The sequence below is a fragment of the Clostridium sp. UBA7791 genome (assembly GCF_002480755.1).
GTDB lineage: Bacteria > Bacillota > Clostridia > Clostridiales > Clostridiaceae > Clostridium_J > Clostridium_J sulfidigenes.
Genome location: NZ_DLCT01000005.1, coordinates 1,230,997 through 1,280,493 on the forward strand (window position 1 = coordinate 1,230,997; position 49,497 = coordinate 1,280,493).

Annotated in this window: 48 protein-coding genes and 1 other annotated feature; of the genes, 31 read left to right on the top strand and 17 right to left on the bottom strand. The window is 28.7% G+C overall.

Features of this window, described 5'->3' with window-relative positions:
• Window positions 1–11: 11 nt before the first annotated feature.
• A complete protein-coding gene (locus B3Z56_RS11295; protein WP_346848078.1) occupies window positions 12–257 on the bottom strand; it encodes a TIGR03905 family TSCPD domain-containing protein in 246 nt (81 codons plus the stop codon).
• Window positions 258–384: 127 nt separating this feature from the next.
• Complete coding sequence (locus B3Z56_RS11300) at window positions 385–1,104, bottom strand: lysophospholipid acyltransferase family protein (RefSeq protein WP_346848079.1); 720 nt, start codon at window positions 1,102–1,104, stop codon at window positions 385–387.
• Between the two features lie 187 nt (window positions 1,105–1,291).
• Here B3Z56_RS11300 and B3Z56_RS11305 point away from each other — a divergent pair, with 187 nt between their 5' ends.
• Both B3Z56_RS11305 and B3Z56_RS11310 read left to right on the top strand, forming a co-directional pair.
• A complete protein-coding gene (locus tag B3Z56_RS11305; RefSeq protein WP_156964330.1) occupies window positions 1,292–1,465 on the top strand; it encodes a hypothetical protein in 174 nt (57 codons plus the stop codon).
• Window positions 1,466–1,518: 53 nt separating this feature from the next.
• Complete coding sequence (locus tag B3Z56_RS11310; RefSeq protein WP_346848080.1) at window positions 1,519–2,151, top strand: isochorismatase family cysteine hydrolase; 633 nt, start codon at window positions 1,519–1,521, stop codon at window positions 2,149–2,151.
• Window positions 2,152–2,184: 33 nt separating this feature from the next.
• Here the strand turns inward: B3Z56_RS11310 and B3Z56_RS11315 are convergent, their stop codons facing one another.
• From B3Z56_RS11315 to B3Z56_RS11330, 4 genes are all read right to left on the bottom strand, one after another.
• Window positions 2,185–2,949: an alpha/beta hydrolase family protein gene (locus B3Z56_RS11315; protein ID WP_346848081.1), complete on the bottom strand. Its 765-nt coding sequence runs from the start codon at window positions 2,947–2,949 to the stop codon at window positions 2,185–2,187.
• Window positions 2,950–3,131: 182 nt separating this feature from the next.
• Complete coding sequence (locus B3Z56_RS11320) at window positions 3,132–4,496, bottom strand: YjiH family protein (protein ID WP_414632884.1); 1,365 nt, start codon at window positions 4,494–4,496, stop codon at window positions 3,132–3,134.
• Between the two features lie 360 nt (window positions 4,497–4,856).
• Window positions 4,857–5,174, bottom strand: a complete 318-nt coding sequence (locus B3Z56_RS11325) for a DUF1540 domain-containing protein (protein ID WP_346848083.1) — start codon at window positions 5,172–5,174, stop codon at window positions 4,857–4,859.
• 45 nt (window positions 5,175–5,219) lie between these two features.
• Window positions 5,220–6,053, bottom strand: a complete 834-nt coding sequence (locus tag B3Z56_RS11330; RefSeq protein ID WP_346848084.1) for a PHP domain-containing protein — start codon at window positions 6,051–6,053, stop codon at window positions 5,220–5,222.
• 206 nt (window positions 6,054–6,259) lie between these two features.
• Here B3Z56_RS11330 and B3Z56_RS11335 point away from each other — a divergent pair, with 206 nt between their 5' ends.
• Together B3Z56_RS11335 and B3Z56_RS11340 are read left to right on the top strand one after the other, a co-directional pair.
• The gene (locus tag B3Z56_RS11335) at window positions 6,260–6,637 is read left to right on the top strand and encodes a PadR family transcriptional regulator (RefSeq protein WP_346848085.1); all 378 of its coding nucleotides are present in this window, start codon (window positions 6,260–6,262) and stop codon (window positions 6,635–6,637) included.
• 109 nt (window positions 6,638–6,746) lie between these two features.
• Window positions 6,747–7,307: an N-acetylmuramoyl-L-alanine amidase gene (locus tag B3Z56_RS11340; protein ID WP_346848086.1), complete on the top strand. Its 561-nt coding sequence runs from the start codon at window positions 6,747–6,749 to the stop codon at window positions 7,305–7,307.
• A gap of 108 nt (window positions 7,308–7,415) precedes the next feature.
• Here B3Z56_RS11340 and B3Z56_RS11345 read toward each other — a convergent pair whose 3' ends face one another.
• Window positions 7,416–8,519, bottom strand: coding sequence for an iron-containing alcohol dehydrogenase family protein (locus B3Z56_RS11345; RefSeq protein ID WP_346848087.1), 1,104 nt, complete (start codon window positions 8,517–8,519; stop codon window positions 7,416–7,418).
• Window positions 8,520–8,707: 188 nt separating this feature from the next.
• Between B3Z56_RS11345 and B3Z56_RS11350 the strand changes: the two genes are divergently transcribed.
• The 9 genes from B3Z56_RS11350 to B3Z56_RS11390 all read left to right on the top strand — a co-directional run bounded on the left by B3Z56_RS11350 (window position 8,708) and on the right by B3Z56_RS11390 (window position 18,145).
• Window positions 8,708–8,860, top strand: a complete 153-nt coding sequence (locus B3Z56_RS11350; protein ID WP_156964331.1) for a hypothetical protein — start codon at window positions 8,708–8,710, stop codon at window positions 8,858–8,860.
• A 136-nt stretch (window positions 8,861–8,996) separates the two neighbouring features.
• On the top strand, window positions 8,997–9,725 hold the full coding sequence (locus B3Z56_RS11355) for a pseudouridine synthase (RefSeq protein WP_346848088.1): 729 nt from the start codon (window positions 8,997–8,999) through the stop codon (window positions 9,723–9,725).
• Window positions 9,718–10,260: a class I SAM-dependent methyltransferase gene (locus B3Z56_RS11360; RefSeq protein WP_346876177.1), complete on the top strand. Its 543-nt coding sequence runs from the start codon at window positions 9,718–9,720 to the stop codon at window positions 10,258–10,260. The genes B3Z56_RS11355 and B3Z56_RS11360 overlap by 8 nt, the downstream gene beginning before the upstream one ends.
• 216 nt (window positions 10,261–10,476) lie before the next feature.
• Window positions 10,477–11,364 (top strand): MurR/RpiR family transcriptional regulator, encoded by an 888-nt coding sequence (locus B3Z56_RS11365; RefSeq protein WP_035132970.1) that lies wholly within the window; start codon window positions 10,477–10,479, stop codon window positions 11,362–11,364.
• 244 nt (window positions 11,365–11,608) lie between these two features.
• Window positions 11,609–12,961, top strand: a complete 1,353-nt coding sequence (gdhA, locus tag B3Z56_RS11370) for an NADP-specific glutamate dehydrogenase (protein ID WP_207656739.1) — start codon at window positions 11,609–11,611, stop codon at window positions 12,959–12,961.
• A 233-nt stretch (window positions 12,962–13,194) separates the two neighbouring features.
• Window positions 13,195–14,412: an NAD(P)/FAD-dependent oxidoreductase gene (locus tag B3Z56_RS11375; protein WP_346878799.1), complete on the top strand. Its 1,218-nt coding sequence runs from the start codon at window positions 13,195–13,197 to the stop codon at window positions 14,410–14,412.
• A 95-nt stretch (window positions 14,413–14,507) separates the two neighbouring features.
• Complete coding sequence (gene cmk, locus B3Z56_RS11380) at window positions 14,508–15,170, top strand: (d)CMP kinase (RefSeq protein WP_346848091.1); 663 nt, start codon at window positions 14,508–14,510, stop codon at window positions 15,168–15,170.
• 58 nt (window positions 15,171–15,228) lie between these two features.
• Entirely contained in the window at window positions 15,229–17,148 is a 1,920-nt protein-coding gene (locus tag B3Z56_RS11385) for a bifunctional 4-hydroxy-3-methylbut-2-enyl diphosphate reductase/30S ribosomal protein S1 (RefSeq protein ID WP_150844231.1), read from the top strand.
• A gap of 133 nt (window positions 17,149–17,281) precedes the next feature.
• A complete protein-coding gene (locus B3Z56_RS11390; RefSeq protein ID WP_346848092.1) occupies window positions 17,282–18,145 on the top strand; it encodes a GNAT family N-acetyltransferase in 864 nt (287 codons plus the stop codon).
• Between the two features lie 105 nt (window positions 18,146–18,250).
• Here the strand turns inward: B3Z56_RS11390 and B3Z56_RS11395 are convergent, their stop codons facing one another.
• On the bottom strand, window positions 18,251–19,447 hold the full coding sequence (locus B3Z56_RS11395) for a pyridoxal phosphate-dependent aminotransferase (RefSeq protein WP_346848093.1): 1,197 nt from the start codon (window positions 19,445–19,447) through the stop codon (window positions 18,251–18,253).
• 83 nt (window positions 19,448–19,530) lie between these two features.
• Window positions 19,531–20,724 (bottom strand): PLP-dependent aminotransferase family protein, encoded by a 1,194-nt coding sequence (locus B3Z56_RS11400; RefSeq protein ID WP_346878800.1) that lies wholly within the window; start codon window positions 20,722–20,724, stop codon window positions 19,531–19,533.
• A 389-nt stretch (window positions 20,725–21,113) separates the two neighbouring features.
• Here B3Z56_RS11400 and B3Z56_RS11405 point away from each other — a divergent pair, with 389 nt between their 5' ends.
• The 6 genes from B3Z56_RS11405 (at window position 21,114) to B3Z56_RS11430 (ending at window position 27,139) form a co-directional block, all read left to right on the top strand.
• Window positions 21,114–22,409 carry a uracil-xanthine permease family protein gene (locus B3Z56_RS11405; RefSeq protein WP_346848095.1) on the top strand — a complete coding sequence of 432 codons (1,296 nt, stop codon included), beginning with the start codon at window positions 21,114–21,116 and terminating at the stop codon, window positions 22,407–22,409.
• A 105-nt stretch (window positions 22,410–22,514) separates the two neighbouring features.
• The gene (locus B3Z56_RS11410; protein ID WP_346848096.1) at window positions 22,515–23,534 is read left to right on the top strand and encodes a molybdopterin-binding protein; all 1,020 of its coding nucleotides are present in this window, start codon (window positions 22,515–22,517) and stop codon (window positions 23,532–23,534) included.
• Between the two features lie 13 nt (window positions 23,535–23,547).
• Window positions 23,548–24,345 (top strand): XdhC family protein, encoded by a 798-nt coding sequence (locus B3Z56_RS11415; protein WP_346848097.1) that lies wholly within the window; start codon window positions 23,548–23,550, stop codon window positions 24,343–24,345.
• A 165-nt stretch (window positions 24,346–24,510) separates the two neighbouring features.
• Complete coding sequence (locus B3Z56_RS11420; RefSeq protein ID WP_346848098.1) at window positions 24,511–25,350, top strand: DUF975 family protein; 840 nt, start codon at window positions 24,511–24,513, stop codon at window positions 25,348–25,350.
• Window positions 25,351–25,729: 379 nt separating this feature from the next.
• Complete coding sequence (locus B3Z56_RS11425; protein ID WP_346878801.1) at window positions 25,730–26,764, top strand: pyruvate kinase; 1,035 nt, start codon at window positions 25,730–25,732, stop codon at window positions 26,762–26,764.
• A 183-nt stretch (window positions 26,765–26,947) separates the two neighbouring features.
• On the top strand, window positions 26,948–27,139 hold the full coding sequence (locus B3Z56_RS11430; protein ID WP_150844223.1) for a hypothetical protein: 192 nt from the start codon (window positions 26,948–26,950) through the stop codon (window positions 27,137–27,139).
• A 94-nt stretch (window positions 27,140–27,233) separates the two neighbouring features.
• Here the strand turns inward: B3Z56_RS11430 and carB are convergent, their stop codons facing one another.
• Together carB and B3Z56_RS11440 are read right to left on the bottom strand one after the other, a co-directional pair.
• A complete protein-coding gene (gene carB / locus B3Z56_RS11435; RefSeq protein ID WP_346878802.1) occupies window positions 27,234–30,440 on the bottom strand; it encodes a carbamoyl-phosphate synthase large subunit in 3,207 nt (1,068 codons plus the stop codon).
• 46 nt (window positions 30,441–30,486) lie between these two features.
• The gene (locus tag B3Z56_RS11440) at window positions 30,487–31,536 is read right to left on the bottom strand and encodes a carbamoyl phosphate synthase small subunit (RefSeq protein ID WP_346848220.1); all 1,050 of its coding nucleotides are present in this window, start codon (window positions 31,534–31,536) and stop codon (window positions 30,487–30,489) included.
• A gap of 337 nt (window positions 31,537–31,873) precedes the next feature.
• Between B3Z56_RS11440 and B3Z56_RS11445 the strand changes: the two genes are divergently transcribed.
• The 5 genes from B3Z56_RS11445 to argS all read left to right on the top strand — a co-directional run bounded on the left by B3Z56_RS11445 (window position 31,874) and on the right by argS (window position 36,737).
• Window positions 31,874–32,047 (top strand): hypothetical protein, encoded by a 174-nt coding sequence (locus tag B3Z56_RS11445; RefSeq protein WP_346848101.1) that lies wholly within the window; start codon window positions 31,874–31,876, stop codon window positions 32,045–32,047.
• Window positions 32,048–32,180: 133 nt separating this feature from the next.
• Entirely contained in the window at window positions 32,181–32,543 is a 363-nt protein-coding gene (locus B3Z56_RS11450) for a YccF domain-containing protein (RefSeq protein ID WP_346878803.1), read from the top strand.
• A gap of 64 nt (window positions 32,544–32,607) precedes the next feature.
• Entirely contained in the window at window positions 32,608–32,859 is a 252-nt protein-coding gene (locus B3Z56_RS11455) for a DUF1653 domain-containing protein (RefSeq protein ID WP_035132998.1), read from the top strand.
• A gap of 120 nt (window positions 32,860–32,979) precedes the next feature.
• The gene (locus tag B3Z56_RS11460) at window positions 32,980–34,560 is read left to right on the top strand and encodes an ABC-F family ATP-binding cassette domain-containing protein (RefSeq protein WP_346876246.1); all 1,581 of its coding nucleotides are present in this window, start codon (window positions 32,980–32,982) and stop codon (window positions 34,558–34,560) included.
• A gap of 143 nt (window positions 34,561–34,703) precedes the next feature.
• Window positions 34,704–34,962: a binding site (T-box leader), on the top strand.
• Window positions 34,963–35,042: 80 nt separating this feature from the next.
• Window positions 35,043–36,737, top strand: a complete 1,695-nt coding sequence (argS, locus tag B3Z56_RS11465) for an arginine--tRNA ligase (RefSeq protein ID WP_346848103.1) — start codon at window positions 35,043–35,045, stop codon at window positions 36,735–36,737.
• A gap of 68 nt (window positions 36,738–36,805) precedes the next feature.
• Here argS and B3Z56_RS11470 read toward each other — a convergent pair whose 3' ends face one another.
• From B3Z56_RS11470 to B3Z56_RS11480, 3 genes are read right to left on the bottom strand one after another with little or no spacing between them, the layout of a single operon-like run.
• Window positions 36,806–36,961 carry a FeoB-associated Cys-rich membrane protein gene (locus B3Z56_RS11470; RefSeq protein WP_346848104.1) on the bottom strand — a complete coding sequence of 52 codons (156 nt, stop codon included), beginning with the start codon at window positions 36,959–36,961 and terminating at the stop codon, window positions 36,806–36,808.
• A gap of 15 nt (window positions 36,962–36,976) precedes the next feature.
• Complete coding sequence (feoB, locus tag B3Z56_RS11475; protein ID WP_346878804.1) at window positions 36,977–38,755, bottom strand: ferrous iron transport protein B; 1,779 nt, start codon at window positions 38,753–38,755, stop codon at window positions 36,977–36,979.
• 1 nt (window position 38,756) lies between these two features.
• Window positions 38,757–38,984 carry a FeoA family protein gene (locus tag B3Z56_RS11480; RefSeq protein WP_035133006.1) on the bottom strand — a complete coding sequence of 76 codons (228 nt, stop codon included), beginning with the start codon at window positions 38,982–38,984 and terminating at the stop codon, window positions 38,757–38,759.
• 218 nt (window positions 38,985–39,202) lie between these two features.
• On the opposite strand from B3Z56_RS11480, the gene B3Z56_RS11485 reads away from it, so the two are divergent.
• The 3 genes from B3Z56_RS11485 (at window position 39,203) to B3Z56_RS11495 (ending at window position 42,430) form a co-directional block, all read left to right on the top strand.
• Entirely contained in the window at window positions 39,203–39,868 is a 666-nt protein-coding gene (locus tag B3Z56_RS11485; protein WP_150845565.1) for a ribonuclease H-like domain-containing protein, read from the top strand.
• Between the two features lie 202 nt (window positions 39,869–40,070).
• Window positions 40,071–41,768: an adenine deaminase gene (gene ade, locus B3Z56_RS11490; RefSeq protein ID WP_346848106.1), complete on the top strand. Its 1,698-nt coding sequence runs from the start codon at window positions 40,071–40,073 to the stop codon at window positions 41,766–41,768.
• A gap of 89 nt (window positions 41,769–41,857) precedes the next feature.
• A complete protein-coding gene (locus B3Z56_RS11495) occupies window positions 41,858–42,430 on the top strand; it encodes an FUSC family protein (RefSeq protein WP_346848107.1) in 573 nt (190 codons plus the stop codon).
• 74 nt (window positions 42,431–42,504) lie between these two features.
• On the opposite strand, the gene trhA is transcribed toward B3Z56_RS11495, so the two are convergent.
• Window positions 42,505–43,161: a PAQR family membrane homeostasis protein TrhA gene (trhA, locus tag B3Z56_RS11500; RefSeq protein WP_346848108.1), complete on the bottom strand. Its 657-nt coding sequence runs from the start codon at window positions 43,159–43,161 to the stop codon at window positions 42,505–42,507.
• Window positions 43,162–43,403: 242 nt separating this feature from the next.
• Between trhA and B3Z56_RS11505 the strand changes: the two genes are divergently transcribed.
• The 3 genes from B3Z56_RS11505 to B3Z56_RS11515 all read left to right on the top strand — a co-directional run bounded on the left by B3Z56_RS11505 (window position 43,404) and on the right by B3Z56_RS11515 (window position 46,822).
• Window positions 43,404–43,994, top strand: a complete 591-nt coding sequence (locus tag B3Z56_RS11505; RefSeq protein ID WP_346876186.1) for a DUF1836 domain-containing protein — start codon at window positions 43,404–43,406, stop codon at window positions 43,992–43,994.
• A gap of 203 nt (window positions 43,995–44,197) precedes the next feature.
• Window positions 44,198–44,551, top strand: a complete 354-nt coding sequence (locus B3Z56_RS11510; RefSeq protein ID WP_035135755.1) for an ArsR/SmtB family transcription factor — start codon at window positions 44,198–44,200, stop codon at window positions 44,549–44,551.
• A gap of 24 nt (window positions 44,552–44,575) precedes the next feature.
• Window positions 44,576–46,822: a heavy metal translocating P-type ATPase gene (locus B3Z56_RS11515; RefSeq protein ID WP_346878805.1), complete on the top strand. Its 2,247-nt coding sequence runs from the start codon at window positions 44,576–44,578 to the stop codon at window positions 46,820–46,822.
• Between the two features lie 101 nt (window positions 46,823–46,923).
• Here the strand turns inward: B3Z56_RS11515 and B3Z56_RS11520 are convergent, their stop codons facing one another.
• Both B3Z56_RS11520 and B3Z56_RS11525 read right to left on the bottom strand, forming a co-directional pair.
• Window positions 46,924–47,379, bottom strand: a complete 456-nt coding sequence (locus B3Z56_RS11520; RefSeq protein WP_346878806.1) for a CBS domain-containing protein — start codon at window positions 47,377–47,379, stop codon at window positions 46,924–46,926.
• A 121-nt stretch (window positions 47,380–47,500) separates the two neighbouring features.
• Window positions 47,501–48,742 carry a patatin-like phospholipase family protein gene (locus B3Z56_RS11525; protein WP_346848110.1) on the bottom strand — a complete coding sequence of 414 codons (1,242 nt, stop codon included), beginning with the start codon at window positions 48,740–48,742 and terminating at the stop codon, window positions 47,501–47,503.
• A gap of 271 nt (window positions 48,743–49,013) precedes the next feature.
• Between B3Z56_RS11525 and B3Z56_RS11530 the strand changes: the two genes are divergently transcribed.
• Window positions 49,014–49,472, top strand: a complete 459-nt coding sequence (locus B3Z56_RS11530; protein ID WP_035132239.1) for a hypothetical protein — start codon at window positions 49,014–49,016, stop codon at window positions 49,470–49,472.
• Window positions 49,473–49,497 lie beyond the last annotated feature (25 nt).

Here is a 49,497-nt window from a genome sequence, read left to right on the forward strand (position 1 = left end):
ATAGCTTCATTTTAATTCTTAGTTTTATAAACTTCTAAAGCTCTTGATAATTGATCTGGACAGGAGGTATCTTTTGAACCGCACTGGATTCCTTTTAGTCTTGATATAACTTCATTGATATCCATGCCTTCTACTAAACTAGAAATACCTAGTAGATTACCGTCGCAACCGCCTATAAAGCTTACATTTTTTATTTTATTTTCAACTACGTCAAAGTTAATTTCTTTTGAGCAAACTCCTAAAGTAACATATTTCATTTATTATTTCCTCCTATGCAAACTTACATACTATTTGATAATACTGTAATAAGGTTAATATTTCAATATTATCAAATGATTATTTTAAAATTGAATAGATGATTTTGCAATAATTAAAAATGTTTAACTAATTATGAAGTTTACTAGCTATTATTTCTTTAACCACAGTAGGAAGTTTTTCTTGTTCTTCTTTAGATAAATTTTTAGTTTCAATAGGAGGATGAATAAATAACTCTACATTAGCAGCCTTAATTCTATTGTTATTAGCTTCCATAAGTTTATAGGAACCATTTATAGTTATAGGTACAATAGGTGCATTAGATTTAGTTGCTAGTTTAAAGCTACCAGCTTTAAATTCACCTAGAGGACCACCCTTACTTCTAGTACCTTCTGGGAATATAACTAGTGAATGACCAGCTTTAATTATTTTTACCCCTTCAATTATAGCAGTAGCAGATTTTCTAAGATTACTTCTATCCATAAATACACAGTGAATATATTGCATCCAGGTTCTAACTATAGGTATTTTTAAAGTTTCAACTTTAGCAATAAAACCTTTTGGTTTATTAATATAACTCATTAATAGTGGAATATCAAAATTTCCTTGATGATTACTAATAAACACTACGGGAATATTAGATGGAATATTATCTTCACCATAAACAGATACTGTTGCTCCGCTATATTTAAGCTGCGACATAGCCCACTTTGAGGTTACTTTATGTATATAAGCTTCCATTTCTTCAGTTTTTCCGTGTTTCTCTAAAGAATTAACTTTATACATTGGTCCAATTTTGGTCAAAAGACTAATGGCAAAATGACCAAACCAAATAATTGTTTTAAACATAATAAATCCTCCATTATAATAACGTATATTAGTAATTATAGTACAGAGTATTAATTTAATAAAGAATAAAAAACCTCATATTAAGGTAATTGTAAAGTTTTAGTTTATTATTTAGTAAAAGTTTAAACAATTTATATGAAGAAAGTGGTATAATCCAATATAAGATAATATAGAAAGGGTGATATCTATGACTTTAAAAGATATAGACATAAAAAATAAATTTAAAAATCTTGAATTAGAGCAATTAGAAAAACATAATGAAAAATTATCTTCAGCATTAGTTGCTGGTGTAGTTATTGCTGCTATTGGAATTGGATACAAGGTAACTAGAACTATTATGAAGGTAAAAGGTAAAAAATAGTGTAACTTAGTGTCTATAAAATTTAAATTTAAAGCTTATAGGAGGTGAATTAAATGTATGAGATATTAAAGGAGATGGAAAAAGAATTAATAGATTTAGAATCTATTAATTTAAAGGATTTGAAAGAGGAAAATACAGCAATAATAGTTGTTGATATGGTTAGGGGTTTTTATGATGTAGGACCTTTGGCGTCTTCTAGGGTGAAGAATATAATAAGCCCTTTAGTGAAGCTAAATGATAAAACTACAGGTTATAAAAAAATATTCTTTATAGATTGTCATGAAGAAAACTCTAGTGAGTTTAATGCATATCCACCTCACTGTATAGCTAATACAGTAGAATCACAGTTAATAGAAGAACTAAAGGTCTATACAAAGAATAATAGAATTATAAAGAAGAATAGCACTAATGGATTTCATGCTAAAGAATTTCAACAATGGCTTAAAGAAAATTCTAGCATCAATAACTTTATAGTTACAGGTGTTTGCACAGATATATGTGTAGAAACCTTAGCCATATCCTTAAAAACCTATTTCAATGAATTTAATGAAGAAAAAAGTATAATAGTTCCTATGAACTTAGTAGAAACTTATGATTTAGGAATACATAATGGAGATTTGATGAATTTAATAAGTCTATACAAGATGAAAATAAATGGTATAAATATAGTTAAGTATATAGAATAATAAAAATGAGTGGACAATTCCACTCATTTTTACTTACAAATAAGTATCAAACCATTGAAGAGCTTCAGAAACTATAGCCTCTGTTATATAATGGTTTAGTCTGTCGTAGGTTTTCATATCTACTAAATCTTTATTTTGGTAGTGATCTTTTATTGCATTAAAGAAAGCAATCTCACTTTTAATTGGCACTAAAGCATCCTTATCCCCGTGAAGTAAAAGAAGAGGAGTATTATTAAAATTATTAATATTATTTATAGGGCTATATAAAGATAGTTCATTTAAGCTTTTATCTATATAATCCTTATTATCTTTATACTGATCCCCAATTATTTCTAAAGTCGCTTCGACCCAAGCCCCAGAGCTATTCATAATTACTCCAGCCTTAATGCATTTATTATGAGCAATGATACCAGAAGTAATCATTCCTCCCATGGAATGACCAGATACTCCAATTCTATGTTCATCTATATTGTAGTTAGATTTAATATAATCAAGAATAAAACTGAATTCCTTTACAGAGGATAACACCGTTGGCCAAAACTTAGTTAATCCACTTTCACCTTGCCAATAATCTATGGTTCCACGCTCACCATGATTTATTGAATCAGGTATAACCACCATATATCCATTGCAAGCTAAGAAACTCCCTAGGTTTTTATGAACATCCTTATTAGAACTCCAGCCATGATAAAAGAATATTACAGGAAGTTTTTCAGTAAAATTTTTAGGATATATTATTAGAGTAGATATATTTTCAATATATACTTTTTTAAAATTGATTAAATTATTAATCCACATTGTCTTACCTCCTTTAAGATTCCCCAATTATATTATACATAAATTATTATAATTTTAAAAGATAATTACCATTACTATTGAATAGGCTAATATTAAAAATTAAAGAAAACAGACCATATTGAATTGATAAAATATGATCTGCTTTTCTTTAAAATAAATATAACTAAATATTAGAAATTATTTTAGAATATGAAGTGAGCAATAATTGAAATTATAGGAAGAGTTATTAAAGTTCTTTCTATAAATATTATGAACAATTCTTTTATATTAACAGGTATTTTAGAACCTAGCAATAAAGCTCCAACTTCGGAAAGATATATAAGCTGGGTTATAGATGTTGCAGCTATAATAAATCTTGTCATATCACTTTGAATTCCACCTGACATTATAGATGGTAATAGCATGTCTGCGAATCCAGCTACTAATGTGCTAGAAGCTGTTGCAGCTTCTGGAATTTGAAGAAGTTTTAAAATTGGTATAAAGGGTAAACCAAGAATTTGAAATAATGGTGTATATTCTGCTAACATTAGTGCTATAGTTCCTACAGCCATAACTACAGGGATTACTCCAAACCACATATCTACAACATTTAATGTTCCTTTAGTAAATACATCTTTTTTTAAGGATGAAGATTTAGCTTTATCTATAGCTTTTTCTAACCCGAATTTAAAAGGCGTATACCCTTCAGGAAGAAGGTCTTCCATAGATTTATTTGTATTATTATAGTATATATCCTTTTTCATTGATAGTGGAGGTAATTTAGGTACTAATATTGCAGCTACTAAACCAGCAAAGGTAACTGATAGATAGAAGGGTAAAAACATATGACTAAGCCCAACGGTATCAATTACAACTATGCTAAAGGTTATTGAAACTAAAGAGAAGGTTGTACCAATTACACAGGCCTCTCTTTCAGTATAATACCCATCAACATATTGTTTACTTGTTAAAAGAACACCAATAGTACCATCTCCAAGCCAAGAAGCAATACAATCTATTGCAGCTGAACCAGGAAGATTAAAAATTGGTCTCATTATTTTTACTAGGAGGGAGCCTACAAATTCTAAAAGTCCGAAATTAAGAAGAAGAGGTAGAAATAATCCAGCAAATAAAAATACTGAAAAGAGTATAGGAAGTAAATCAGATAAAATCATTCCTCCTGTATTTTCTGACCAAATTGCTTTAGGACCTATTTGAAACATTGTACATATTATGAATATTCCACCTAAGACTCTGATAATAAACCAAATATTATTTACATTGAAAAGAGAATTTAAAAAATTATTTTTAACAATAAATTTAGGCTTTAATGCTTTAGTTACTATTGTAAAAAATGCGGTTACAACTATTATTGTTGTTATTATGTATGGAAGTGATTGGCCAAGAGCTTCTTGAACATAGGTTGATAAGGTTGCAACAGGTATAACTACTTCTTCTCCTTTGGTAATTGGGATCATAAATAAGAAGATACCTAAAGAAGAGAATATAAGAAATTTAATTACAGCTAATATATATGAATAATCTTTATTATTTGCTGAAATAGACACTTTATTGCTTTTGCTTTCCATTTATATGCATCCTTTCTGTAACGAATTTATGTATAATTATACATAAATTTTCCCTATAATGCAACATAATTATACATAAATATTGTATTTAACTTTAAAAAAATATAATGTTTTTCAAGGAAATGTAAAAATATATAGATATTTGTACTATGACATTTGATTGATAATATATTATTTTTAAACTGAACTTACATAAGAGAGTTATATGAAAAGTTATTTACTAATTTATTTTTAGCTATAGGAATTAATAATTATTAATGAGTTAACTGCATAAAAATAATAAGTGTAAGTAATAATTATACTTATTATTACTACTTACACTTATCTAAAGGTAAATACTTAGTTAGGGTTATATTGAAAGGTAGCACATAAGGTTTCTTCACTAGTAGATGAGGTATAACCAGAAATATCAATAGAGTTCGCAGTGCATTTGAGTTTTTTATTATAAATACATTGTTCTGCATTACAATTTACATTAGAATAAGGAGTATTTATACTTATAGAGTTTGTTAATGCACTTGATTTGTTTATAAAGTTTTCACAATTTGTACCATCAGGTTGATAGGTATTGGAACCCCCAATGGTTATCTGATTTAAATTACAGTAGTTGGAATTATTATGTATACAGTTGTGAACTGAACATTGAAGTAAAACCATTTTATCTCCTCCGAAAATAATTTTACTTTAGTATACCTAATTATTCTATTTTTTATACAAAATCATAAACTTCTTAAAATCTTCCTCACTAAGAAACATATCTCCAATGCTACCGTGTTTAGTATCATCCTTAGAAATTCCATGAAAATCAGAACCACAAGTTATTATCATATCCCTTGATTTAGCTAAGGATATAAATTCATCGGTTTCTCTTTTAAAGTTTTGATAATACAGTGCCTCAATACCATGAAAATCATAATTTAATATATTTTTAATAGGTGTTTTTTTAATAAGTTTAGGATGTGCTAGAATTACAATGCAATTATACTTTTTAAGAAGTTCAATTCCTTCTGGTATGGATATATGTTTATTAGGAACATAGGCAGGGCTATCATTTCCTATAAATTTGTCAAAAATATGTTGAAAATCAAAGGGGTATCCAGCATTTACTATGGCTTGTGCTATGTGAGGTCTAGCTATAACACCATTACCAATTTTTAAAACATCATCTACATTTATTTTAATGTTAAAGTATTTATCTAGATTTTTAACTATAGATGAGGCTCTAGTTTCCCTGTTTCTCTTTAAATTATTAAGAAATTTAATTAAGGTTTCATCTTTATAATCATTTCCTTTAAAATATCCTAAGATATGTATGCTTTCTCCATTGTGATTACAGCTTAACTCTATTCCAGGAATAAAATTAAGGGAAATTTCATTAGCTTTATTTAAAGCTTCGCTAATACCTTCAGTGGTATCGTGATCTGTTATAGATAAAAGTTCAACATTTTTATTTTTAGCCATTTCAACTACTTGAGAAGGGGAGAACCTCCCATCAGATGCAGTTGTATGACAGTGAAACTCTGCTATAATATTCATAAATATCTCCTTCCTTTGTATAGTAAATAGATATAATAATATAGATTTATTATATCTTAAGTGTAGTATTATTTATACTATATAAGTTGAAAGAAAATTCTATAGATATTACTCTATTACATCATAAAAATAATTGTCATAATTGAAATAAAGTTATATAATAAAGTCACAATGAAAAATACTTAATAAATTTAAAGGAGATAAAAATGAAAGGTGAAACAAGAAAAAGAATTGCAACATTAGATAATAGAATAAATACTACAAAGCTTGTAAAATTATATATCCTACATTATTTAATATATGAAAATAATGAGGAATATGGATTGGAAATAGTGAATTATATAAATAAAAACTTTACTAAAGTTTCTAATGGGTTGGTGTATCCACTTCTTAGAGATTTGGAGGAAAATTTATATCTTACAGCTAAATGGGAAGATTTTGATAGAAAAAATAAACGTTTATATAAAATTACCGATGAAGGTATAGAACACTATAAAAAAATAAAGGTAGATTATTTTCATGCCATAGAATATAATATTTCTATTTATAATAATGTTTTAAATCAAATTTATAAGAAACAATAGACAAGTTTTATAGCATTATTCAAAGATGGCTCATTCCTATTATTAATCACATATGTAATATTAAAGAATATTATATATGAAGAGATTAATTAATGGGAGGATTTTAATTATGTATAAGATAACCTTAGACCCTGGACATGGTGGAAGCGATCCAGGAGGCGTTTATGGTGATCTAATAGAAAAAGACATTACACTAACTATAGCTATAGAATGTGAGAAAGAGCTACTTAGACATGGGATAAAAGTTCAAATGACAAGAGATGCTGATAAATATCTAGGACTTTCTCAAAGAACTACTATGGCAAATAATAATATGTCAGATTATTTTATTTCTATCCATTGTAATGTAGGTGGAGGAGATAGAGGTGAAATAATTTATTCTATATATAATGGTAAAGGGTTGGAGCTTACAAAAAAAATTTGTAATGAAATTATGAATATTGGTCAGAATCAAGTTAAAATTTATAATCGAATGAATAAAAGTGGAAGAGATTATTTTCCTTTAATAAGAGACACTATTATGGATGCAATTATTATCAAGTGTGCTTTTATAGATAATGAAGAAGATAATAAGATAATTAGTACTATTGAAAATCAAAAGAAATTTGGAAAAGCTATAGCGAAAGGTATTCTTTCTCAACTAGATATTGAGTGTACTGACATGGATTAATTTAACAATATTTATTTTGATAGTTTCAAAAATATATATATTAAACGAGCAATTATAAATGAAGAAAATATTAGACCCATTAGTAGATTAATTCTAATGGGTCTAATATTATTTTATACTTTTTATATAAATACTAAGTATATCCTCATAGGTTAATGGATAGGGATGATTTTTAAGTTTTGCTTTATTGGAATTCATGTAAGAAGTATAATTTTTTAATTCATCAAGGGTTATTTTCAAATCCTTTGAAAATAATTCATCTATAAAGTTTCCAAACTCATCTACATTTGAGAAGTTCAATAAATATATGATTTTATCCACTTTATCCTTAGAATTATTTGCGTATATTTTAAGATATTCTTTTAAAAGAATTCCATTAGCCTTACCATGAGGTACATTATGATAATAAGTTAATGAATATCCCATTCCATGAGGAATAGATGTGCCGCTTTGTGAAATTACCATACCAGCAATAGAAGATGCTATTAATAAATTTTCACGTATTTTAAAGGGAATATTTTCTGAAGATATATATGAAATACATTCACTAAATATCTTTAAACCACTTTCTGCAAGAGCATTGCTAAAGCAGTTAGAATTAGTAGATAAATACCCTTCTATTAAATGTGAAAGTGCATCTATAGAAGTATTTATTGTTACATTTTTAGGTGTATCCATCAAGTAAGTAGCATCTAAAAAAGATACTACAGGAAAAATTTTAGGGCAAATACCTCTTTTATTTTTAATGTTATGATCTGTTAATATAGAGTAAGGTGTAGTTTCGGTTCCAGTTCCAGCAGTGGTAGGAACTGCAACGATTGGAAGAGAATTAAGAGCGGAATTTGTAAATAAATCTTCAATAGTGGCTTGTGAATTAAAAAGAAGAACTCCGGCAGCTTTAGATGCATCTATAGGTGAACCTCCACCTATTCCAATAATAAAATCGATACCTTTATCTTGGGCGAATAATTTTATTTTAATAATTGTTTCTGTAGATGGATTTTCTTCTACATCATCAAATATATGATAATCTATATTGTTTTCTTTTAAGGAATTTACCACATGGTTTAAAGAACCATTAGTTTTAGAAGAATGTTTACCAGTTACTATTAAAGCAGTACTTCCTAAAGAATTCATTATACTACCGTGATTTGCTATTGCGTTTTCTTCACATATAATCTTTGTTGGCATAAAAAATATTGGATTACTCAAAATTTTATTCCTCCTTAAAGTTAATTGTAATATTAAAATTTTATCTTATATTTTAATATAGCATCTATTACAAGTTTTCTCAATTCATTAGAAGGATAACTTTATTATAAATTTTTATCTGTAAGATCTATTATTATTGAATATTTAAATTAATTTTGAAAATAATAGTTAATAGGGAGGTGAGCTTTATGGCTAAGAATAAGCAAAACAAACCTAAGAAGTCTTCCAATAAGGTGAATGGTGAACTAACTTCTATGAATGACAAATCAAATGACAGTAGAAATTCTAAAACAGGATATATGGAACAGCAACCTAATTCTCACTTAAATCAATTTAAATAAGTCTAGGTTATACTTAAACCGGTAACACTACAAAATATTAATATGTAGAGTTATCGGTTTATTGTTTAGTTGGATTGATTTTTTTGTTAATAAAAATTATAATTCTTTTTATTAGAGTTATGAAGGGAAGTTTAAGATGGAAGAGAGATTACAAAAATATATGGCTAGATGTGGTGTTGCTTCTAGAAGAAAATGTGAAGAAATAATATTATCTAACAGAGTTAAAGTTGATGGGATTATAGTAAAGGAATTAGGAACAAAAATTGACTCTAGAGTTAATGAAGTTAGAGTAGATGACAAAGTAATAAAACCAGAAGAAAAAAAGATATATATAGCACTTAATAAGCCTACAGGATATATATCATCTGTAAAGGATGATAGAGGTAGAAAAACTTTATTGGATATTGTAAAAGTAGATGAAAGGATATATCCTATTGGAAGGTTGGATTATGATACTTCTGGATTAATTCTTCTAACTAATGATGGTGAAGTTTATAACAATGTAATGCACCCAAGAGTTTCTATTAATAAAACTTATATAGCTATAGTAAAAGGAATAATCAATGATGATGAAATACATAAATTTGAAAAAGGAATTGATATTGGGGATTATATTACTGCACCAGGAAGATGTGAAGTGTTAAAAAAATATAAAAATAGTTGTGAAGTTGCTATAACTATCCATGAGGGGAAAAATAGGCAAGTGAGAAGAATGTGTGAAGCAATTGGACATCCAGTTGTAAGTTTGAAGAGAGTTTCAATTGGTGAAATAAAATTAGATACAGGGTTAAAAGAAGGTCAATGGAGATACCTAAGTGAAATAGAAATACAATACCTAAAGAATGGAGGAGATAAAAATGTTTAAATACTTAGGAAATATAACAGATCTATCTCACTATATAATTGAAAATTTTGTGGTGGATAAAAATATAGCGGTAGATGAGACTCTTGGGAATGGTGGAGATTGTGATTTTCTAAGTGAGAGCTTTAAAAAAGTTTATGCATTTGATATTCAATCAGTAGCAATAGAAGAATATAAGAAAAAGAACAAAGATAATGTAAAACTCATTTGTGATTCTCATGAAAATATAGAAAAACATATAACTGAAGAAATAGATGTAGCCATATATAATTTAGGTTTTCTACCCGGTGGTGACAAATCAATAACTACGGAGGCTGAATCTACACTAAAAAGTATTAAAGAAACTTTAAAAATATTAAAAAATGGAGGTTTTGCCATTGTATCAGTATACATTGGTCATAATGAAGGTCTTCGTGAAAGTGAACAGATACTAAAATATGCAAGTTCTCTACCAAAAAATAAGTATGGAGTAATGATTCATAAAGTTATAAATAGGAGTGAAAGGGCTCCATATTTATTAGTCATTGAAAAGAAGTGATTGCTCTAAAACAGTGATTTTACAATACTTAATACAGAAACTTAAACTATGTTATAAGTTTATAATTATCTCTTATATAGGAAAAAATTCATAAAATTAATAATCATAGAAGTTTTATGTTGAAGGATAATCCATACTGTGTTAATATGAAGTATATAATTCATTTTTCAGTAAAATGAATTATATACTTTATAATCTTTTAAAAGGAGTTAAGTGATGGAGAATAATAATACTGATTTAATGAGAATGATACAAACTAAGTTTTCAAGGTTAAGTAAAGGGCAGAAGCTCATAGCTGAATATATTTTAAAGCATTATGATAAAGCAGCATTTATGACTGCTGCGAAGCTAGGAGCAAGCGTTGGTGTAAGTGAATCAACAGTAGTTAGATTTGCTAACCAATTAGGTTATGAAGGATATCCTGAACTCCAGAAGGCGCTACAAGAACTTATAAAAAACAAACTTACCACAGCTCAAAGAATAGAATTATCTAATGATTTTATTATTCCTAATAACGCTTTAAAAGGAGTATTAAAATCAGATATAGAAAATATTAGAGCAACAATGGAAAAAATAAATTATGAGGCTTTCGAAAGTACAGTTAATAGTATTTTAAACTCTAAGAAAATTTATATTGTAGGATTAAGAAGTTCCGCTGCATTGGCAGACTTTTTAGGATTTTATTTAAATTTAATATTAGACAATGTAAAAATCGTATCTTACGGGATGAGTGATATTTTTGAACAGATGCTAACATTAGGTGAAGGAGACTGTGTCATTGGTATAGGTTTCCCACGTTATGCTATGAGAACTGTTGAAACCCTTAATTATGCAAAGTCAAGGGGAGCTGATGTTGTTGCAATTACAGATAGCGTTTTATCTCCGTTAGCAACTAAAGCTGATTATGTACTAATAGCTGAAAGTAATATGGCTTCCTTTGTTGATTCTTTAGTGGCACCACTAAGTGTTATTAATGCTCTTATTATAGCTGTAGGATTAAAGGAAAAGGACAAAATATCTAAAACCTTCACAGAACTTGAGCAAGTATGGCAAGAATATCAAATTTATTCCTACAAAACAAATAAAGATATTAACAAGTTTTAATTTTTATGTCTAAATTTTTATAAAATTATGTTGATTTATATACAAAAGTATTCTATTATGTAAATAAAGGCATGTAATCGTTTTTAGTATTTGCAATAAATCTGTTAAAATGTTTTTAAAAAAGAAGGAAAAAAAGCAAATACATAGAATATATATTACATGTAAAGATTTACTTCAGTGTGTTATCATACAAAAAGTAAATTATATAAATAATTTTGTTTAAATTTTAGGAGGTATTGATACTATGGATACTAAAGCTTATATTGAGCAAGTATTAGAAAACGTGAAAAAAAGAAACAGCGCTGAACCAGAATTTATACAAGCTGTTGAAGAGGTTTTAAACTCTATAGGGCCTGTACTTGATAAGCACCCAGAATATGTAGAGTCTAACTTATTAGAAAGATTCTGTGAGCCTGAAAGACAAATAATGTTTAAAGTATCTTGGAAAGATGACAATGGTAAAACTCAAGTAAATAGAGGATTTAGAGTACAATTTAATGGAGCTATAGGACCTTACAAAGGTGGATTAAGATTCCATCCATCTGTTTACTTAGGAATTATCAAGTTCCTAGGATTTGAACAAATTCTTAAAAATGCATTAACTGGACTTCCAATAGGTGGAGGTAAAGGTGGTTCAGACTTTGATCCAAGAGGCAAGTCTGATGCTGAAATCATGAGATTCTGTCAAGCGTTTATGACTGAATTACAAAGACACATCGGACCAGATGTGGACGTTCCAGCTGGAGATATCGGTGTAGGTGGAAGAGAAATCGGATACTTATATGGTCAATATAGAAGAATTAGAGGAGCTTTCGAAAATGGAGTTTTAACTGGAAAAGGTTTAACTTATGGTGGAAGCTTAGTAAGACCAGAAGCAACAGGATTTGGAGTTACTTATTTCTGTGAAGAAATGCTTAAACATGAAGGAACTGACTTCAAAGGAAAAACAGTTGCAGTTTCAGGTTTCGGTAACGTTGCTTGGGGAGCATGCCAAAAAGTTGCTGATTTAGGTGGTAAAGTTGTTACTTTATCTGGACCAGATGGTTATATCTATGATAAAGATGGAATAACTACTCCAGAGAAAATTAATTACTTAGTTGAAATGAGAAATTCAGGTAGAGATAAAGTTCAAGATTATGCTGATAAATTTGGATGCGAATTCTTCCCAGGACAAAAACCTTGGGGTGTTAAAGTTGACATCATAATGCCTTGCGCAACTCAAAACGATATTCATATAGAACATGCAAAACAAATCGTTGCTAATGGCATTAAATTTGTATGTGAAGCTGCAAATATGCCATGTACAAACGAAGCAGTTGAATACTTCTTAGCTAATGGATTAATAGTTGGACCTGCTAAAGCTGCTAATGCTGGTGGAGTTGCCACTTCTGCATTAGAAATGGCACAAAACAGTATGAGAATATCTTGGACAGCTGAAGAGGTGGATCAAAAACTTCATCAAATAATGGTAACAATTCATAAAAATGCTATGGATGCAGCTGAACAATGTGGATTTGGATACAACTTAGTTGCTGGTGCTAACATTGCTGGATTTATGAAAGTTGCTGAAGCAATGCATGCTCAAGGAGATATTTAATATTAAATTAAAATAGTTTTAATATTAAAGGAGGGAATTTTTAAATTCTCTCCTTTTTCATGTGATATGACAAGGATTTTAGTTTTAAATGTAATTTATTATAATTAAACTCTACTAATAAACGTAGAATAAAATTTTAGTTAACAAAATAAATTCATTGAATAATTAGGAATTTTATATTAAATTATAATATAGGAATATATTTAAAATAAAACAGAAGAGATGGTGATTTTTTGGCACAAGTAGTAGTTGTAGGTGGAGGTCCAGCTGGAATGATGGCTGCAATAGCAGCAAGTAAAAACAATAAGGTTATATTAATAGAAAAGAATAATAAACTTGGCAAAAAACTGTTTATTACTGGGAAAGGTAGATGTAATGTAACTAATAATAAGGATATTAGTGAGTTTTTTGATTATATTCCAACTAATCCTCATTTTCTATATAGTGCTCTTTATACATTTACCAATGAGGATACTATTAAGTTTTTTAATGAAAGAGGAGTTGAACTTAAAGTAGAGAGAGGGGATAGAGTTTTTCCTAATTCAGATAAATCTTCAGATATTATAAAAGCCTTTGAAAAAACTTTAATGGAGAAAAATATTGAAATTAAACTTGGAATTGCTGTAAAAGAATTAAAAGTTGAAAATAATAAGATTACTTCAGTAATCCTTGATAATGATGATTATATAGAATGTGATAATGTAATCTTAGCTACTGGCGGGGCTTCATATCCTCAAACTGGATCTAATGGTGATGGGTTTAGATTTTGCAAAAGTTTGGGTCATAATGTAGTGTCTATAAAACCGTCCTTAGTACCAATTGAAATTAATGAAGCTTGGGTAAAAGACCTTCAAGGTTTATCACTAAGAAATGTACAACTTACATTATTAGATAAGAACAATAAAATTATTTTTAAAGATCAAGGTGAAATGTTATTTACTCACTTTGGAATTTCTGGTCCATTATGTCTTAGTGCAAGCAGTTTAATAAAACCAGGTGAAAAGTATAAGATTGTATTAAATCTTAAGCCTGCACTTAGCGAAAAAGAGTTAGATTTAAGAATACAAAAGGATTTTTTTAAGTATAATAATAAGGACTTTAAGAATGCATTAAATGATTTATTTCCACAAAAATTAATTCCTATTATGATTAATTTAAGTAAAATACCAGAAAATCAAAAGGTAAATAGTATTACAAAAGAACAACGTAAGTTTTTTCTAAATCTTATTTCAAATCTTACAATGGATGTAAGAGGATTAAGGTCTATAGAAGAAGCAATAGTTACATCTGGAGGCATTGATACAAAAGAAATTGATCCGTCTACAATGAAATCCAAGGTGGTTTCTAACCTAAGTTTTGCTGGAGAAGTAATAGATGTAGATGCTTATACGGGAGGCTATAATGTACAGATTGCTATTTCTACAGGTTTTATAGCAGGAAGTAAGATATAAATATACAAGTAAAGTTATTATTGAGAAATTTATAGTTTAAAAACATCTATTTAAATTATAGATTGATAGTAACTATATAACTGAGGAGTGAAACTATGAAAATATCAATAGCTATTGATGGTCCTGCTGGAGCAGGAAAAAGTACTATAGCTAAATTAATAGGAGAAAAATATAACTTAATGTACATAAATACTGGATCTATGTACAGAGCAGTTACTTTATTTGCAATGAGAAAGGGTGTTGAACCTAATCAAGTAGGTGATTTATGTGAACTTATAGATACTTTGAAGATGTATTTTGATAATGATAACCTATTTGTTAATGATATAGATGTGACTGATGAGTTAAGGAGTATTGAAGTTACTAATAATGTGTCGAGATATGCATCTATACTAGAGGTTAGACAAAAGCTAGTTGAAATGCAGCAAGAAATAGCTAAAAATTACAATGTAATCATGGATGGTAGGGATATAGGCACAGTAGTACTTAAAAATGCATCCTTAAAAATATTCTTGACAGCTAGGGCAGAAGAAAGAGCTAAACGTAGGTATGATGAGCTTATAGCCAAGAATGTAAAAGTAGATTATAATAATATATTAGAAGATATAAAAAAAAGAGATTACATTGATTCAAATAGAGAAGTAGATCCTTTAAGAAAAGCTGAAGATGCAATAGAGATTGATACTTCTACTATGGGTATAAATGAAGTAGTAGATGCCATATCTAAGTACATATCATATATAAATGTAGATAAATAGTCATGTGTAATATAAAATAATTTGTTTTATAGTAAATGGTATTAGAGGTGAGGATAATATGTCTGAAGTAACTCTTGCAAATAAAGCAGGTTTTTGTTTTGGAGTAAAAAGAGCAGTTGAAGAGACTATAAGATTGAGAGAAAAATATAATAAGGATATATACACATTAGGGCCATTAATCCATAATAATGATGTTGTGAAAAGCTTAGAGGAAAAAGGTATTCATTCTATAACTCTAGAAGAAGCATATAATCTTAAAAAAAATGATGTTGTAGTAATAAGATCTCATGGTGTTGGCAAAAATGTATTTGACCATTTAAGAAAGAATAATGTTATAATAGAAAATGGGACTTGTCCATATGTGAGAAATATACAACAAAAAGTTGAGGAGTATTATAACAAAGGATATAATATAATTATTGTTGGTGATGATAAGCATCCAGAGGTCATAGGGATTAATGGGTGGTGTAATGATACAGCTATTATATCTAAGGATGGAGAAAACATAGATGCAATTAAGAGCAAGGTATGTGTAGTTTCCCAAACTACAGAAAAGCAAAGTAATTGGGAAAAGGTTTTGAACAGGATAATATCATTAGCTAAAGAAATAGTAGCTTTTAACACTATATGTAATGCCACAGAAGAAAGACAGGAATCAGCGAATAAACTTTCTAAAGAGGTTGATTTAATGATAGTTTTAGGCGGATATAATAGTTCAAATACTACAAAGCTTTATGAAATTTGCAAAAAAAATTGTGAAAATACTTATCATGTAGAAAAAGTAGATTCTTCACTTTTAAATATGATAGGGAATGAAAATATAAATAAAATTGGAATTACTGCTGGGGCGTCAACTCCAGAGTACGTAATTGAGGAGGCTATTAGTAAAATGAAAAAACAAAACGATATAAGTCAAGAGGATATGGACCTTTATGATAAATATTTTAAGGATACTAGCAACATATCTGTAGGAAGTATTTTAGAAGGTGAAGTATTTAAAGTAAATGAAAAAGAAGCATATTTAACTATAGGTACAAAAACTGAGGCTATAGTAACAGCAGAGGAATACTCTAGAGACAATGAAACTCCTTTAAATCAACAAATTAAAGTAGGAGATGTTATTAAAGCAAAAGTAATAAACAGAAAAAATTCTGATGGATTAGTTGTATTATCAAGAACTGAGGTTTTAAGAGCTGAACAACAACAAGTGTTAAAGGCTGCTTTTGATAATGGAGAGATAATAAATGTTCAAGTTAAACAAGAAGTAAAAGGTGGACTTGTAGCTTTATTTGAAGGAGAAAGAGTATTTATACCAGCATCTCATATAGAATTAAGTAGAGTTAGTGATTTGTCTAAGTATATAGGACAAAATTTTGATATAAAACTTATAGAGTATTCTAGAGAAAGAAATAGAGTTAAAATAGTTGGTTCAAGAAGAGAACTTTTAGAGAAGGAGAATGAAGTTAAAAAGGCTACTACATGGGCTTCTTTAGAAAAGGGAATGGTAGTTGAAGGTGAAGTTAAAAGATTAACTGCTTTTGGAGCTTTTGTAGAAATTAATGGTATAGATGGTTTATTACACAGTTCAGAAATGTCTTGGAATAAAGTTAATAACCCATCAAAATTATTTAAAGTTGGTCAGATTATTAAAGTTGGTGTTTTAGAAGTTGATAGAGAAAATAACAAATTAGCTTTAAGTGTTAAAATGTTAAGTGAAAATCCATGGAATAATATTAATGAAAAATATCCAACAGGAAATGTTGTTGCTGGAAAAGTAGTAAGATTTGCACCATTTGGAGCATTTGTTGAATTAGAAGAAGGTATAGATGGATTAGTCCACATATCTCAAATTTCTAATGAGAGAGTTGAAAAAATTGAAGATGTTTTAAAAATTGGAGAGATCGTAAAAGCTGTTATAACTCAAGTAGATGCTGAAGGAAAGAAAATTGGACTTAGCATTAAAGATTTAGAGGCATAAAAATTTTTAGAAGATACACTATACTGGTGTATCTTCTATTTTAAATTAAAATAAATATACTAAAAATGGTTATATTATTTAAATTTGGATTATAATATATATATAGATTCAAAAGTATGAGGTAGATGGATTTATGTATAAATTAGAAACATTAAATAATTCAAATTTAAATTTTATAAATGAGTTTGATATTACTAATGAGTATAAAGAAGAACTCATAGAGATTTGTACAAATAAGAATATATTTAAAAAACTCCTTTTGGGAAAAAACATCAAGTATATAAAATCTCAACAAAAATATATAGGGTTTTTATGGTATAGTAAACTTCAATATCAAGTATATAAAATACACTGTATAAAGTTTATTCCAGAATATAGTACTTTTGAGTATTATAAAGAAGTTTTTAAGTTTTTCAATAGTTGTAATTCAATTATAATCAGTGAAAATAATAACTTGAATACAACTTTATTGATTAAACTAGGATTTAGTGTAGAAAGAGCTATTATTGAAATGGAAAGAGATATAAATTCCTATGAAGAACAGAATAATGATGAAAATATTTCTTTTGAAACCTTTAAAGAAGGTAAAGATGAAAAATATAGGTGTTTAATTCAGAATAAAGTTTTTGATTCAGCTAATAGACAGTCTATAAATAAAGAGGATATTATATATGAAAAATATCAAAATTATTATATTCCAGAAGGATGTATTTTTATTAAACATAAAGGAGTTCATGTAGGGTATGGACAATTAATAAAAAAAGATTCAAAAATTTATATAGCTAACTTTGGAATTTTACCGGAATATAGAGGCAAAGGTTATGGAAAGAAGCTACTAAAATATATAGTAAATATAGCTCATGATCTTGGAAATAGTAAAATATATCTTAAATGTGATAAAAAAAATATAGAAGCTGTAAATTTATATATAGGTGAAAGGTTTAAAACAATTGATACTTACCATGAGTATAAGAAAGATAATATAGATTCATTTTAATATAATAATTAATATAGTAAATATAGAACTATACTTTATAATTATTAAGAACAAATATAATAAAAAAGAAATTAAGTCATGAAACTTAATTTCTTTTTTTGATTACTATTTTTCAATTTTTACATATTCAGCTAAAGCTCTTTCTAATATGTCCATTGCATCAGCTAGAGCTTCAGTATTTAAACAGTAAGATAATCTTATTTCATCCATACCAAGACCCTCTGTTGCATAGAAACCTTCTGCAGGTGCAACCATAACAGTTTTATTATTATAGTTATAGTCTGTAAGTAACCATTTTGCAAAATCCTCACCACTTTTTATTGGAAGCTTTGCTACAATATAAAATGCTCCAGTAGGTTTTTTGCATATAACACCTGGCATTTTTGAAAGCTTTTCAAACAGAATGTTTCTTCTTGATTCATATTCTTTTTTAACGTTAATAAAGTATTCTTTAGGAGTATTGATTAAATTTGCTGCTGCTAGTTGTTCTATAGTTGGAACACATAGTCTAACTTGACACATTTTCATAATTTGACTTATAAGTTCTTTATTCTTAGAAGCTACTAAACCAATTCTTGCACCACATGCACTATAGCGCTTAGATATACTATCTATTAAAATTACTCTATCTTTAATATCTTCCATATAAAGAGCAGAAGTGTATTTTAATCCATCATAAACAAATTCTCTATATACTTCATCTGCAATAAGGAATAGGTTATTCTCTTTACATATATCAGCAAGCATTCTTATTTCATTTTCAGTGTAAACAACTCCAGTTGGATTTCCAGGGTTAGAAACCATGATTGCTCTAGTTTTAGGAGTTATTTTAGATATTATAACATCCTTTGCTGGTAGATGGAATCCTTCTTCTGCTTTAGTTATAAAAGGTACCACTTTTACGCCAGCACCTTGTGCAAATCCTGCATAATTGGTATAGAAAGGCTCTGGTATAATTACTTCATCGTCTACATCACAAATTGCTGTTAATGCTAAAGAAATAGCTTCAGAACCTCCATTAGTAATAAGAATTTCATTAGATTCAAAATCTATATCCCATTCTTTATAGTATTTAATAAAACTATTAATTGCTTCATCTATTCCTTGAGATTGAGCATATTTAAGTACATCATCTTTATAGTTATTAATTCCTTCCATGAATTCCTTTGGAGTTTCAATATCAGGTTGACCAATATTTAAATGATATATTTTTACTCCTTTACGTGCAGCTTCAGCTCCATATGGTGCTAGTTTTCTAATCGGTGAATATCCCATAGCCAGTATTCTTTTTGAAAATTCCATTTTAACTCCTCCTAAAATAATATGAATAAATATTTAAGTTTATTTATTTTCATTATTGTACTAGTATACATTACATATTGTTTCTATTTTGTATAATATTTATGAAGAACTTTACCTAATCTTTTTATTCCTTCTACGATTTTATCTTCTGGCATATTAGAGTAATTTAATCTAAAGAAATTTTTCTTTCCACCATTAGGGAAGAAAGAAGCACCAGGTACATAGGCTACATTCTCTTTTAGAGCATCTTCCATAATAGAAGCAGAATCTAAATCTTTTCTTAATTCAACCCAAGTAAACAACCCTCCTGAAGGATAAGTGTATTTAACGTCTTCAGGGAAATATTTTTTCATGCTATCTATCATTAAGTCACGTCTAACTCTATAAACTTCAATTATGCTCTTTATATGATCATCTAAACTGTAAATTTTCATGTATTCTCCTGCGATAACTTGAGCAAAAGTATTACATTGTAAGTCTGCGCCTTGCTTAATTAAAATATACTTTTTAATTATTTCTTCTTCTGCTAATATCCATCCAAGTCTTAGTCCAGGACAGAAAGTTTTAGAGAAAGTACCTAGATTAATTACATAACCAGCTTTATCAAAGGATTTAATTGAAGGAAGACTTTCTCCCTCAAATCTTAAATCTCCATAGGGACTATCTTCAATTAAAGGTATTTCATACTTAGCAGCTAGTTCAGATAAGCGTTTTCTTCTTTCGATATTCATTGTAATTCCACTTGGATTTTGAAAATCTGGAATAGTATAAATCATTTTTATATTGTGGTTTTCGTTTTCTAATGCTTTTTCTAATTCCTCTACAATCATACCATTTTCATCCATTGGTATTTCTAAGAATTTAGGACCATAAGCCATAAATGCATTTAAAGCGCCAAGATAGCTTGGACTTTCACATGCAATAGTGTCTCCTTCATTTATGAAAAGCTTTGCAGAAAACTCTAAACCTTGCTGAGAACCATTAGTTAGCATAACATTTGAAGTATCGCATTTTACTCCTGTAGGCGCTATTCTTTCTTTTACAATTATTTCTCTCAAAGGCATGTAACCATCAGTAGAAGCATATTGTAGAGCTATTTGGCCTTTTTCTTTTATAACCTTTGATGCTACTTCGTTTAGTTTATCTAAAGGAAATAATTCAGGTGCTGGTAATCCACCTGCAAAAGAAATGATTTCTGGCTTTTCAGTCAATTTCAAAAGTTCTCTTATTTCAGACGCTTTTAAATTTGAAGTCCTATTCGCATAACGTATATTCATATATACACCCCCCCATAATTATGTTTTAAAATTAATTATACTATTCATCTTATGTACCATGATTTTATTATAACTTATTTGCATGTTTTTTCAAGATATTTTAATATAGTGGAAAGAGTAATAAAATAAATCTTAAAAATACTTGTTATTTGAGTGAAGAAGTAGTATAATGACTTAAAGAATAAATTAAATAATTAAATATTTCTTTAAATCAGTCCAGAGAGGCTGGCAAGAAGGTAGATATAATTACAGGACACACTATATTTATGTATATAACTTCTTGCGAAAGTAAGAAGTTTTTTTATTTATATACCTTTTAATCAGTACTGAGATACTGAAAGGGGAGAAAGAAATTTCTCCTAATATTAAAAATATTAAGGAGGCTTTATATGTCAGAAATAACATTAAAAAAAGAAGCAGAAGAAACATTGGCAAAGAGATCTATTAAGGAAGAGACTAAAAGAATGGTACTTGCTATGCAGCATTTAATTGCTATGTTTGGTGCAACGGTTCTAGTACCTGTACTTACAGGACTTGACCCTTCAGTTGCTCTTGTTGCCGCAGGATGTGGTACTTTGATATTTCACCTTTGTACGAAAGGAAAAGTTCCAGTATTCCTTGGTTCTTCCTTCGCATTTATACCGGTAATAATAGCTGCGGGAGAATTAAATGGCGGAGATTTAGCATATGCACAAGGCGGATTGTTAGTTGCAGGTTTTATTTATGTAATAATTTCATTTCTTGTTAAGAAAATTGGTGTAACCACTATAAAAAGACTCCTTCCAGCCCAAGTGGTAGGACCTATGATAATAACTATAGGATTAAACCTTGTACCTACAGCTATAGGAATGGCTAGTGAAAATTTTATTATAGCAGGGATAACTTTAGCTATAGCATTATCCATTAACTTATTTGGGAAAGGTTTTTCAAAACAGTTAGCTATACTTATTGCAGTATCATCAGGGTATATACTTTCATTAATTTTTAATATAGTAGATACTAGCATAATATCTAAATCAGCATATATAGCGGTACCTAGCTTCACACTGCCTAAATTTGATATGGCATCTATACTCGTAATTGCACCAGTGGTGTTAGCAGTACTAATGGAGCATGTTGGTGATATTACTACAAATGGGCAAGTAGTTGGTAAAAACTTCATTGAAGATCCCGGTCTTAATAGAACTTTATTAGGAGATGGACTTGCAACTATGTTTTCTGCATTTATTGGAGGGCCAGCCAATACAACTTATGGAGAGAATACTGGAGTTTTAGCATTAACAAAGAACTATGATCCATCAATAATAAGAATTACAGCAATATTTGCTATAGTCCTAGGTTTTGTAGCTAAATTAGGAGGATTACTATTATCTATACCTAGTGCTGTTATGGGTGGTATTAGTATCATGTTATTTGGAATGATTTCATTAATAGGATTTAAAACTATTAAAAATGGAGATGTAACTTTTGATTGGAAAAACATTGTAGTAATAGCTACTATAATAATAATTGGTCTTGGTACTACTAATTTAGAAAAATACACTGGTATATCAATTGGAATTCCAGTTGGTGCATCTGTTAAAATAACAGGCGTAAGCTTAGCAGCTCTTGTAGGGGTTATATTAAATATGATTTTAAATTTTAAAAGTGAAAAAGAAGAAAATAGAAATGAATATGTAGCTTAACTATGCATTCATTGAAATACCACTTAATACAAAGATTATGTATTAGGTGGTATTTTTTTACATCTGATGATATAATATAATAAAATATAACATGGGGGTGTGACAATGAAAAAAGTTAAAGTTGAAGATGCTATTGGGATGGTGGTGGCCCACGATTTAACTAAGATCGTACCGGGGGAATTCAAGGGTGCTGCTTTTAAAAAAGGACATATAATAGAAGTAAAAGATATAGAAGAGTTGAAGTTTATAGGGAAAAATCACGTTTATATTATTGAAATGAATTCAGAAATGCTTCATGAAGACCAAGCAGCTTTAGAGTTAGGACAAGCAATTGGAGGAGAAAATACCTACATTAAATCACCTAGTGAGGGAAAAGTAAATATTTTAGCTGCTCGGGATGGGCTTTTGAAAATTAACACTAGTTTGTTATATGAAATTAATTATATTAAAGACATTGTAGTAAGTACATTACACAATAATACTGTTGTAGAAAAGGATACAATTGTTTCTGCTACAAAAGTAACACCGTTAGTTGTAGAAAAAAGATATATCAATCAAGTTAAGGATATATTAAGAAATGTATCAGGGATTATAGACATAATACCTTTTAAAGTTCAGAAGGTAGGAATCGTTATTACTGGTACGGAAATTTATGAAGGCATCATTACTGATAAATTTGCTCCAATACTTAAGGAAAAGGTTAGTAATTACAAAGCTATTGTTGAAGATGTCATATTTGTTCCAGATGACTTAGAAAAAACAACTAATGCTATAGAGATATTTAAGTCTAGAGGATGCAGTTTAATAATATGCAGTGGGGGAATGTCAGTAGATGCAGATGATTTAACACCTGTAGCTATTGAAAAAGTAGCTTCAGAGATAATTACCTATGGATCTCCAGTAATACCAGGAGCTATGTTTATGTTAGCATATAGTGATGATATAACTTATGTGGGGATTCCAGCTTGTGGAATGTTCTCTAAAATAACTGTATTTGATGTTTTACTTCCTAGGATAATGGCAAAGGATAAAATTAGTAAAAGAGAAATAAATGAGTTATCTCACGGAGGGCTTTGCTTAAAATGTAATATATGTCATTATCCAATTTGTCCATTTGGGAAATAGGGAGGTATTTTATATGAGTATTACTTTACTTGAAGAAGTGAATGAGCAAGTGAAGAATGGGAATTTTGTAGCTCTTTCTATAATTACTAAGGCTTGTGGATCTTCACCTAGGGGAGAAGGTACCATAATGGGAGTTCTAAGAGATGGTACTGTAATTGGTACTATAGGTGGAGGTGCAGTTGAAGATGAAATTATAAAATCTAGTATAGAGGCTATAGAAACACAAAGGAGTGGTAGATATGAATATAGTTTGAATGAAGCTAATAAAGAGCTTAATATGGTTTGTGGAGGAAACATTGAAGTATATATAAAAGTATTAATGCCTAAGCGTAAACTTCTTATAGTTGGTGGGGGACATATTGCATTGCCACTACATTTTATAGCTAATGTATTAGGATATGATATTGTAGTTTTTGAGGATAGGGAAGAATATTGTAATTGGGAAAGATTTAAATTAGCTGATGAGCTTTTACTAGGAGATATTAAAGAAAATTTAAAAAAATATCCTATAAATAATCAATGCAGTATAGTAATTATAACTAGGGGACATTTCCATGACTATGAAGCTTTAAAAACTATTATAGATACTGAAGCAAATTATATTGGTATGATAGGAAGTAAAGTTAAGATAAAAAAAACTATATATAAATTATTAGATGAAGGATTTAACAAAGATTTGTTGAATAAAGTATATGCACCTATTGGTATAGATTTAGGTGGTGAAAGACCAGAAGATATAGCATTATCTATAATGGCAGAAATTTCATTAGTTGTAAATAATGGAAAACTAGCCCATAAAAAATTACAATAATATATAGAGAGATAAAAATTTATCTTGAATTATTGTAATATAATCAATATATTCATAATATTTTAATTATATAAGGGTTAATTTTCTTTCTAAAAAGTAAAGTATGATAGATAATATTGTATTTTATTAATATATAAATAAAAGGGAGTTCTAAGGGGGAAAAGAATGGTAAATCGAAAAGCTTTAAAAAGTAAATCTAAAGATCAATTAAGGGGGCAGTGGAAGATACCGGTCTTAATAACACTAATAATCTTTGTAATTCAAGGAAGTATAAGTCTTGGTTCTGAGACTTTTAAAGATACTATAGGACCATCACTTCTGATAACAGTTATAAGCATAATAGTAAGCTTAAGTATAGCAATTATGAGTAATTCATTTTATCTTAAAATTTCTAGGGATAAGAAAGTTAAATTTTCTGATATACTTATCTCAGGTAAGACTTGGGGAAAAGGTATGGGTATACAGCTTTTAATAGTATTAATGTACATACCAATAATAATTATTATTGGTATAGTTGTAGGGTTTATAGCAATTCATTATAGTAACCAGATATTTATGGGTTCTTTATCAGGTAATTCTATTCCATCTTTTGAAGGCATGACAACAATGATTGTTCTGGTTACGTTAGTTTTATGTATACCAATAATTATTTTGGGTTTATATTTGTTCCCAGCAGTGATTTTAGTATGTGAAGATAATAGTAAGGGTGTAATTCAGTGTATAAAAGAAAGTTTTAAATTAATGAAAGGGAATGTATGGAGTTTATTTGTACTATACCTTAGCTTTTTAGGTTGGGTGATTTTATGTATTGTACCAGGTGTAGTTGTAGCTATAATTGCAGTTTTTTCATTTAATGAAATACTCATTACTATATTACCGTTAATTATAGGAATTAGCTTTCTATGGTTAACCCCATATATGAATACAACATTTTTGAATTTCTTTAATGAAATATCTGGATACAATAATAAACCTATATATAATGAAATTAATCCATTAAATTAACAATATGTGTTATATATCTATATAAGTTGTCTATGAATGAGATTACTTATATAATAACTTAGTATTTAGCGTAAATTAAATTTTAACTAGGTTTATATATAAATGTTTATATCATAATTAAAGAAGATGTATATCAACTTAAATCCAAAGGAATTCTTTGGATTTTTATTATTAAGTCTAATTGGAAATTAATAAACTAAAGCCTAAATTAAAAAAATATTACTTCAAGATTTAAGATTGTATATAAATGCTATTGTTTGTTATGAATAAAGATGATAGATTTATAATAGATTACATTAAAGATAAAATATATTAATTAGCTATGTATTGGATAAATATAAATATAAATATAAATATAAATAAATGATTAGGTGATGAAATGAAGATAGTATGTTCAATAGGTCCTAATGTTAAGACCTTAAATGATTTAGATAAGTTTGTAAATGCAGGAATGAATTCAATGAGATTGAATTTTTCTCATATAGAAAATGATACAGCTAAAAAACAAATTAAGTATATGAAGGAGAATTATCCTGATATTTCTATTATTCAAGATTTACAAGGCAATAAAATTAGAGTATCTAATTTGTTTAATGGCCAATTAAGGGTTAACTTTGGAGAAACCGTATATTTTTGTAGTGAAGAATTTTTTAAAGAAAATCTTAGACATAGTGGAAAGAATACATTAATTCCAATTTCTTTTCAAGGACAATTTACATGGCTTTCTAAATGCAAAAAAATTCTTATGAAGGATGGAACAATGGAATTTAATGTTGTAGGAAAGCTTAAGGATAAAGAGGTAATAAAGGCAGAAGTCGTTTTAGGTGGCATGGTTAGAGGTGAGAAGGGGTTAAATGCTCCGGGAATGGATAGGTTGGGTATGACGTTAACCATAAAGGATAAGAAGGATATTGAATTTGGCCTATTAAGTGGTGTGGATATAATATGTCTTTCCTATGTTACGAGAGAATCTGATATTCTAGAATTAAAGGAATATATAAAAAAAGTAAAGAAATATAATCCTCAAATTATTATGCCTAAAATTTGGGCAAAAATAGAGTGTAAAGAAGGAATTCTTAATTTTGATTCTATTTTAAAATCTGTTGATGGAATTATGCTAGGTAGGGGAGATTTATTCTCGGAATTGGACATAATGGAAATTCCTTTTGTACAGGATGAAATAATAGGAAAGATGAAATCTGAAAAAAAGGAGCTTATAATCGCAACCTATGTGTTAGATTCTATGAGAAGTGCCCGAAAACCTAAAATTCCTGAATTAGATGATTTATATAATTTTATAAAAAATAAGGTTGATGGAATTATGCTAGCTGGAGAAGTTGGGATAGGTAAAAATCCTCTCCATGTTATAAGATTTACTAAAGAATTTATAGATAAATATAGTTATCTTAGTTAAGAAAAAAATGAAGATGGATATAAAATTTATATCCATCTTCATTTTAGAATTAATTAACTATTTAGTCTAGTTTAGTTATATTTTAGGAATAAATTCTATATATTTACATCGGGTTCAATGATATAATTAAATATAGATAGTGTAAAAACTCTACACTAACCTAAGCATATAGGGGGGATTATTATGAATAAAGATTTACAGAAGGAAAAGATACAAGAAATATATAATGAAATTACTAGATTAACAGAAGAATTATCAAAAATTCAATGTACTCATAATGAATGTGAAGAATGTCCTTTTAGAGAATTGACAACAACTGATTCTAATCAAACACTTGATTGTGGTGGATTTATTGATTTATTCATGTATAATTAATAAGTCCTTATAATTATTTAAAATGTAGAGCAAAAGCAATAGACTTAATTTTGTCTATTGCTTTTAAACATATATTAATGAAAATGTATATAAACTATTTTCCTAAGTTAAATATATCTAAATCTTTAACTTTCAATCCTCGTTTCATTACTGTTACCATGGCTCTTAAGGTGTCGAGAGAAGTCATTAATGAAACTCCTGATTCTACAGCTGTTCTTCTAAGTTTAAAGCCATCGCGCTGAGAGTCATTTCCTCTAGTTGGTGTATTAACTATCATATTTATAGATTTATTTCTGATAGAATCTACTATATCAGGTTTTTCTTCACCAATTTTATTAACTATTTTTGCATCTATACCTTCAATTTGAAGCATTTTTGCAGTTCCTTCTGTGGCTACTATCTTACAGCCAAGTAAGTTCATTTCTTTAGCTAGTATTAAGAATTCATCTTTGTCACTATTATTTATGGTTGCAAGTAATTTGTCTCCAGACTTTAAAATTGGTCTTTTGGCAGCCAAGAAACCCTTCATCATAGCTTCATCAAAGGTATGTCCTACACCAAGAACTTCTCCAGTGGATCTCATTTCAGGTCCAAGACTTACTTCAACCTTTGGAAGCTTTTCAGTAGAGAATATAGGTACTTTTACAGTTACAAAGTCAGGTTCAGCACATATTTGTTCCTTATATCCCATATCTTCTAGAGATTCTCCAAGCATGGCGCGAGTAGCTAATTCAACTATAGGTACATTAGTAACCTTGCTTATATATGGAACAGTACGAGAAGCTCTAGGGTTAACCTCTATGATAAAAATTTCTCCTTCAAACTCAATGAACTGAATATTTATCATGCCAAGAACTTTAAGCTCTAAAGCAATCTTCTTTGTATATTCAAAGATAGTATTCTTAGATTTGTCAGATATATTTTGAGAAGGATATATGCTTATAGAATCTCCAGAGTGGACTCCGGCTTTTTCAAGGTGTTCCATAATTCCTGGAATTAAAATACTTTTACCATCACAGATAGCATCCACTTCAATCTCTCTACCAACTAAGTATCTATCAATCAAAACAGGATTTTTATGATCTCTTTTAAACGAATTCTCCAAATACTTTTTAAGCTCCTTTTCTCTATAGGTGATTTCCATACCTTGACCACCTAACACATAAGAAGGTCTAACAAGTACAGGATATCCAAGGTTCTCAGCACCAACAATTCCTTCATCAAGGTTCCATACTGCAATTCCTTTAGGTCTATTAATATCAAGATCTTCAAGCATAGCATCAAATCTTTCTCTATCTTCGGCCCTATCTATACCATCAGCATCAGTACCTAAAATCTTGATTCCATTTTCTCTTAGAAACTTAGATAGTTTTATAGCAGTTTGACCACCAAATTGAAGAATTACACCTTCAGGTTTTTCCTTGTTGATTATGTTGAGTACATCTTCTTCAGTTAGAGGTTCAAAGTAAAGTTTATCTGATATATCAAAGTCTGTTGATACAGTTTCTGGGTTATTATTTACAATTATAGTTTCGATGCCTTTTTTCTTAAGAGCTCCAACAGCATGAACAGAGCAGTAATCAAACTCAATCCCTTGTCCGATTCTAATAGGACCTGAACCTATAACCATTACTTTTCTTTTATCAGATACAACTACTTCGTCAAATTCTTCATAGGTTGAATAGTAGTATGGTGATATGGCATCAAACTCTCCAGCGCAAGTATCTACCATCTTATAGGTTGGCATAATGTTATACAGCTTTCTAAGAGTATACAACTCTATAGGGCTAATATCCATTAAGTCTGCAATACCTTTGTCTGAAAAACCCTTTTTCTTTAATAGATTTAAATATTCTTTATTTAAATCTTCTAACTTAGCAGTTTTTAAGAATTCTTCTTGTTCTACTATCCATTTTATTTTATTTATAAAGAAGGTATCTATTCCTGTAACCTCTGATAATTTCTCAACTAGATATTTTCTTCTAAGCATTTCAGCTAGATCAAAGACTCTTTCATCATCTGGCACCATTACGCTACTCTTTAACTGAGACAAAGTTTTTTCCTGAGATGGCTTATGATCTAACACATATTTTCCTATTTCTAAGGAGCGAATTCCTTTTAGGAAGGCAGCCTCAAAATTTGATCCAATAGCCATGATTTCTCCTGTTGCCATCATTTTAGTTCCTAAGGATTTATTGGCATTTTTAAATTTATCAAAAGGCCATTTTGGTATTTTCACAACTACATAATCAAGAGCTGGCTCAAAGGAGGCCATTGTTTTACCAGTAACGGAGTTTACAATTTCATCTAGGGTATATCCAAGGCCAATTTTTGCAGCTACCTTTGCTATGGGATATCCTGTAGCTTTTGATGCAAGGGCAGAAGAACGAGAAACTCTAGGGTTTATCTCAATTACAGCATACTCAAAACTATTAGGATTTAAAGCAAACTGGACATTACATCCTCCAATAATTCCTACTTCATCTATGATTCTCAAGGCTGAAGTTCTAAGCATTTGATATTCTTTATCAGAAAGGGTTTGAGAAGGAGCTACAACTATGGAATCTCCTGTATGAACACCAACAGGGTCTATGTTTTCCATATTACACACGGTTATGCAATTTCCTTTAGAGTCACGCATAACTTCATATTCAACTTCTTTCCATCCTTTAATACTTTTTTCTAAAAGAACTTGATTTACAGGGCTAAGATAAAGACCATTTTCTAATATGGTAATTAGCTCTTCTTCAGTATCTGCAATACCACCGCCAGTACCACCAAGGGTGTAGGCAGGTCTTACAATTACAGGGTAACCAATCTTTTTAGCAAAGTTAACTCCAGAATCTACATCATTTACTATATCTGACTCAATAACAGGTTCGTTGATTCTTTCCATTAATGCCTTAAATAAATCTCTGTCTTCACCCTTTTTTATAGACTCTACCGAAGTTCCTATGATTTTAACTCCATATTTATCTAATATACCTTTTTCAGCGAGTTCTATAGTTAGGTTTAAACCTGTTTGTCCACCCATCCCTGATAAAATGCTGTCTGGTTTTTCTTTTACTATAATTTTCTCAATAAACTCAGTAGTTAATGGCTCTATATATATTTTATCTGCCACTTCCTTGTCAGTCATTATGGTTGCAGGGTTAGAGTTTATTAGTATGGTTTCTATCCCTTCTTCCATAAGTGCTCTACAAGCTTGAGTTCCAGAATAGTCGAACTCAGCAGATTGTCCTATTACTATTGGACCAGATCCTATTATTAATACTTTTTTTATGTCATTTCTCTTACTCATTGATTATTCCTCCTACATGAAAGCTCACTGTCTTTCTTAATGTAATTTATTTTATTAAGCTTAAAAAACTATCAAATATAACGTTATTTTCTTTAGGTCCTGGTGATGCTTCTGGATGATATTGTACACTTGCTATTGGCAATTTTTTATGCATCATACCTTCTAAGGTGCCGTCATTTACACTGACATGAGTGATGTCCATATCAACAGGTAACTTAGAAACATAGTAGCCATGATTTTGACTAGTTATGTATACCTTACTTGATATAATATCTTTCACTGGGTGATTAGATCCTCTATGACCAAACTTTAGTTTACTAGTTTCTCCACCAAAGGCCCAAGCTAAAAGTTGATGTCCAAGGCAAATTCCGCAAGTAGGTTTTGAAGTTGCTAATTTTACTACTTCTTTAACTATATTATCTAATTTCATAGGGTCTCCAGGACCATTAGATAGAAATATTAAATCTGGGTTTGTAGAAAGAATTTCTTCAGCCTTTGAGGTAGCTGGAAACACAGTTAGTCTACAATTTCTTTCTTTGAAACTTTTCAAGATATTTGATTTAACTCCAAAATCCATAACGGCAACATGTGGTCCACTGCCTGGTATTTCATATATTTCATCAGTAGATACTTTATACACAGCATCATCATTTTGGAATTTTTCCAACTTATCCTTTATATCTTCTAAGGATAAGTTTTTAGTTGTTATATAACCCTTCATTGATCCATGGTCTCTAAGAATTTTCGTAAGGGCCCTTGTATCAATACCTTCTAGTCCAAAAATCTTGTTTTCTATAAGATATCCATCTAACTCCATCTCACATCTGAAGTTTGAAGGATTATTAGATTTTTCTCTTACAATAAACCCCTTAACTTTTGGAGAAGAAGATTCTAAATCCTCTAAATTAATTCCATAATTTCCAATTAAGGGATAGGTCATAGTTACAATTTGACCATAATAAGATGGATCAGTAAGAGTTTCCTGATACCCAGTCATAGATGTATTAAATACTACTTCTCCAACGGTATCATCAATGTATCCAAAGGCTTTACCTTTGAATTCCATTCCGTTTTCTAATATAAGTTTTGCTTCAATATTTTTTGTTTTCAAGAAAAACCCTCCAATCAAAATAATTAATGTACAACAAAAAGGACAACAAACAAAGCAAATTATTAGATGCTCTATTTATTATCCTATGGGTTTCTCTTTAAAATAATTATAATTCTAGCCATTATTCCTGTCTCCCTTCTTGGCCTCTCTGGACCAACTTAAAAGTAGATTTATCTTTTTGATTTTATAAAAAATTTTTTCAAATGTCAATAATAAAATAAATATATTATTATAAAATATAATTTTTAATGAAGTATATAGCAAATATTTGTTGAATAAATCTAATAAAATTACTAACAATAAATTCAGGAGGTGATAACAAATGAGTGAAAACAATAATTTTAAAAATAATGGTTTGAAAAATGATAATAATCTCCAAGGATTAAATTCAAAGGCTATTGGTAATTATACTAAAGGGGCCGTAGAAAATTTTGAAAATAAAATTGTTAGTGAAACAAATTATTTAGAGAAAGTAAATGAAAATTTAGATAAATAAAAATATTTATAAATAAGCTTAGGTAAATTTAATTTTATCTAAGCTTATTTTTGTTAATTTTTATTAAATTCCATTGCAAATATAAATTAATTATATATTATATTAATTATTAGAAGTATTTAAGGAGTATATTATGAGTTGTTTAGGAAATATTATTTGGTTTGTATTTGGAGGATTAGTTGCAGGGTTGCAATGGTTTTTAATAGGTCTTTTATGGTGTATAACTATTGTGGGAATACCAGTTGGTATTCAGTGTTTTAAGTTAGCTAAACTACAATTTGCACCTTTCGGAAAAGAAGTTATTACAACAAATGATAGTAGTATGGGATTTTTTCTGAATATATTATGGGTAATATTTGGAGGTTTGCTCCTTGCAATAACCAATATAATAAGTGCATTTTTACTGTCTATAACTATAATAGGGATACCTTTTGCTGCTCAATCATTAAAAATGGCAAAATTATCTTTAGCACCATTTGGAAAAGATGTAATATAAGAATTGATTTAATAGGTTATATTTATGATTATTGTAGTATTAAAGTAATTATATAGGAGGAGTTATGAGAGATATATCAGAATTAAAGGGGAAGATTTTTAGACACTTCAAAGGGGATTTATATTTACTTGAGGATTTTGTAATAAATTCAGAAACGCAAGAAAAGATGGTGCTATATAGAGCATTATATGGGGAGTGTGGATTGTTTGTAAGACCATATAAGATGTTTATAGAAGAAGTACCTAAAAATAAGGTTAATCCAACAGGACAAAGGTATAGATTTCAAGAGATAATAGTAGAAAGTAAAAATATTTGAAGTAAAGAATAGTATAAAATATAAATCTATGTTATAATAGTAATCGTATGTTTTAAAGAAAAGTTCAAGAGGTTTTACCCAATGGGTAAGACTTTTTTAATGATAATTGGAGGTAACGTTATGATTAGTACTACAGGAGTTAGTTTAAGATACGGAGGACGTAAACTTTTTGAGGATGTTAATATTAAGTTCACAGAAGGTAATTGTTATGGATTAATAGGAGCAAATGGTGCAGGGAAGTCTACATTTCTTAAAATATTATCCGGAGATATAGAACCTAATACAGGCGAAGTTAATATAACACCAGGACAAAGATTAGCAGTTTTAAAGCAAGATCACTTTGCTTATGATGAAGAAGAAGTACTAAGAACTGTAATTATGGGTCATCCTAGATTAATTGAAATTATGAATGAAAAGGATGCTCTTTATGCTAAAGAAGATTTTAGTGATGAAGATGGTATAAGAGCCTCTGAGCTTGAAGGTGAGTTTGCAGATCTTAATGGTTGGGAAGCTGAAAGTGAAGCAGCTACATTACTTCAAGGACTTGGGATAACAGAAGATTTACATTACAAGTTAATGAAGGATTTAAATGGTTCAGAGAAGGTTAAAGTCTTACTTGCACAAGCCTTATTTGGTCATCCAGATATTCTTTTACTTGACGAGCCTACCAACCACTTAGATATTAAATCTATAGCTTGGCTTGAAAATTTCTTAATGGATTTTGAGGGAACTGTTATTGTGGTATCCCACGATAGACACTTCCTAAATAAAGTATGTACTAATATGGCTGATGTAGACTTTGGAAAAATTCAAATGTATGTTGGTAACTATGATTTCTGGTATGAATCAAGTCAATTAGCATTACAAATGTCTAAGGATCAGAATAAAAAGAAAGAAGAAAAAATTAAAGAGCTTCAAAACTTTATAGCTCGTTTTAGTTCTAATGCATCAAAAGCTAAGCAAGCAACTAGTAGAAAGAAGCAATTAGATAAATTAACTCTTGATGATATTAAGCCATCTTCAAGAAGATATCCATTTGTAGGATTTAAAGCGGATAGAGAAGCTGGTAATGATTTGTTAGTTGTTGAGAATCTATGTAAGACTATTGATGGTGTTAAAGTTTTAGATAATGTAAGTTTTATGATATATAAGAATGATAAGGTAGCATTTTTAGGAGATGGTATTGCTAAAACCACTTTATTTAAAATATTGATGGGTGAAATGGAACCAGATAGTGGAAGCTATAAATGGGGGATAACTACATCTCAATCGTATTTCCCATCTGATAACTCTGAGTTCTTTGAGAGTTGCGATCTAAATCTTGTGGATTGGTTAAGACAATTTTCAGAAGAAAAGGCGGAAAGTTTTATAAGAGGATTCCTTGGAAGAATGTTATTCTCAGGAGAAGAAGCATTAAAGCAAGCATCTGTGCTATCTGGAGGGGAAAAAGTTCGTTGTATGCTATCAAAGATGATGTTAAGTGGAGCTAACGTATTAATCTTAGATGAGCCTACAAATCACCTAGATCTTGAATCCATAACAGCAGTTAATAATGGATTAATTAACTTTGCTGGAACTATATTATTTACATCCCATGACCATCAGTTTATTAATACTGTTGCAAATAGAATAATAGAAATTATTCCTGGTGGTGTAATTGATAAGAATATGACTTATGATGAGTATTTAGAATTAAAATAGAGCTTAGGTTGATATAAAAATTACTTTTGTAGTAGATAGGCATTAAATGAATAAATTAACATTTAACTTGTATAAATATTAATTTATTTAGTTGACAATTTACCATTATTTATTTATAATACAAATAATATAAAATTTAATATGGAAATTCTATGAAAAGGACAGTACTTTCTTTATTAATTCTTAAAGCGAGTGAAGGTTGGTGTGAGCTTCACAAGAATAAAAGAATCTTAACAAGTAATTGTATGGAAATTTATTTATAATAAATTAGGAAGAGAACCTTGGAGAAGCTGCCCCAAAGGATTACTTAGTAGGGTTAGTCGTGAAAAGCGTTAAAATTATGAGTGGACTTTTTAAAAAAGTCAATTAGAGTGGTACCACGGGTATATAACCGTCTCTTTCCAATGGAAAGAGACGGTTTTTTATATGCATTTTGAAATTTTAATAAATAAAAGAGTTAGAAATAAAAAGGAGGATTTATTATGGAGTATAAAAATATAATAGCAGAAAATTTATGTAAGCATATAGATATGGAAAAGGAAACAATAGAAAGACTTGTTGAAAACCCACCAAAACCAGAAATGGGGGACTTTGCATTCCCGTGTTTTCAGTTAGCAAAATCTATGAAGAAAGCACCAAATATGATAGCTCAAGATCTAAAAGGATTACTTGGTAATTTAGATGGATTTGAAAAAATAGAAGCTTTTGGTCCTTATATAAACTTTTTTGTAGCTAAAAATGATTTTATGAAAGAAATTATTGAAAAAGTATTAAATGAGAAAGAGAATTATGGAAGTACAAAAGAAGGAGTAGGCAAAAATGTAATTGTTGAATATTGTTCAGCTAATATTGCAAAGCCATTTCACGTAGGACATTTATATACTACTATGATTGGTAATTCTCTTTATAAAATATTTAATTCTCAGGGATATAACGCTATAGGGATAAACCACTTAGGAGACTGGGGAACACAATTTGGTAAACTTATATATGCATATAATCATTGGGGTGATGAGAAAGCTTTAGAGGAAGAACCGATTAAAGAAATGTTAAGGGTTTATGTAAAATTTCATGATGAAGCAGAAAAAAATCCTGCTCTTGATGATGAAGGAAGAAAGCATTTTAAACTTCTAGAGGATGGTAATGAAGAAGAAGTTAAGCTGTGGACTAAATTTAAAGACTTAAGCTTAAAGGAATTTGATAAATTATTTAATATGTTAAATGTGAAATTCGATTCTTTTGCTGGTGAAAGCTTCTATCAAGATAAAATGGATGCTGTCATTGATGAAATAGAATCTAAAGGGTTATTAACGGAAAGTAATGGTGCTAAGGTTGTTATGTTAGAGGAGCTTAATATTCCACCTTGTATAATAAAGAAGGCAGATGGAGCTACAATATATGCCACTCGTGATTTAGCAGCTATGTTCTATAGAAAGAAAACCTATGATTTTTATAAGAATATATATGTAGTTGCAAAGGATCAATCCCTTCACTTTAAACAAGTATTTAGCACAGTTAAAAAGATGGGCTATGATTGGGCTGATGATTGTATACATGTACCATTTGGCTTAGTTCGTTTCCCAGATAAGAAGCTTTCTACAAGAAAAGGCGATGTAGTATTCCTTGAGGATTTGTTAAACGAAGCTGTAGTTAAAACAGAAGAAATAATAAATGAGAAAAATCCTACATTAGAAAATAAAAAAGAAGTAGCTAAGAAGGTAGGAATTGGAGCAGTTGTCTTTGCTTATCTTAAAAACTCAAGAGAGAGAGACATAATCTTTGATTGGGATGAAATGCTTAGCTTTGAAGGAGAAACTGGACCATATGTTCAATACACTTATGCTAGAGGAAAGAGTATTTTAAGAAAATTAGGAGAAGGTACTGGAGAAGTTGATTATGGTAAGCTTATTTCAGAGGAAGAGTTTGAACTAGTTAAAACTTTATCTGGGTTTAATAATTCTATTAAGCAGGCTTTGGATAAACTACAACCAAGTATAGTTACAAGATTTACTATAGATGTAGCTAAAGCTTTTAATAAATTCTATAATTCTATAAATATATCTAATTCAGAGGACGAAGTAACAAAGAATACCAGATTAGCTTTAGTTAAAGCTACTCTTCAAGTAATAGAAAGTGGATTACATCTTATAGGTCTTGAAACAGTAGATGAAATGTAATAAAAGATTAATATAAAGAAAATCCCTTGGATAATTTATCATCCAAGGGATTTTCTTTACTTATTATGTTATTTATCATCCTCATATTTTTTTATTGTATTAACGTAATTAGGACACTTAGAGGTACAACTACCACAATTACATCCTTTAGATTTTTTCTTTAAATTTTTAAATAGAATAAAGATCGCTAATATAGCAATAATTATAGTTATAAGTATTTCCATAGTATTATCACCTCTTTAAAATATCAGTGAAGCTATATGATATATTCCAAATGAAAAAATCCATGCCACAATAAATTGATATACAACTGAGAATACAGCAAGTTTTCCGCTGAATTCTTTTTTAAAGGTAGCTACAACAGAAACACATGGTGTGTATAACAAAGTAAATACTAAGAAAGAAAGACCACTAGCTATTGTAAATGTCGTAGCTATGCTATTAGCTAAATCACCTGTATAAAGTACCCCTAGAGTTCCTATAACTACTTCTTTAGCCATAAGTCCAGTTAAAAGTGCCACAGAGTTTTCCCATGTACCAAAGCCTAATGGAACAAAAATCGGGGATATGAAGTTACCTATAGATGCAAGGAAACTTTCGTTAATTTCAGACATTCCACTCATATTAAAGTTTGATAAGAACCATACTAGAACAGATATAGAGAATATCAAAGTTCCAGCCTTTTTTAAAAATCCTTTACCTTTTTCCCAAGTATGAAGTATTAAACTTTTAAACTCAGGAAGTTTGTATTCAGGTAATTCTATTATAAAGGGTTCTTCGTCTTTTTTAAATAAAGTATTTTTAAATATAAACGCCATTATAAAGGCTACTATAAGTCCTAAGAAATATAATCCGAAAATGACTAATGATTCATAACCTGCAAAGAGTGCACCAGCAAATAGGGCATATACAGGTAATCTGGCATTACAAGACATAAAAGGAATAATCAGAGCTGTTAACTTTCTATCTTTTTCACTTTCTAAAGTTCTTGCAGACATTATTCCAGGTACTGAACATCCAAAGCCCATTATTAAAGGTATAAAAGCCTTTCCTGAAAGTCCTAATTTTCTCATTAACTTGTCCATAATAAATGCTGTTCTAGCCATATAACCGCTATCTTCAAGGAAGCTAATCCCTACAAATAGAGTTAATATAATTGGAAGAAACACAATTACTGAACCAACACCACCAATGATACCATCAATTATTAATGATTTAAACCAAGGGTATGTATTAGCTAGAGGTATTTCTATTAAAGATACAAAGTCTTCATTGACTAGTTTATCAGCTAATTCTTGCAGTGGCCCACCAACCCAATCAAAGGTAAATTTAAATATAATAAACATAATTCCTAAAAATATAGGGTAAGCCAAAAACTTATTAAGCACAATAGAATCTAATTTTTCAGTAATAGTATTAATGTTTGTTTTTTTTCCTTCTACACATCTGTTAAGAATGTTTTCTATATATCCATAGGTTTCTTTTTCGTTCATTTTATTAAACTCATGTTTAGAATTAATAGTTTTATCTATAGAGTTAAAGGAAGAGTTATTAATAAGAAAGTCTTTAACCTCTTTTACACCTTCACCTTTTGAAGCAGATATAGCCATAATATTAACACCTAATTCTTTAGATAAATCGGAATAATTAATGTGAATTCCATTACTTTCTGCTACATCTATCATATTTACCACTAATAAAATAGGCTTATTAAATTCGGTTAATTGAGAGGTTAAGTAAAGGTTTCTCTCAAGATTAGAACCGTCTATTATATTTACAATTAAATCTACTTCATTAGTATACAAAAAGTTTTTAGACACTTTTTCTTCATTAGAAAAGGTATCCATTGCATATATACCTGGTAGGTCAACAATTTTTATTTCCTTTGACAAATATCCTTCTTTTTTATCTACAGTTACACCTGCCCAGTTACCTACATATTGGTTAGAACCTGTTAGTGCATTAAATAAAGTTGTTTTTCCTACATTAGGATTACCAATAAGGGCAATGGTTTTCATATTACACTGCCTCCTTAATAAAAATTAATTCAGCATCTTTTTTTCTGATTGCAAGGTCTGTCCCTCTTAAGTTTATAATAATTGGATCCCCTAAAGGAGCGGTTTTCTTAACTAAAACCTCTGTTCCTTCAACAAACCCTAAAGCTAATAATCTTTTAGCTAATCTATCATCACATGCAAGTTCTTTAATTAAACCTTTATCACCAGGTTTTAAATTAAAAACATTCATGAATATCACTCCTTTATGAAAATAATTATCAATATCTATGGTAATATTATATTCTAAATGATAACCAATGTCAACTTAAAATATGTATTAATAAAATGCATAAAACGGATGTATAATATAGATAAAAGGGATTTATTTATGGTATAATATAATTATATATTTTTATAGTACATATAATTATATATAGGTTTATTTGAAGTACAATACCTATTAAAGAAATGAGTGGTAAGGTGATAGTTAAAGAAAGTACTATAGACATTGAAAAAGATAAATTTAAACAAAGTCTAAATATTAGCGGAGATAATGAACTTTATAAAAAATCAGTTTTCTTTGACTTAGAACATTATGTTTATAAGAAACCTATATGCATAGGGGTCTTTGGAGCAGGATATTATGACGAAGAAAATAATAAGTTGGTAATTACTCAGTATATGATTGAAAATAAGCATGAACTTGAGAAAATTCTTGCCTTGGCTAAAGAGTATTTTGAAAATATGAGAAATACATTAAAAAAAGAATATGTTGTTACTTTTTCAGGTAATAATGATTATCTAGTAATTGATTATCTGTTTAAAAAATATAAGTTAAATTATACTGTAGAAGAATATTTTAAAAGTATAGATTTGCAAAAAAAATATGAACAAGTTAAACAGAAGTCAATAGGACTTAAAGCACTAGAGAGTGAATGTGACATTGTTAGGGAAAGTGAAGTCATAAGTGGCTCAACATTAGCTAAAACCTTTGGTAAGATAATGAAAGATGATATGTATTTTTCAAGAATGCCTATGGAAAAGAAAGAGAAAATTCTTTTGTATAATATGCAGGATGTAGTTAGTTTATTTCATATATATACTCAATGGAATAAGTATATTAGACCAGAGTAATTAAAAACTATCTCATAGAAGAATATAAATTTGTATTTTTCTATGAGATAATTTTATATATATTGTATTTGGTATTCACAAATTTAGAATGTGGGAAATAATAGTTAAATTGTATAGAATGAATTAATATATTAAACATGATACCACATAAATTCATAATAACATACAAAATACATATAATTCTAAAAATTTAGGGGGTATTATGGAAATATTAATAAAAGGAAAAGGCGCTACTATAGGGAATGATAAGTGTGATTTAGTACTTAAAAATAGTAAATTTATTAATGTATTTACTGAAGAAATAGAAGAGGGAGATATAGGAATTATTGATGACACAATTATAGGAATAGGTTCATATGAAGGGCTTAAGGAAATTGATTGTAGTTCTAAAGTTATATGTCCAGGGTTTATGGATGGACACATTCATGTGGAATCTTCCATGACAACTCCAGAATCTTATGGAAATGTAGCTTTAGCCAATGGGGTTACTACAGTAGTAGCTGATCCGCACGAAATTGCCAATGTACTTGGAATTGATGGAATATCTTTCATGCTAGATAGTGCACAAAGAAGCCCTTTGGATATATATTTTATGATGCCTTCCTGTGTACCAGCAGTATCCTTCGAAGAGAACGGTGCTATTTTAAGTGCAGAAGATTTATCTAAGTTTATTGATAAACCAGAAGTAATAGGGCTTGGTGAGGTAATGGATATACCTTCTGTAATAGAGCAAGCACCGTCCATGATGAATAAGTTGAATGTATTTAGAGATAAAATTATAGATGGGCATGCACCTCAAATTTCTTATAAACATCTTAATCAATACATTTTATCAGGTGTAAGAACTGACCACGAATGTTCTTCAAAAGAAGAAGCTTTAGAAAAAGTAAAATTAGGTATGTATATTCTTATAAGGGAAGGTTCTGCTGCTAAAAATTTAAAGGATTTGATTTCTGCAGTTAATAATAAGAATTTTCGAAGGTTTTTATTTTGTACTGATGATAGACATCTAGAGGATTTGGTGGAAGAGGGATCTATAAATAATGCTATTAAACTCAGTATACAAAGTGGTATTGATCCTATAAAAGCATATATAATGGGGAGTTATAATGGGTACACATGTTATGGCATAAAAGATAAAGGAGCTATAGCACCAGGATATAAGGCTGATCTGGTTATTTTAAATGATTTAAATGAGGTAGATATTTATAAAGTAATTAAGTCAGGTCGAGAAATAGATGACTATAATAAATTATCTTACATTGTTAAAAGTGAAAACACTATGAAAATAGAAAAGCTGAAAGAGGAGGACTTTAGAATACTATCTAATGGAAACAAAGTAAATGTAATTGGTGTAACTCCAGGATCTCTTGAAACTAAGTTGTTAGTGAAATCTAGTAAAACTATAGATGGATATTTAGATATGAGTGAATATGAAGATGTTTTAAAAATAGGAGTTTTCGAAAGACATAAAAATACAAATCATTATTCCTTAGGATATTTATCGGGATTAGGTATTAAAAACTGTGCTATAGCTCAAAGTATAGCACATGATTCTCATAATATTATAGTTATAGGAGATAATGATAAGGATATGTGTAAGGCGGTAAATAAGCTAATTGACATAGGTGGAGGAATTACTATAGTCAGTGAAGGTGTACTAATTGATAGTCTACCCTTAGAAATAGGAGGATTGATGACTAATTCACCTATAGATTATGTATATAATAAGTTGAAAAATTTAAATAGATTAGTAAAGAACTATGGATTAAAACCTGATATGGATGCGTTTATAACCTTATCTTTTATGAGTCTACCTGTTATTCCAAAGGTGAAGCTTACAAGTAAAGGATTATTTTCCTATGATTTATTTAAATTTATTGAACTTTCTTTTAATTAATTACAACACAATATTACAAGTTATATAATATTAATAATACTTTTTATATAATTAAAAAATGAACAACATTAATTAAGGAGATTGTAATCTTGAAGAACTTAAACTCTATATATAAATTTAAGAAATATATCGGTATGAGAAATATAAAAACTGCTCTAGCCGCAGTAATAAGTGTAATTGTAGCTGAATTGTTTCATCTTCAATCACCATTTTTTGTGGTTACAGGTGCCTTGATTTCTATGGAAACCACAGTGAAGAAGGGAATTAATGCTGGAATTGCAAGGGTGCTTGGTACTATAATGGGAGGAATAATAGGCATTATAACTGTTCTAATAGATCCAGGTAACATATTTCTGCTCTTTTTAGGAATGGTGCTTTTGATTACATTACTTAATATATTAAAATGGCAAGACTCTATATCTATGGCTTGTGTTGTATTTTGTGTAATTATGATTACTATGACTAGTGAAAATATAGTTCTATACGCTTTTCAAAGAACCGTTGATACTATTGTTGGAATTGTAATATCGATAATAATTAATTACATTATATCTCCACCCTCAGATTCTAAATTTGCTAAGGGTAAATCGGAGCATGAGGATGATGAAGATATAGAAAATTTTATTATGAAAGTTCCTGAAAAAATAGATATAAAAGAGTAAAAATAGTAAAAACTACTGATTAATTTATCAATTAATCAGTAGTTTTTATTTTCGAAAATTTTATTAATTAAATGTTATAGATTAAATACATACCTATAAATGAAGTAATAATGAGTAAAACTTCCAAGTAGAACAAAAATATGAAATATTTCATGAGCACCAAAAGTTCTGTGTTTACCTTTTCTTTCTAAGCAATATATAATTCCACCGATGGTGTATAATACTCCGCCTATCACTAGTATTGAAAGACCTCTACTAGATACAACTTTTGAAAGTGGATTAAAAATGAATATAGCCATCCATCCCATAGCAATATAAATAGAGGAAGATAACCAGGAAGGACAATTAATCCAATACAATTTAAAAAGAATTCCAATTATAGCTACAGTCCATATTATAGCAAGCATATAGTACCTAATTGGTGTCTCTAATAGAACTAAGCATATAGGTGTATAAGTTCCAGCAATTAATACAAATATCATAGCATGATCAATCTTTCTAAGGATATTAATCATGGAATCTTTAGCTACGGTAAGGTGATATACACTGCTAGCTGTATACAGTAGAATTAAACTTATTCCAAATATAACAGTTGATATTAAAGTGTATATGTTGTAATTGTTACTATGAAGTTGAGCAAATAATAAGAAACATAAACCAAGTAAAGAAATTATAGCTCCCACCATATGGGAAAATCCACTAAAGGGCTCTCTAAATTTTGAATTAGTCATAATATACCTCCTAAGATTTATTGTAACATATAGTTATTAATACTATGTATTATTATATGTATATTATATCACATTGATTATATAAATATATATAATAATTATTAAAAATGTGTTAATTATAATTATTAATTAAGTTTAAGTTTCTATAAAATAATTTTAATATGTATATTTATATCTAATATTATTTACTACTATTAATAATAATATTATAATAAAAGAAAATATACATAAGAGGTGATTATGTGAACTTTAATATAGAAAATTTAGAAGAGCTTTTAATTAATATGAACTTAGATGATAGGATTAATATTAATAAAATACCAGATATTGATTTATATATGGATCAAGTAATTCAATTATTTGAAAATAACTTAGAGCATATAAAAAGAAACCCTACGGACAAGATTTTAACCAAAACTATGATAAATAACTACTCTAAAGACAAATTGCTTTTTCAAAATAAAAATAAAAAATATTCTAAAGATCATATTCTTTTAATGATTTTAATTTATGATTTAAAGCAAACTTTGTCTATAGCTGATATAAAAAAATTATTTACCCCTATGGTAAAAATATTATCAGAAGAAAAATCAAATTTTGATTTAAGTAATATATATAATGAATATCTTTCATTAAAGAAAAATCAAATTGATAAAGAAAAAGAATTCTTAACTTCAATTGTCAATGATACAACTAATTTATGTGAAAAAGAAGCTACTAAAAATTATGAGGATTATAAAAAAATATTATTGATTATATTAACACTTTTAAATTCAGCGTCCTTAAATAAAAGAATTGCAGAAAAGATGATAGATACTTATTTTAATGAATAAATTTAAAATCAATGAATAAATAAAATGACTGCCTTAATAGACAGTCATTTTATTTTTAGGTGTAAATTTATAATTAATGCTTATATTATAAATTATATGAAATATTTAATTAAATATATTGTTTGAAAAGTATTGACAAAAAAAAGAAATGAGCATAGTATAAACGTATGAACAAGTGTTCACATGAAAGGGGTATGTAATATATGTATAAAGAAGAGGTTTGTATGCAAGTTTGCATACATGATGAAATTACTGAGAAATTAAAAGATAAAACTTTAAATGATACTACAGTAGAGGAACTGTCAAATTTATTTAAGTCCATGGCAGATCCTACTAGGGTTAAAATATTAAATATTTTGTTAAATACAGAAGCTTGTGTTTGCGACATAGCAGCTTTAACTAATATGACACAATCTGCAATATCTCATCAATTAAGAGTACTAAAGCTAGCTAGGATTGTAAAATCAAGAAAAGATGGAAAAGTTGTATATTATTCTTTAGATGATGATCATGTTAAAGATATTTTCTATAAAGGACTTAGCCACGTTAATGAATAAACTAGTTATAGGGGGAGTAAAATAATGGGACAAACAAAAAGGCTTTATGAAATTCAAGGATTGCATTGCGCAAATTGTGCTTTGAAAATCGAACGTGAACTAAATCAATTATCTTACGTACAAAGTGCTGTAGTCAACTCTGTGACATCAAAAGCTATTTTAGAGGTTGATGAGAACACTAATAGAGAAATAATATTTGATGATGTGGAAAGCATATCTACTAGAATTGAACATGGAGTTAGAGTTAAAGAAATTGAAAAAAATATTATAAATAAAAAAAATGTTAAGGTTCAGGGAAATATAAAAAGTATTAATTCTAATTCAAATGATAATAAAGTTAAGGAAGAAAAGGTTACCTACAAGGATTCTCATAGTGATGATCATGTTCATAATCATAGCCATGATCATGGAGAAGGGTTTAAAAAGAAACAAATAATAAAATTTATTATAGGAATTTCTTTGGCAGTTGCTGGAGTATTAACTAAGGATAGGATAAGTTTATGTTTATTTATAGCTTCTTATCTAGTAATTGGTGGAGATATTCTGCTTATTGCCGGCAAAAATATAATAAAAGGTCAAGTTTTTGATGAGAACTTCTTAATGAGTATAGCTACAATTGGTGCATTTTTAATTGGTGAATATCCAGAAGCTATTGGAGTAATGCTATTTTATCAAGTAGGAGAGTTTTTTCAAGAATTGGCAGTTAATAAATCTAGAAATTCTATATCAGAGTTAATGGATATTCGTCCAGACCATGCAAATTTAAAATTAAGTAACGGGGATATATCTTCTGTCTCTCCAGAAGAGGTAGGTATTGGTGATATAATAGTTGTTAAGCCAGGTGAAAAAATTCCTTTAGATGGAGTTGTAGTAAGGGGAGATTCTCAAATAGATACTTCTGCTTTAACAGGAGAATCTGTTCCAAGAGTAGTTAAGGAAAGAGCTGAAGTTTTAGCTGGATCAATAAATAAAACTTCTCTTATTGAAGTTAAAATAACTAAGGAATTTAGTGAATCTACAGTATCAAAGATTCTTGAATTAGTAGAAAATGCTTCAAATAAAAAAGCACCAACAGAAAAGTTTATAACAAAGTTTGCTAGATACTATACTCCTATTGTGGTTATATTAGCTATTCTACTAGCTTTCTTACCACCGTTAGCTATGGGTGAAGATTTATATACCTGGTTATATAGAGGACTATCATTTTTAGTTGTATCTTGTCCTTGTGCCCTTGTGATATCAATACCTTTAAGCTTCTTTGGTGGGATTGGAGGAGCATCTAGAAGTGGGGTGCTTGTCAAAGGAGGAAACTATCTTGAAGCATTGAGCAAAGCAGAAGTGGTAATTTTTGATAAAACAGGTACATTAACAGAAGGAAGCTTTGAAGTTACAAAAATTACTCCTTATGGATTCATTACTGAGGACATGTTAATGGAATATGCGGCATATGCTGAAATATATTCTAATCATCCTATTGCAAAATCTATTGTAGAATCCTATAAAAAAATTAGTACGAAGGCTATTATTGATAAAAGTAGAATAAAGAGTTATGAAGAGATTCCAGGTAAAGGTGTAAAAATATACTTTGGTGATAGATATATATATGCAGGAAATTATAAACTGATGGAAGAACTTGAAATTAGGTATGTAAAATCAAATGAAGTGGGTACTATTATATATGTTGCAGTAAATAATAATTTTGTAGGAAGTTTAGTGATTTCTGATAGAATAAAAAATACTTCACCTATGGCTATTGCAAAGTTAAAAGAACTAGGGATTAAGAAAACTGTTATGCTTACTGGAGATAATAAAACAATTGCTGAATATGTTGCAAAGGTTATTTCTATTGATGAGGTTAGGGCCGAATTAATGCCACATGAAAAAGTAAGTGAAGTAGAAAAAATATATAATGGCCTTTCTAAGAGGGGAAGATTAATATTTGTTGGAGATGGAATAAATGATGCTCCCGTATTAGCTAGAGCAGATATAGGGATAGCAATGGGGGGAATAGGCTCAGATGCAGCTATAGAAGCTTCTGATGTTGTTATTATGACTGACGATCCTGAAAAAATATCTACATCTATAAAAATAGCTAGGAAGACACAAAAAATTGTAGTTCAAAATATTGCATTTTCCTTATTGATAAAAGCTGTAGTCTTAGTATTAACAGCTCTAGGGATTACCAATATGTGGATGGCAGTATTTGCAGATGTAGGAGTTACAATAATAGCTGTATTAAATGCTATGAGAGCTATGAAGATGGAAGAATAAATAAAAGTTTAACTTAAAAATACTAAAATACAGAATTAAAATATATTAAAACCCTTTAATGTTTTTAGCATTAAAGGGTTTTTAAACTTAAGTGATAATTATTAACTTATTTTTGACATAGTTTTAAATTCGCTAAACTCATCACTATTATCTACCTCAAATAATTTCTTATAACAATATGATATTATATCTCCTCTTTTTATAATTCCAATGAATATATTTGAGTCATCAACTACTGGAACGAAATTTTGTGATTTAGCAACAAGTATTAAACTTTCAATATCAGAATTAATTGATACGGGTTTATCTTTAAAATGTCTTGGTATATCCCTTATTAAAACATTTTCTGTATCCTTTAAGCTTAATTCGGAAGAATTTTTTAATTTCCAAAGAAGATCACCTTCTGTTAAAGTACCTACATATTTTCCTTTATCATCCACTAAAGGTATAGAAGTATATCTATGATATTCCATTCTCTCCATTGCTCTTCGCATAGTAGAACTAACCTTTTCAAAAATTACTTCGCTTTTAGGAGTTAGAAAAAAGGCAATGTTCATATTTTATCATCCTCCAATAAATCAATATTCAATAAGTATACTAAAAAGCTATACTTTAATTATAACATAGTTTTTAGACTAAAAGAGAGTAAAGTTTTTAATAATTTAAGAACATGTAATGCTATAAATTGATTCTATAATTAATTAAACACAAAAACATATGAGCAATAAACTCTTTAGGAAATGTAATTGCTAAAGTGTTTCTAAAGGCTATTGTGGATTTAGATGTATCTAGAAGATTGCAATTTTTAAAAATTAAATAATCTTTTAGTGAAAGTTCCTTACAATTTATATTTTTTTTATATACATTTACTTTTTGTAAAATTTTATTTAAAAGTTCATCATATCTATATACAATATTTCTTTCAATTTCTAAAATTTCTGCAGTGATTTCCATAGCCATGATAATATTAACACGGCTTTTTGTTATTATGCCTGAAAAGTTATCAATTTTTTTTATAGTTCTTAATAGTTTTAAATGATTGTATAGGGAATTATTAAAATTTAAGGAATCAGTTATAAGTTTAAACTCAATGGCATTAATATTTACTAATAATCCCTTAGGGAACTCATCTTTGAAAAAATAATAGTTTTGTCCTGTTAATTGCTTAAAGGTTTTTAATGTATCTAAATATCCTATACTTATATTTCTTTTAATTCTTTCACTATCAAAACTAATAATTGGACCAAGATTTTCACTACATTTTATTTCTATTATAGGTATATCATTTATATTATTAATTTTTTGACTGAATCCAGGTCCATCTATATCCACTTGGATTATAGCAGAACAAGGGCTATTTAAAAGCATGCTGGTTGGAATATTATTATACATACCTCCATCAACAAAACTGACACCATCAATAACCATATGCTTTAGGCCAGGCAGAGAGCAACTTGCCATTATATAGTCAATAATTTTTCCGTAAGGAATATCAGTCTTAAATATTTCTATAGGTTTTAGGGGATACATAGTAAGGGTAACAATACCAAAATCTATAGGTGAATTCCTTATTATATCTTCATTTAAATAGCGTTGTAGTAATCTTTTTAAAGGTGTATGATCTAACCCTCTATTAGATATAATATTTTTCATGAATTTAGGAAGATTTTTAAATGATAGATTTTCATCTATAGAAAAATTATCATCAATATTGAAGCAAGTTGAAAAATCTATTGATAGCCATAACTCTTCTAAGTCATTATAATTATTGCTACATATAAAAGCGCTATTAATAGCTCCAATAGAAGTTCCAACTACCGAAGATATATCTATATTTAATTCTATTAAAGCTTTCCACACTCCAACTTCATAAGCACCCCTAGAACCACCACCACCTAATACTAATCCATAACTATTCAAGCGTTATAACACCCCTTCGGTAAGTAAAATTAACTTAAATATAATTCTACTTAATATTATATTATACTAAATGAGTTAAATTTGATAATTATTATAATGATTATATTATATATACTAATAATTACTATTTATACGTTGAACTTTTATGTAAAAAACTATATAATTAGTATATACTAACAATAGAATTATAGTATAGTAAACTATTTTAAATGATATAATTTAAAAGTGTCGGAAGATTTCAATAATAACCAAGATGAGAAGGAGATTAGTTATGGAAATAAGTTTAAATTTAATAGAAGAAGCAGTTAAATCCAATAGTATTGAGGAAGTAAGAAAAGCATTAATTGAATACATAAGAGTTGAACCAGAAAATTCAGAAAAAATTATAAATGCATTAAATTATGCTAAAGAAAACATTAAGGGATTATTTGAAATTCATGATGGAGCAAAACTAGAAGAGGATAATAAGTGGACTAAAGAATATTTTTTGAAAACTCTTCAAGATTTATCGAATAACTTTTCAGAAGAAAGATTTAATCATTTGTGCTTAGTAGGAGCTTTTATATATCCAAATGAAGATATTATAGAACAGGATACAGTTATAATTAACAATGTGAAACCTATTTCAGATGCTGAAATTAAATTTGAAAAAGTAAAGTCTGCTCTTGCATTAGGAACTGGACTTTTAATAGGATACATCATTGGTAAAAAGATTAATAAAAAAAGATAATATATATTAAAATGCCCTATTAGTA

What these genes read in the sequence shown, in the direction of transcription:
- B3Z56_RS11295 (WP_346848078.1), bottom strand. Translation starts at nt 257, where the DNA reads ATGAAATATGTTACTTTAGGAGTTTGCTCAAAAGAAATTAACTTTGAC.
- B3Z56_RS11300 (WP_346848079.1), bottom strand. Translation starts at nt 1,104, where the DNA reads ATGTTTAAAACAATTATTTGGTTTGGTCATTTTGCCATTAGTCTTTTG.
- B3Z56_RS11305 (WP_156964330.1), top strand. Translation starts at nt 1,292, where the DNA reads ATGACTTTAAAAGATATAGACATAAAAAATAAATTTAAAAATCTTGAA.
- B3Z56_RS11310 (WP_346848080.1), top strand. Translation starts at nt 1,519, where the DNA reads ATGTATGAGATATTAAAGGAGATGGAAAAAGAATTAATAGATTTAGAA.
- B3Z56_RS11315 (WP_346848081.1), bottom strand. Translation starts at nt 2,949, where the DNA reads ATGTGGATTAATAATTTAATCAATTTTAAAAAAGTATATATTGAAAAT.
- B3Z56_RS11325 (WP_346848083.1), bottom strand. Translation starts at nt 5,174, where the DNA reads ATGGTTTTACTTCAATGTTCAGTTCACAACTGTATACATAATAATTCC.
- B3Z56_RS11330 (WP_346848084.1), bottom strand. Translation starts at nt 6,053, where the DNA reads ATGAATATTATAGCAGAGTTTCACTGTCATACAACTGCATCTGATGGG.
- B3Z56_RS11335 (WP_346848085.1), top strand. Translation starts at nt 6,260, where the DNA reads ATGAAAGGTGAAACAAGAAAAAGAATTGCAACATTAGATAATAGAATA.
- B3Z56_RS11340 (WP_346848086.1), top strand. Translation starts at nt 6,747, where the DNA reads ATGTATAAGATAACCTTAGACCCTGGACATGGTGGAAGCGATCCAGGA.
- B3Z56_RS11350 (WP_156964331.1), top strand. Translation starts at nt 8,708, where the DNA reads ATGGCTAAGAATAAGCAAAACAAACCTAAGAAGTCTTCCAATAAGGTG.
- B3Z56_RS11355 (WP_346848088.1), top strand. Translation starts at nt 8,997, where the DNA reads ATGGAAGAGAGATTACAAAAATATATGGCTAGATGTGGTGTTGCTTCT.
- B3Z56_RS11360 (WP_346876177.1), top strand. Translation starts at nt 9,718, where the DNA reads ATGTTTAAATACTTAGGAAATATAACAGATCTATCTCACTATATAATT.
- B3Z56_RS11365 (WP_035132970.1), top strand. Translation starts at nt 10,477, where the DNA reads ATGGAGAATAATAATACTGATTTAATGAGAATGATACAAACTAAGTTT.
- gdhA (WP_207656739.1), top strand. Translation starts at nt 11,609, where the DNA reads ATGGATACTAAAGCTTATATTGAGCAAGTATTAGAAAACGTGAAAAAA.
- cmk (WP_346848091.1), top strand. Translation starts at nt 14,508, where the DNA reads ATGAAAATATCAATAGCTATTGATGGTCCTGCTGGAGCAGGAAAAAGT.
- B3Z56_RS11385 (WP_150844231.1), top strand. Translation starts at nt 15,229, where the DNA reads ATGTCTGAAGTAACTCTTGCAAATAAAGCAGGTTTTTGTTTTGGAGTA.
- B3Z56_RS11390 (WP_346848092.1), top strand. Translation starts at nt 17,282, where the DNA reads ATGTATAAATTAGAAACATTAAATAATTCAAATTTAAATTTTATAAAT.
- B3Z56_RS11395 (WP_346848093.1), bottom strand. Translation starts at nt 19,447, where the DNA reads ATGGAATTTTCAAAAAGAATACTGGCTATGGGATATTCACCGATTAGA.
- B3Z56_RS11400 (WP_346878800.1), bottom strand. Translation starts at nt 20,724, where the DNA reads ATGAATATACGTTATGCGAATAGGACTTCAAATTTAAAAGCGTCTGAA.
- B3Z56_RS11405 (WP_346848095.1), top strand. Translation starts at nt 21,114, where the DNA reads ATGTCAGAAATAACATTAAAAAAAGAAGCAGAAGAAACATTGGCAAAG.
- B3Z56_RS11410 (WP_346848096.1), top strand. Translation starts at nt 22,515, where the DNA reads ATGAAAAAAGTTAAAGTTGAAGATGCTATTGGGATGGTGGTGGCCCAC.
- B3Z56_RS11415 (WP_346848097.1), top strand. Translation starts at nt 23,548, where the DNA reads ATGAGTATTACTTTACTTGAAGAAGTGAATGAGCAAGTGAAGAATGGG.
- B3Z56_RS11420 (WP_346848098.1), top strand. Translation starts at nt 24,511, where the DNA reads ATGGTAAATCGAAAAGCTTTAAAAAGTAAATCTAAAGATCAATTAAGG.
- B3Z56_RS11425 (WP_346878801.1), top strand. Translation starts at nt 25,730, where the DNA reads ATGAAGATAGTATGTTCAATAGGTCCTAATGTTAAGACCTTAAATGAT.
- B3Z56_RS11430 (WP_150844223.1), top strand. Translation starts at nt 26,948, where the DNA reads ATGAATAAAGATTTACAGAAGGAAAAGATACAAGAAATATATAATGAA.
- carB (WP_346878802.1), bottom strand. Translation starts at nt 30,440, where the DNA reads ATGAGTAAGAGAAATGACATAAAAAAAGTATTAATAATAGGATCTGGT.
- B3Z56_RS11445 (WP_346848101.1), top strand. Translation starts at nt 31,874, where the DNA reads ATGAGTGAAAACAATAATTTTAAAAATAATGGTTTGAAAAATGATAAT.
- B3Z56_RS11450 (WP_346878803.1), top strand. Translation starts at nt 32,181, where the DNA reads ATGAGTTGTTTAGGAAATATTATTTGGTTTGTATTTGGAGGATTAGTT.
- B3Z56_RS11455 (WP_035132998.1), top strand. Translation starts at nt 32,608, where the DNA reads ATGAGAGATATATCAGAATTAAAGGGGAAGATTTTTAGACACTTCAAA.
- B3Z56_RS11460 (WP_346876246.1), top strand. Translation starts at nt 32,980, where the DNA reads ATGATTAGTACTACAGGAGTTAGTTTAAGATACGGAGGACGTAAACTT.
- argS (WP_346848103.1), top strand. Translation starts at nt 35,043, where the DNA reads ATGGAGTATAAAAATATAATAGCAGAAAATTTATGTAAGCATATAGAT.
- B3Z56_RS11470 (WP_346848104.1), bottom strand. Translation starts at nt 36,961, where the DNA reads ATGGAAATACTTATAACTATAATTATTGCTATATTAGCGATCTTTATT.
- feoB (WP_346878804.1), bottom strand. Translation starts at nt 38,755, where the DNA reads ATGAAAACCATTGCCCTTATTGGTAATCCTAATGTAGGAAAAACAACT.
- B3Z56_RS11480 (WP_035133006.1), bottom strand. Translation starts at nt 38,984, where the DNA reads ATGAATGTTTTTAATTTAAAACCTGGTGATAAAGGTTTAATTAAAGAA.
- B3Z56_RS11485 (WP_150845565.1), top strand. Translation starts at nt 39,203, where the DNA reads ATGAGTGGTAAGGTGATAGTTAAAGAAAGTACTATAGACATTGAAAAA.
- ade (WP_346848106.1), top strand. Translation starts at nt 40,071, where the DNA reads ATGGAAATATTAATAAAAGGAAAAGGCGCTACTATAGGGAATGATAAG.
- trhA (WP_346848108.1), bottom strand. Translation starts at nt 43,161, where the DNA reads ATGACTAATTCAAAATTTAGAGAGCCCTTTAGTGGATTTTCCCATATG.
- B3Z56_RS11510 (WP_035135755.1), top strand. Translation starts at nt 44,198, where the DNA reads ATGTATAAAGAAGAGGTTTGTATGCAAGTTTGCATACATGATGAAATT.
- B3Z56_RS11515 (WP_346878805.1), top strand. Translation starts at nt 44,576, where the DNA reads ATGGGACAAACAAAAAGGCTTTATGAAATTCAAGGATTGCATTGCGCA.
- B3Z56_RS11520 (WP_346878806.1), bottom strand. Translation starts at nt 47,379, where the DNA reads ATGAACATTGCCTTTTTTCTAACTCCTAAAAGCGAAGTAATTTTTGAA.
- B3Z56_RS11530 (WP_035132239.1), top strand. Translation starts at nt 49,014, where the DNA reads ATGGAAATAAGTTTAAATTTAATAGAAGAAGCAGTTAAATCCAATAGT.